Origin of the sequence: Pseudomonas petrae, assembly GCF_021728295.1 — a bacterium.
Lineage (GTDB): Bacteria > Pseudomonadota > Gammaproteobacteria > Pseudomonadales > Pseudomonadaceae > Aquipseudomonas > Aquipseudomonas petrae.
Genome location: NZ_JAKJXE010000016.1, coordinates 1 through 55,236, shown reverse-complemented (window position 1 = coordinate 55,236; position 55,236 = coordinate 1). Strand labels below are relative to the sequence as shown.

Below are 55,236 nucleotides of genomic sequence, written 5' to 3'. Positions count from 1 at the left end.
TGGATGCCGTGGGTTCATATCGAGGATCAAATCGGCCTGATTGATTTCCTGATGAACCGGGACGACGCCCGAGGTCCTTATAATGCCTGCGCGCCATCACCGGCCCGCAACCGGGACTTTGCCAAGACCCTTGCGTCCGTGCTGCACCGCCCGTCATTTATGCCAATGCCGGCCGTCGCGCTCCGATTGTTGCTGGGTGAGCTGTCGATCCTGCTGCTGGGCGGTCAACGCGCCCGGCCAGACCGCCTGCAAGAGGCGGGTTTCACTTTCCGATTCACTGATCTGCGCGCGGCCCTGGAAAATCTTCTGGGCCGCCACTGACATCAAGGTGTTGCATGACCGATCACGCTTTATTGATGGTTAACCTGGGCTCACCGGCTTCCACGTCGGTGGCTGACGTGCGCCGCTACCTCAATCAGTTCCTGATGGACCCTTACGTTATTGACGTGCCGTGGCCAGTGCGTCGCCTGATCGTCTCGCTGATTCTGATCAAGCGTCCGGAGCAGTCGGCCCATGCTTACGCGTCGATCTGGTGGGAGGAGGGTTCGCCGCTGGTGGTGCTGAGCAAGCGACTTCAGCAGGCCATGGTCAAGGAATGGAAGCACGGGCCGGTTGAGCTGGCGATGCGTTATGGCGAGCCTTCGATCGAAACCGTGCTCACGCGCCTGGCAGCCCAGGGCATCAAAAAGGTCACCTTGGCGCCGCTGTATCCGCAGTTCGCCGGCAGCACTGTGACCACGGTTATCGAAGAAGCCAAACGCGTGCTGCACGACAAGAAACTGAGTTTCGATCTCGCGCTGCTGGCGCCGTTCTTTAATCAGCAGGAATACCTCGACGCCCTGGTGGCGAGTGTGCGGCCGCATTTGCAGCAGGATTACGATCACCTGCTGCTGAGTTTCCATGGCCTGCCCGAGCGGCATATCACCAAGCTCGACCCGACCGGCAATCACTGTTTCAAGAGCGGCAACTGCTGTGAGACGGCGTCCCCCGAAGTTCTGGCGGTTTGCTACCGCGCCCAGTGCATGCGCTCATCGGCTGAGTTCGCCAAACTGATGGGGATCCCCGATGGCAAGTGGTCGGTGTCGTTTCAGTCGCGTCTGGGACGCGCGAAGTGGATCGAACCCTACACCGAGCCGCACCTGGCCGAGTTGGCGGCTAATGGCGTGAAGAAGCTGCTGGTCATGTGCCCGGCGTTTGTCGCGGATTGTATCGAAACACTGGAAGAGATCGGCGATCGCGGTGCCGAGCAGTTCAGGGAAGCGGGGGGCGAGGAGCTGGTGCTGATTCCGTGCCTGAACGACGACCCGAACTGGGCGAAAGCGCTGAATACATTGTGCGAAAAGGCACCGGCGATGGTGGTGTAACAACGCGAGCCCAGGTGTTGGCAAAATCCACTGTAGGAGCGTGCTTGCCCGCGAAAGCTTGTATTCAGTCGCCATCGATGTGACGCGACAACCGCATTTGCCATCAAGCCGGCTCCTACAGAGTGGGCATACGCCGACTATCTCGAGTGTGGGCAAGGTCCACTGTAGGAGCCGGCTTGCTGGCGAACCGGGCCGTCATCACCCTTGATGTGGCCCGAACCAACGCCTAGGCGAACACGCTCACTCCCACATAATGGCGTAGACAAAAAAGGGGCATCACGTGAGTAATGCCCCTTTTTCATAACGCTTCCGAATTACGGCAACTGGTCATCCAGGTGCTTGTTCTTCCACGCGTCATTCCCCGGCAGGATCAGGTTCAGCACGATGGCGGTCACGGCGCACAGCGCGATGCCTTTCATGCCGAAATCATCAGGTCCGTTGCCGGTACCGATCAGCACGCCGCCAATGCCGAACACCAGCGTGACGGACACGATCACCAGATTGCGCGCTTCGGCCAGGTCGACCTTGTGGCGGATCAGCGTGTTCATGCCCACCGCCGCGATTGAGCCGAACAGCAGGCACAGAATCCCGCCCATGACCGGCACCGGAATGCTCTGCAGCAAGGCGCCGAACTTGCCGATGAAGGCCAGGGTAATGGCGAAAATGGCCGCCCAGGTCATGATCTTCGGGTTGTAGTTTTTGGTCAGCATCACCGCGCCGGTTACTTCGGCGTAGGTGGTGTTGGGCGGGCCACCGAAAGCACCGGCCACGGTCGTCGCAATGCCGTCACCCAGCAAGGTGCGATGCAGGCCGGGCTTCTTCAGGTAATCGCGGCCCGTCACGCTGCCCACTGCAATCACGCCACCGATGTGCTCGATGGCCGGGGCCAGTGCCACCGGTACGATGAACAGGATCGCCTGCCAGTTGAATTCCGGCGCCGTGAAGTGCGGCAACGCCAGCCAGGGCGCGGCAGCAATCTTCGCCACATCGACCACGCCGAAATAGAACGACAGCGCAAAACCCACCAGCACGCCCGAGATGATCGGCACGAGGCGGAAGATGCCTTTGCCGAACACCGCAACGATCAACGTCGTCAGCAGCGCCGCCATCGAAATCACAATGGCGGTGTTATACGGGATCAGCTCTGCGGCGCCATCGCCCGTCCGGCCCATCGCCATGTTGGCGGCAATGGGTGCCATCGCCAGACCAATGGAAATGATCACCGGGCCAATCACCACCGGCGGCAGCAGGCGGTCGATAAAACCGGTGCCTTTGATCTTCACGGCCAGGCCAAGGAAGGTGTAAACGAAGCCTGCTGCCATTACGCCGCCCATGGTCGCTGCCAGGCCGAACTGGCCCTTGGCGAGAATGATCGGGGTAATGAAAGCAAAGCTCGACGCGAGAAAGACCGGCACCTGACGACCTGTCACCACCTGGAAGCACAGGGTGCCCAGGCCTGCAGTGAACAGCGCCACGTTAGGGTCGAGGCCAGTGATCAGCGGCATCAATACCAGCGCGCCGAATGCCACGAACAGCATCTGCGCGCCCGACAATATGGTGCGCCAGAGTGGATCGTTGAACTCATCCAGCTTCATCAGGCGTCCTTCTGCTTGGTGCCGAAAATCTTGTCACCGGCATCGCCCAGGCCCGGAATGATGTAGCCGTGTTCGTTCAGTTGCTGATCGATGGACGCGGTGTAGATGTTGACGTCCGGATGGGCCTTCTCGACGGTGGCGATGCCTTCCGGTGCGGCAACCAGGACCATCGCGCGAATGTCGCGGCAACCGGCTTTTTTCAGCAGGTCGATGGTGGCAACCATGGAGGCGCCAGTGGCGAGCATCGGGTCGATGATCAGCGCCAGACGCTGGTCGATCTCGGGGGCGAGTTTTTCCAGGTACGTGTGGGCTTCGAGGGTTTCTTCATTGCGCGCAACGCCCACGGCACTGACCTTGGCGCCCGGGATCAGGCTGAGCACGCCTTCAAGCATGCCGATGCCGGCCCGAAGGATTGGCACCACGGTGATCTTCTTGCCGGCGATCTTCTCGACCTGAACCGTGCCGGCCCAGCCCTGAATTTCGTAGGTTTCCAGCGGCAGATCCTTGGTCGCTTCATACGTCAGCAGCGCACCGACTTCCTGAGCCAGTTCACGAAAATTCTTGGTGCTGATATCGGCACGGCGCATCAGGCCGAGCTTGTGGCGGATCAGCGGATGGCGGATCTCACGAATGGGCATAGGGGAAAGGCTCCAGCGGGCGGGCAAAAAAAACGGCTTAGATTAATCTATTCAGCTGTAACTTGTCCTGACGGTTAGGTTCGAGCGCCGAGATTTGTGGAACGGCAGTGCAACGTTAGTCCAGAAACACTTGCCCTGATGTCGGCGGATGCGTACCTTTGCCCGCTTTTCCTCACACAGCCCCCCTTGGAGAGCGTCATGTCCGCTGATCTCGAGCATATCCGTCAAGTCATGCGCGAGGCTGACTGCCTGTACAACGAGGCCGAAGTCGAGGCCTCCATCGCCCGCGTCGGCGAGCAAATCAATGGCGTGCTGGCCGACCGTAACCCGGTGGTTTTTTGCGTGATGAACGGCGGCCTGATCTTCGCCGGCAAGCTGCTCACACATCTGAATTTCCCGCTGGAAGCGTCCTACCTGCACGCCACCCGCTATCGCAACGAAACCAGCGGCGGCGACCTGTTCTGGAAAGCCAAGCCTGAAGTCTCGTTCATCGACCGCGATGTGCTGATCATTGACGACATCCTCGATGAAGGTCACACCCTCGGCGCGATCATCGACTTCTGCAAACATGCCGGCGCGCGCGCTGTTCACACCGCAGTGCTGATCGACAAGGACCACGACCGCAAAGCGCGTCCTGACCTTAAAGCCGATTTCGTTGGCCTGCCTTGCATCGACCGCTACATCTTCGGTTACGGCATGGACTACAAAGGCTACTGGCGCAACGCGGCCGGCATTTACGCGGTTAAAGGCATGTAACGAAACCCAAGCCGATTTACAGCGTCTGTGTCTGCCGAAGATCCTGGCTATAACTCCAGACCTATTGTAGGAGCGCGCTTGCCCGCGAAAGCGTTCGTCCAGTCGCCATCGATGCAACCTCACCTATAGCGTTCGCGGGCAAGCGCGCTCCTACAGATGCCTGGCAGGCTCCACATGCTAGAGTGCCCCCCACTTTTTCGGGAGGCGCTCATGTCGTTATCGTTTCGAACCACCGCTGCATTGATGTTGCTGTTGACGCTGCCACTCCCCGCACTCGCCGAACCCATGCACGCGCAATACCTGCCGCCGGACGAGCTGTCCGTGCGCGAGGGCGAACCCGAGCAGCAGCAATTGCTGCAGATCACCGAGTATTCGGTGGTGGTGGGCAGCCAGCGTCAGTCGAATCAGCAGCCGATCCCGGTCACGTCACCGCTGATACTGCGCCTGAAAGGCAAGCCCATGAACAAGGGCGCGACCATTTCCGACGTGCTGATCCACTTCGACGGCGAAAGCAAAAGTCTGAAGAAACCGACCTACGACGGGCCTTCGCGTACGCTGACGCTGTATTACCCGGCGACGCAATACCGCGTGCTCGTGGATTTGCTGCGTAACGAAAAGGTCTACTGCCAGTTCCTCAGCTATGCCAACGGTCACGTCTGGGCTGACCTGCACACCGGCAGCGTACGCGCGCGTTGAGCCAGCGACCGGGCGGGGGGTAAACTGCCCGCCCGAGAAATGTCCCGCAAGTCAGTTGGAGTCAGCAATGCGTAAAGATAAGAAGCAGGTGATTGGCGATGAAATTGGCGACGCCCAGATCAAGCTGTTCCTGGATTTCGAGCCGGTCGACGCCACGTCGCCGTCGCTGCACAAGCTGATCAAGGCCTACCGTGGCCTGCGCATCGATGATTTCGGGCGGTTTCTGACGTTCTTCAAGGAAGCCGGTTACGACCTCGACGGCAAAGACGAACACGGCAATGACTTCGTGGCGCTGATCAAGGATCAACGCAATGCCGAGGAATACATCGAACTGATCGAGAAAGCCAAAGGCTGAATCTCGTGACGTCGGGGTAGACACGCCTCGGCGCCCGATATTTCCCACATCACTGAGCTGCAACGATGGCTTACCCTGCCAAAGCCTGTCTCCTACTGAGTACAAAAACAGAAACCCCGCCTGGCTTGGCGGGGTTTTTTGTTCTGACGGCTTAACGCAAGACTACTGTCAGGCGAAGGTGGCCGCTTCGCTGTTCTGCACCAGATCCAGGCTGGCATCGCTCTGAGCACTGACGCGCTGGTAAAGCTGCGCATCGGTTTCCAGTGCCTTTTCGCGAGCCGGGAAGATCTCGTTCAACTTGGTAGCCCACTCGGTGCGGGCCTTGTCCGGGAAGCAACGCTCGATCAGATCCAGCATGATCGAAACAGTCACCGAAGCGCCCGGCGAAGCGCCAAGCAGCGCGGCAAGGGAGCCGTCCCGGGCCGACACCAGCTCGGTACCGAACTGCAAAACGCCGCCTTTTTTCGGGTCTTTCTTGATGATCTGTACGCGCTGACCGGCTACTTCCAGGCGCCAGTCTTCGGCTTTGGCCTCTGGATAGAAGCGGCGAAGGGCATCGAGCCGCTGTTCCATCGACTGGCGCACTTCGCTGATCAGGTATTTGGTCAGGTCCATGTTGTCGCGGGCCACCGCCAGCATCGGCGCGATGTTGGCCGCGCGGATCGACAACGGCAGGTCCATGAGCGAACCATGCTTGAGGAACTTGGTGGTGAAGCCGGCATAAGGCCCGAACAACAGGGACGTCTTACCGTCGACAACGCGGGTGTCCAGGTGCGGCACTGACATCGGTGGCGAACCCACCGCCGCCTGGCTGTACACCTTGGCCTGATGACGCTTGACCACTTCAGGGTTGTCGCAACGCAGCCACTGACCGCTCACCGGGAAGCCGCCGAAGCCCTTGCCTTCTTCGATGCCGGACATCTGCAGCAACGGCAGTGCCGCGCCGCCCGCGCCCAGAAATACAAATTTGGCGTCGATGTTGCGAGTATCGCCGCTGTTCACGTCCTTGATGGTGACGGTCCAGCCGTCACCTTGGCGGCTCAGGTCGGTGACGCGTTTGCAGTATTTGACCTGCGCATCGGGCGCCGTGGCCAGGTGCTTGAGCAGCATGTTGGTCAGGTTGCCGAAGTTGACGTCGGTGCCGTGCATGACCCGGGTCGCCGCGATAGGCTCATCGGCTGGACGGCCGGGCATCATCAGCGGCATCCACTCGGCCAGTCTGGCTTTGTCTTCGGTGTATTCCATCGAGGCGAAGGCGTGGTGCGTGCGCAGCGCTTCGTAACGCTTTTTCAGGTACGTCATGCTTTTTTCGCCCTGAACGAAGCTCAGGTGCGGAACCGGCGTGATGAACGAGCGTGAAGCGCCGAACGTGCCTTTGCGAGCCAGGTAGGCCCAGAATTGCTTCGAGACCTCGAACTGGGTGTTGATGTGAATCGCTTTCTTGGTATCGATCGAGCCATCGGCCGCTTCCGGCGTGTAGTTCAGCTCGCACAGGCCGGCGTGGCCGGTGCCTGCGTTGTTCCAGGGGTTAGAGCTTTCTGCAGCACCGGAATCCATCAGCTCGACGACTTCAACCTTGAGGTTCGGGTCCAGCTCTTTGAGCAGTACGGCGAGGGTGGCACTCATGATGCCTGCCCCGACCAGTACTACGTCGACTGCTTCGTTATGCGCCATTAACGCGTCTCCAAAATCTGCAGCACCAAATTGACGGCATGCGTTCCCGTGGTCAGTCGCCAAGTCCGGGCGGCGCGGTGTTCGCGCAGTGCCTCGTTCAACCTGGCCGGGATCGCCATGTCCGATTCTTCGCAATTTTTTGCATCTTCAGCGGACGCCACCGAACGAGCCTGGTTGATGCTTTTATAAGGCAAGCATGAACGCATTTTTCGGCCCGTGCAGCCATTCGACTATCGTCAAGGCGTCCGGTTGTGCAACCCAATCCGTAGCGGACAGGCTTCAGGCTCTTTTGACAGAGACTGCGTTGCGGTCGGTCCTTTGCAAGGGGGCTGGGTCAGACGCTAACGGTGCATTTACAAACGCGGAACTATTCATTTGCTTGCCACACTCTTGTGAAGTTGTGAAAACCCGTTTTTTTCACGCTCTTTTGGAGACGCGAACCTCAAAAAGGGCTGCGCCATGGCAGCTCTGGCAGATCAGGTTCATACGCGATGTGAGGCAAGGACTGGCGCCGGACGTTCGGATTAATCGACGATCCGGCGTCTACGCCGCGGCCACATCGGGCTGCACATGTCTGTGTGGAAGGCTCTCTGTGGGCGGTACGGAGGAGTCGATAATGGCTATCGACGATGCTGCGAGGCCCGATCAGGAGACGTCCTTATAATCGGGGGAAGATTATAGCGATGAAACGCGCAGAAATGATCCAGGAAAAATGACTTTTATTCGCCTTTTGGTCAGATGCTGAGCATATGCCGGGCGGTAATCGCACGTGACCGGGAAGTCACCCGCGCGTTTGCAGGGAGTGGGCGCTGCAGCCAGCACAGGTTTGCCTCGTGGACTTCGACCCAGCCCTGACCACAGGGCGTCTCGGCGCAGTGCTTGAATGCCAGGCAAATGCCGTGCTGGTCGAGACGTGCATAGTGACGATGACGGCGGCGCAGCGAGAACAACGACCAAAGAAAGTCCATGGCAGGACTCCTTGCTGGAGAGTTGAAAAAAGTATGGCCGGCAGGCATGACACCGCTGTGACGTTGCGATTGCGCAATTGTGTTCATTTCGAACGAGGGAGCATTCCCGCCTGGCTGGAACCGGCGCGATGGCACTTTGTCGTATCTTTACCCTAGTGAGCGGCCTTGGGAGGTCGCTATACTGCGGCACATTTTGTGCCTTGGCCCATGGAGAAATGAGCATGTTGCGTCGCGTTCTGTTCGGTTTGCTTGCCGCTGGCAGTCTGACCCTGGCGGGCTGTGCCCACAGCCCGCAATCCCTCACCCCGGAACCCAAGCTGAACGCTCAACTGGCACCGGTCGGTCACGGTCAGCAAGTGGTCGTGCGCGTGGTTGACGGTCGTCAGTCGCAGACGCTGGGCACCCGTGGTGGCCTGTACCCGGAAACCAGTTCGATCACCGTCAACGGTCAGCAGTTGCTGCCGCAGTTGCAGGCTCAGGCTGAAGCCGGCGTGCGTTTGCTCGGTTTCACCCCAGTGCCGAACGGTAGCGGTCCTCAGTTGACCGTCACCCTGGCAGAGCTGAAGTATCAATCGCCGAAAGAAGGCCTGTACGTCACTGAAGCCAACATCAGCTCCACGTTCCGTGCTGACGTTCAGAACGCCGGCCGCAACTACAGCGGTCGCTACGCGGCCTCACTGGATCAACGCTTCGGCATGGCGCCAAACGAAGAGACCAACACCAAGCTGATCAGCGACGTACTCAGCGACGCGCTGACTCGCCTGTTCCAGGATCAGACGATTGGCCGCACCCTCGGGCAGTAAGCTCAACGCCTGATTCTGATCTGCAAAAAGCCCCGGTTTCGCGAGAAGCCGGGGCTTTTTTTATTCAGCGGGGTCGCTCGGGATTCCAGGCCCAGGGGCTTCAAGCCGCCTGATAGAAATCCAGAAAACTGAAACCGGTCTGCAGATCCACTTCCGGCAGGTCGTTGTGCGCATGGCCGCCCAACGCGCAGTACACCAGCCAATGCCTGTCCTGAACGTTGAACGCCAGTGCGTCGATCAATGCTTCCTGTTCGTCGCTGGGGGCGATGAGGTAAAGGCGGTCCTGGTTGTGGGCGTGCAGCATGACGCTCTCCGTGGCGGTAGGTCGGTTTGAGGTCCCACACAGTGCCCGGTTCAGGTGACGTTAAGGTGACAGCGATTAGTGTGAGCGGCAGATCCAAACAGAGTCTGCGGCGCCCATTAATCCCGCGCCATTGAGGCACCATGTCGCTTATCCATCACGCCCCCGGCATCGCCATCAACCTCTGCGCCTTGCTTGCCGCAGGCCCGGGCATCTGGCTGCTGCAGACCACACGCAGCCGTGAACAGCGGGAGATGGCACACCTTCACCACCTCACCGAACAAGCCCCGATCGACGAGCCCATTCACCTGATGGACGTGCCTACCTTGCGCATGATCCGCCTGAGCTATCGGTTCGGAACGGCGTGCCTGGCGTTCGCGCTGTTGTTGTCGTGGGTAAGCACGAAGCTTTGATCACCGGATCGGGCTCGTTCATGTGGGAGTGAGTGCTCACGAGGGGGCATTTCGGCCGCTGGATATGTAGGGGACATCCGCGCCTCTTCGTGCGCAAGCTCCCTCCCACAATCTGTTCATCTGCCGGGGGAGTGGTGGAGTCGCTATATTAATAAGCGCGGCACCACGAAAAACGGCGCCCTGAGAGCGCCGTTTATTCGTGAGAGAAGGAGGCCTTATAGCGGCAACCCGGCCTTCACTCGGTACTGATTGCGTACCGGCATGGCGTATTGCTGAATCAGAAACGGGCGGTGCTCGGCAGGGCAGCCATTAAGTCGGCGCTGCCATTCATCTTCCGCACGCTCCAGCTCGTCCGCCGGGAACACGTCAGCGGCCTCTGGCACCTTCAACGCCGGCTCGGCGTCAGCCCACTGCGCGTACGCCAGGTAGTGCACCGGGAACAGCCGATAGCCACCGAGGATCTGCCGGTCCATTTCGATTGCCAGCTGTTTGGTGTCCTCGAACAGCTCGGTGATCGGCGGGGCGAAGTTCACGTGTACGCGGCCTTTGTAGCCGGTGATCCCCAGCGCAATGCTGACGTCGTCCTCGCCCGGCACTTTGGTGTAACTGCCGGTCGTGGCGCGGATGTACAGCTCCCGCGCCTTGGCGTGATCGCACGGGTCGTACTCGTAGCTGATCGACACGGGTGTCAGGTTCAACGACTGGATGACTTCGCCAAACGGCTCGTCCTTGCGGCTCATGTGGAACATCTTGAGGATGGCCGATTCGGTGCGGTCGTCGCCGTCTTTGGCGCGGCCTTCAGCCTGGGCGATCCAGATCGACTGGCAGTCATTGCGGATGGAATGATTGATGTACGCCGACAGCAACTGGTAGGCCGCCATCTTCTCGCGACGCCCGGTGATCGAGCGATGCACGATGAAGCTCTTGTTCAGGCGCATCAGGTCGCTGACGAAGGGTTTTTGCAGCAGGTTGTCGCCAATGGCGATGCGTGGCGTTGGCAGGCCCGCATGGTAGACCGCATAGTTGACGAAAGCCGGGTCCATCACGATATCGCGGTGGTTGGCCAGAAACAGGTACGCAACCCCGGACTTGAACTGCTCGACGCCGGTGTAGGTCACACCGTCAGTGGCGCGTTCGATGGTGTGATCGACGTAATGCTCGACCTTGTCCTGCAGGGCCGCGACGGTGTCGATGCCGGCGAACTGGCGACGCAGCTTGCGCGCGATGGCCGGTTGCAGAATCCAGCCGAGGGAGCCGGCCAGGCGCGGAAATCGGAAGTGCGTGAGGATCGCGAGGAGCGCTTTGTCACCCAGCAGCCGATCAAGCACGGCTTTCACTTCGCTGTCGTCGTACGGTCGGATGGCATCGAATTCGCCCATCATGCTCTCTTGTCGGAAACGGCTAAGGTAAAGGAGGTCGAGTCCGGTGCAGCAGCGAGTCATGACACCACAGGCGTGATGCCTGGGCGGCGGCCGCGCAACAAGGCGGCTTCGCTAAAAGTGTCGACTCAGGCTGATGCCCGGATGCTGAGGAATAAAGCTCGACCCGCAAACAAGTCGGCGATTATACGCAAAACTGGGCCCGGAGACTGTTATGCAGGAAATACAGGATTATGACTGCCCTTATTGCGGCGAACCGGTGGAGGCGGTGCTGGATCTGTCCGGCGGCGATCAGACCTACATTGAGGATTGCCCCGTCTGCTGCCGGCCGATCAACTTCAGTCTGCAGACCGATGGGGAAGAGTGGACGCTGGACGTCCGCAGCGAGAACGAGTAATGCGCAAGATCTATGAGCCCGAACACCTGATGGAAGGCGAGCTGCTGCAGTCCATGCTCGCCAGCGAAGGCATCGAGTCCCACATCACCGGGCGTCATTTGCTGGGCGCCGTCGGCGATTTGCCGGCGTTCGGGTTGCTGGGCCTGACGGTCGATGATGACCAGGCTGAGCACGCGCGTCTGTTGATCACCGAGTACAATGCCGCCTTTCCGCTGCCCGGTGATGAGCCGGACAGCTACCCCGATGTGTTGCTGTGCTGAATCCCGTTCGCGCGCGCCTCATTCGCTTTCAAAAAGAGGTGTGCTGAACCCATGTGTGGACGTTATGCGCTATTTCGTTGGTCGCCTGCCTTTGCGGCCTTGCCCGGATTTCCGAGCGACCAGCAAGCGCAGTGGAATATTTCTCCTGCCGCTTCTGTCTTGATGGTCCGGGCGGCGCCGGGCGAGGTCGAGGAGGGCGCCGAGCGCGGACGCGAGCTGGCCCGGGCACGTTGGGGGCTGACCCCGCCATGGCTGACCGACATGTCGCGCACGCCGGCTCATGCCCGGGCCGAGACCGTGGCCGAACAGCCCATGTTTCGCCAGGCGTTCCGTGAACGCCGCTGCCTGCTTCCGGCCAACGGCTTTTATGAATGGCGTGGCAGCGTACGCAAGCGACCGTTCTGGCTGACGCCGGCAGAAGGGTCGACGCTGTACTTCGCTGCGATCTGGGAGGCCTATCCCGTCGAAGGCCACACCTACCTGAGCGTTGCCGTGGTCACGCAGTCGGCCATGAACCAGCGTCGACCGTTGATTCTTGATGAAGAGGGGCAGCGCGCCTGGCTTGATCCGGACTGCCCGCTGATCACCTTGCAAGCGATGCTTGCCGCGCCGCAGATGCAATTGCGCGAACGGCCATTGGCCAATCTGGTAAACGACCCGAAGCTCAACGCGCCGGAATGCCTGACACCCCTGTAACGCTGCCATTGCAACGCTCATCTCTTCGACCTGAAACGTGCGTCCTAACATGTCTATCCTGTTACAAAGGCGCGATTTCTTTGCGCCTTTTCACGTGGCAGACGACTGGCATCTGGTGCTCGGCCTGCGTATTGCCTAGGATGGCGCGATTGTTTCAATGGAGATACGAAATGCGCAGGATTTTTGCTCTTTGTGGTGTGACGGCAGCTTTGCTGGTTGTTGGGTGTCAGGCGGTCAATACCACCACCGGCGATTCGGTGGGTGTCGAGCGCAAGCAATACATGTTCAGCATGTTGTCGACTGACGAAGTCAACAAGATGTACGCCCAGTCCTATCAGCAGACGGTCAGCGAAGCCACGTCCAAAGGCGTGCTCGACAACAGCAGCGCCGAGGGCAAGCGTGTCCAGGCCATCGCCAAGCGTCTGATTGCCCAAGCGCCGAAATTGCGGCCCGACGCGGCGCAGTGGCAGTGGGATGTGAACCTGATCAAGAGCGATGAGCTGAACGCCAACTGCGGTCCCGGCGGCAAGATCATCGTTTACAGCGGCCTGATCGATACGCTGAAGCTCAGTGATGACGAACTGGCGGCGGTCATGGGCCACGAAATCGCCCACGCCTTGCGCGAACACGGTCGTGAAGCCATGTCCAAGGCCTACGGTGTACAGATGGCGAAGCAGGGCGCCGGTGCATTGTTGGGGCTGGGGCAGGACAGTCTGGCGTTGGCCGACACCGTGGTCGATTACAGCCTGACGCTGCCCAACAGCCGCGCCAATGAAAACGAAGCGGACCTGCTGGGCCTAGAGCTCGCGGCGCGCGCCGGGTACAACCCGAACGCCGCGATCACGCTGTGGCAGAAGATGGAAGCCCAAGGCAGCGCGTCGCAGCCTGAATTCATGAGCACCCACCCGGCCTCGTCCAACCGGATCGCCTCGTTGCAGGCGGCGATCCCGAAAGTGATGCCGTTGTATCAGCAGGCGCCGAAGGGCTGATCATCGCTTTAACCCTGTGGGCGTGAGCTTGCTCGCGCCTACAGGGTTTCTGGCGGCCTACACCCAGCCGCTGATCTGCATCGCTTTATACACTGCAACGATCGCCAGAATGAAAAACGCCCCTGCTGCCAGACGACGAATCAGCGTCAGCGGCAGTTTCTCCGCAGCAAAATTCCCCGCCAGCACCACCGGCACATTGGCCAGCAACATGCCCAGCGTCGTGCCGAGAATCACCAGCCACAAGTTGGAATACTGCGCCGCCAGCATGACCGTGGCGATCTGCGTCTTGTCGCCGATTTCCGCGATAAAGAACGCGATCAGTGTGGTCAGGAAGGGGCCGAACTTGCGACCGGTACTGGCTTCGTCGTCGTCCAGTTTGTCTGGAACCAGCGTCCACAGCGCCGTGGCGGTAAAGCTGGCGGCAAGGATCCAGTGCAGGACGGCGTCCGAAAGGTAGCTGCTGAACCATGCGCCCACGGCACCGGCTGCAGCATGGTTGGCCAGCGTGGCTGCGACAATTCCGGCGATGATGGGCCAGGGCTTGCGGAAGCGAGCGGCGAGAACGAGTGCGAGGAGTTGGGTCTTGTCACCGATTTCAGCCAGTGCGACGACAGCGGTGGGGACCAACAGGGATTCCAGCATCAGGGTTTTCCTAAGGGGCGGGTCAACACGGCTATGACACGTACAACCTCCCCGCCCCGGGTCAGGATGTTCGTGTCATAGGTCTTGTCAAACCACCGATCCGTCTGAGCGGATCTGGGGTCGCACGCACCATGGTCTGAGGACCAAGTATGTTGATGCGTGCCGGACGAGCATGGCGCTCGTGGGAGACTACTCCCCTAGGACGGAGCGGATTCTGCCTACACGTCTCGTGTTCGGCAAGCGCTAATTATCACGCACGTTTCGCACGGTAAATCCGGAAACCCTGCCCCTCGGCCATGATCGCGCACGGCCCCAGATGCGACTCGATGATCGGCTGATAGCGCAGGAAGCTATTGGCTACCAGACGCAGTTCGCCGCCTTTTCTCAGATGTTCTCGTGCTTTTTTCAGCAGGTTCTCGGTTGCGGCGTAATCGGTATGGACGCCGGTATGGAACGGCGGATTGGTCAGAATCGCGTCCAGGTCGTTCGGGGCGGCGTCGATGCCATTGCCCGTCAGGACCTCGGCTTCAAGACCATTGGCAGCCAGGGTCAGCCGGCTGCTCGCGGTGGCAAACGCATCGACATCCAGCATCGTCACACGTGTTTCGGGGTAACGACGTTTCACCGCCGCGCCGAGAACGCCCGCGCCACAGCCGAAGTCCAGCAAATGGCCGGCGGAGAGCCGGTCGATGTTTTCCAGCAGCAGCGCCGAACCCCGGTCCAGGCGGCCGTGGCTGAACACGCCCGGCAGACTCACTACCTTCAACGCGCCGCCTTCGATTTCGATGTCAAAACGTTTGGCCAGGCTGTCGAGCTCAACGGCTGGCGGAGGCGTTTCGACCGTGACTTGCCAGAGCTGGCAATGACGGGCGCTGTCGAGTTTGCGCGTGCGCCCGAACGGGCTTAGCTGGCGGGCGGCGGCCTCGATGCCACCGCGTTTTTCGCCCACCAGAAACAGCTCACGTCCGGCCAGACGCGAAGCGAGCGCGTTGATGAGGTAATCAGCGAGGTCGCGGGCCTTGGGCAAAAACAGGACGGCGGCTTCAAAGGGTTCGGCCGGTGCTTCGGTGCCGAAGTGCACGCGCTCTGGAAACCGCGTCCCGAGCGTGTCGAAGTCGCCAGCGTGCCAGCTCCAGCCGCGTGCATTGGGCAGCGTGCTCAGCAGGTCGTCGGCGGGGAGGCCGGTCAGCAACAAGGAGCCCTGAAACAAATCGGCCTGCCGGAGTAACACTTCACTGCGCGGGTCCATCATCGGCTCCTCGAAAAAAAGGGGCGAAGTTTAACAGGCCTGCCAAGCCGCGCACGTGCCCTGTGCAGCCGATCGGCGGGCCTGCGAAGCGCTGCTTGTCAGCTCACGACCCGAATAGGCGCGCCTGCATAAAATGCCAATGCATTTTCGTTGATCTGGCCGACGATGCGCTGCCGCGCTTCCTGGCTGCCCCATGCGCTGTGGGGCGTGATGATCAAGCGCGGAATATCCCCCGACAGCAGCGGGTTGCCATTGACCGGTGGCTCAACCGTCAGCACGTCGGTGGCGGCGCCGCCGAGATGGCCGTTGCGCAGAGCATCGGCCAGTGCCTGCTCGTTGATCAAGCCGCCGCGCGCGGTGTTGACGATGAAAGCTTTCGATTTAAGCAGGCTCAACTCATGAACGCCAATCATGTCCCGGGTGTGCTCATTGAGCGGGCAGTGCAGGGTGAGGGCATCGACCTGTGGCAGCAGCTCATTCAGCGGCATGCGATCAGCTCGGGCAGGGCGACCGGGGATCTGACCCGACAGCACGCGCATCCCGAAAGCTTCGGCCAGCTTCGCGACGGCGCCGCCCAGTTCGCCATGACCCAGCAGTCCCAGCGTCTTGCCTTCCAGCTCGACGATAGGGAAGTCCAGCAAGCAGAACTGCTTCGATTTTTGCCACTGGCCCTGGTGTATGGCTTGTTGATAATCAGGCAATCGGGTGGCCATCGCCAGCAGCAACATCAGCGTGTGCTGGGCCACGGAAGGCGTGCCGTAGCCCTGACAATTGCTGACCACCACGCCATGTTTGCGCGCTGCGTCGAGGTCGACATTGTTGACGCCGGTGGCGGTCACAAGCACCAGTTTCAGACTTGGGCAGGCGGCAAACGTGGCGGCATCGATAATGATTTTGTTGGAGATGGCCACGTCGGCGTCCTTCAAACGCTCGGCCACCTGATCGGCTGTGGTGCTCGGATGGAGCACCAGCTCGCTGAAGGTTTCACGCCACGGCGCGAGGTCGAGATCCCCCAGATCCAGAGAGGTGTGATCCAGGAAAACTGCTCGGCGTTGACTGGGCATCAGCTGTACCTTTTGCTCGGTGGGTGGGAAGCGTAGTGTGACGAGCCTACCAGAGCCTGCCGCTCGCCATAACGCCTGGAGAACTTCGATGTATTGGACGGAATTTCTAACCGTTGCGCTGATTCACTTGCTGGCGGTCGCCAGCCCCGGTCCCGATTTCGCCGTCGTCGTGCGCGAAAGTGTGACCCACGGTCGCAAGGCCGGCACCTACACCGCCATGGGCGTGGGCACCGCGATTTTTCTGCACGTCGGCTATTCGCTGCTGGGGATTGGCTTGATCGTTTCGCAGTCCATCGTCCTGTTCAATGCCTTGAAATGGGCGGCGGCGGCTTACCTGATTTACATCGGCATCAAAGCGCTGCGGGCAAAACCTGCCAGCGCATCGGACGCTCCCGTGGACATCGCCAAGGGCGAGCGCACCGCGCGCGGCGCCTTCACGGCGGGGTTCGTCACCAACGGGCTAAACCCGAAAGCGACGCTGTTTTTCCTGTCGCTGTTCACCGTCGTGATCAATCCGCACACGCCAATGCTGGTTCAGGCGGGTTATGGCATTTACCTGGCATTCGCCACCGGCGCATGGTTTTGCCTGGTGGCACGCCTGTTCAGCCAGCCTCGGGTCCGCGCGGGCTTTGCGCGAATGGGACATTGGTTTGATCGGGCCATGGGTGGTGTATTGGTTGCGCTGGGCTTGAAGCTGGCGTTGACGGAGATGCATTGATTGCGCCGATGCAGACTGGAAATTGAGGTGGGCGGCGTCGCGCTCATCAGAACTCTCTGCTCCAAGACACGCGTCCCTAAGTGAGCTTGCTCGCGATCGGCTGCGCAGCAGTCGTAAAAAGCTGACGCCTCTGGTAATGCCTGACACATCGCATGCACTGGTTTGCTAGCGCTCCGCGCCAGATCGCGGGCAAGCGCGCTCCTACAGTATTTGCAGCGTCCGAAGAATTCGCGCCGGACCATGAGCCGCCTATCACCGTGCGCAGATTCCGCGCCAGACGACGATCAATGTAGGAGCGCGCTTGCCCGCGATCGGCTGCGCAGCAGTCGTAAAACCTGACGCCCCTGGTAATGCCTGACACATCGCATGCACTAGTTTGCTGGCGCTCCGCGCCAGATCGCGGGCAAGCGCGCTCCTACAGTTTCCATCAGCGTCATCTCCCGACCTCTGATTTATCGGGTAGCAGATGGCGCAGGGGCTGCACCGTTTCCGATGCACAATTCATCCCTTCGGCTGATCCGATCGAAGCGCCAAGCCCCTACAGTGCCTATTTTCAAGCCCGCACCTGCACCGTGAAAAGGGATTCCTATGCTGCACACCCGCGTGATTCCGCCCGCCGAAGGGGCGTACCAGTACCCTCTGTTGATCAAGCGACTGCTGCTGTCAGGCGTGCGCTACGAAAAAACCCGTGAGATCGTTTACCGGGATCATTCGCGCTATTCGTATCAGATGCTCAACGAACGCATCTGCAGGCTGGCCGGTGCGTTGACGGCGGCGGGGGTCAAGGCGGGCGACACCGTGGCGGTGATGGATTGGGACAGCCATCGTTACCTGGAATGCATGTTCGCCATCCCGATGATTGGCGCGGTGATTCACACCATCAACGTTCGGCTTTCGCCCGAGCAGATCCTGTTCACCATGAACCACGCCGAAGACAGGTTCGTGCTGGTCAACAGTGAATTCGTGCCCCTCTACAACGCCTTCGCCGGGCAACTGACGACGGTCGAAAAAACACTGTTACTGACCGACACCGATGGCGCTACCGCCGACCTGCCCAATCTTGTCGGCGAGTACGAAGCGTTGTTGGCTGCGGCGAGCCCGCACTATCAGTTCGAGGATTTCGACGAGAACTCGGTAGCGACCACGTTCTACACCACCGGCACGACGGGCAACCCCAAAGGTGTGTATTTCACCCACCGGCAACTGGTCCTGCACACGATGGCTGTCGCGACGATCATGGGCAGCGTGGAAGGCATTCTTGGCGGCGACAAGGTTTACATGCCGATCACGCCGATGTTCCACGTGCATGCGTGGGGCGTGCCGTATGCCGCGACCATGCTCGGCGCCAAACAGGTGTATCCCGGCCGCTACGACCCCGAATTGCTTGTGGAGCTCTGGCAGAAGGAGAAGGTGACGTTTTCCCACTGCGTGCCCACTATCATGCAGATGGTGCTCAACGCCAAAGCCGCCCAGAACATGGATTTCACCGGCTGGCACATCATCATCGGCGGCAGCTCGCTCAATCGTTCTCTGTACGAGGCAGCCAAGGCCAAGGGCATTCAGCTGTCTGCGGCGTACGGCATGTCCGAGACCGGGCCGTTGGTGTCGGTTGCACACCTGAACGACGACCTGATGGCCGCCAGTGAAGACGAACGCACCACGTACCGAATCAAGGCGGGCGTGCCAGGCGTGCTGGTTGAGGCAGCGATTGTCGATGGCGAGGGTAATTTCCTGCCTTCCGACGGCGAGACTCAGGGCGAACTGGTGCTGCGCGCACCGTGGCTGAGTGAAGGTTATTACCGCGAGCCGGAGAAGGGCGCAGAACTGTGGGCCGGCGGCTGGCTGCACACCGGCGACGTGGCGACGCTGGACAGCATGGGCGGTATCGACATTCGCGACCGCATCAAGGACGTCATCAAGACCGGCGGCGAGTGGGTGTCTTCGCTGCAACTGGAGGACCTCTGCAGTCGCCATCCCGGTGTCCGTGAAGTCGCTGTGGTGGGCATCGCTGATCCGCAGTGGGGCGAGCGCCCGTTTGCGCTGCTGGTCGCCCGCGAGGGTCACGTCATCGACGCCAGAACCCTGAAGGAACATCTCAAACCGTTTGTGGAACAGGGGCACATTAACAAGTGGGCGATTCCGAGCCAGATCGCCCTTGTTACCGAAATTCCCAAGACCAGTGTCGGCAAGCTCGACAAGAAGCAGATCCGACAGAACATCCTCGAATGGCAGGGCAGCAACAGCGCTTTCCTCTCCACGCTCTGACGCTTTCCTTCGCGGCCATTTCATCGGTTCATCACGGTGAAAATGTGCCGCGAAGGCTCTACTCCGGCGTCTTCCTTGCCAATTCTCTTTTTTCAGCCATGCTCCCCCTGCGTTGTGATTTGCCACTCTGGAGTCGGCGTGCCAGAGGTGTTGGCGCTGTAAATCACACTTTAGAGGGATCAAGCAGCAGCACCTGCTGGCTATAGTCGGCAGTAGGTAGGTACCGGAGAAAAAGCGCAGGGATCGTTTCGCAGTTGTTTGGCTGCCCGATCAGCGTTGACACCCAGGCAATGCTGCCCGTTCGCCTGAGTCGTTTCTGGAAGCACCCACTGCCATAAAAATAAAAGCACATGGAGTAGCGTCGATGACATCAGTAAACCAGTTCTGGCGCCGGGCTAAATTGCCCCTGGCCGTCAGCCTCGCTTCCACGCTCGCCGGCCCTGCATTCGGCGTCAGTTTCAATATCGGAGAAATCGAAGGCAACTTCGACTCGTCGCTCTCTGTGGGGGCAAGCTGGTCCACCCAGAATGCCAACAAGAACCTGATCGGCTCCAACAACGGCGGTCACGGTCTTTCGCAAACCTCCGACGACGGTCACTTGAACTTCAAAAGCGGCGAAACGTTTTCGAAGATCTTCAAGGGCATCCACGATCTTGAACTGAAGTATGGCGACACCGGCGTGTTCCTGCGGGGCAAATACTGGTACGACTTCGAGCTCAAGGACGAAAGCCGCGACTTCAAGGACATCAGCGATTCAGGCCGCAAGGAAGGCGCCAAGTCCTCTGGTTTCCAGCTGCTCGATGCATTTGTCTATCACAACTACTCCATTGCCGATGAACCGGGTTCGGTGCGTCTGGGCAAGCAAGTCGTCAGTTGGGGTGAAAGTACCTTCATCCAGGGCGGCATCAACAGCATCAACCCGGTAGACGTGTCTGCGTTCCGTCGTCCTGGCTCGGAAATCAAGGAAGGCCTGATTCCGGTCAACATGTTCTACCTGTCGCAAAGCCTGACCGAAAACCTGTCGGCCGAAGGCTTTTACCAGTTGGAATGGGACCAGACCGTCGTCGACAACTGCGGCACCTTCTTCTCGCAACCGGACGTGATCGCCGACGGCTGCAACAGCAATCTGGCTGTACTGCGTACCCGCAACAGCCTGAATGCCGCCTTGCCTGCCGCGTTGCGTGGCCCCGTTCAAGCAACGCTGGCGGCGCGCGGTGTGACCTTTGGCAACCCTGACGAGGGCGCCGTCGTTGCCCGCGGCCCTGATCGCGATGCGCGGGACAGTGGCCAGTATGGCCTGGCCATGCACTACAACTTCGAGCCGCTGGACACCGAGTTCGGCGCCTATTACATGAACTACCACAGCCGTTCGCCGATTTTCAGCGGGAAGGGCGGGCCGGCCAGTGCCTACAGCGCAGCGGGCCTGGTTGGCGGGCTGGCAAGCAATGGCGTTCCTAGGGGCGTTGCGGCGGCCCTTGCACCGACGCTGTTGCCCGTCGTGGTTGCAGGCAATTCCAGCTACTACGTCGAATACCCGGAAGACATTCACCTGTTCGGCCTGAGCTTCTCCACCACCTTGCCCACCGGCACGGCGTGGAGTGGCGAAGTCAGCTATCGCCCGAACGCACCGGTGCAGTTGAACACCACCGACATTCTGTATTCCGGTCTGTCGCCGCTGAACTCGAATGTGTCGCTGCTGCAAGGCGCACCCGGCCAGGACCAGAAAGGCTACCGCCGCAAGGAAGTCAGCCAGGCGCAGACCACCTTCACGCACTTTTTCGATCAGGTGATGGGCGCCGAACGTCTGACCGTGGTGGGTGAGGTGGGCTGGACCCACGTCGGCGGTCTGGAAAGCACATCGAAACTGCGTTATGGCCGCGACCCGAGCTACGGCCCAGGCCCGCTGCCGGGTGGTCAGTGCCGGACCCTCAACGCCAGCACCCTGGGCACTGCGGCGCAGAACAACCTCAGCCGCTACTGCGAAAACGATGGCTTCACCACCACTGATTCGTGGGGCTACCGCGCCCGCGCCATCTGGGATTACAACAACGTCTTTGCCGGTGTGAACCTGCGGCCGAGCGTGGCCTGGTCCCACGACGTCGACGGCTACTCGCCGGGCCCTGGCGGTAACTTCGAGGAAGGTCGCAAGGCCGTGAGTCTGGGCCTCGACGCCGAGTACCAGAACACCTACACCGCCAACCTTTCCTACACCAACTTCTTCGACGGCAAGTACACCACCGTGGACGACCGCGACTTCGTAGCGCTCAGCTTCGGCATGAACTTCTAAGGACAACGATGAAAATGAAAATCACGAAGGGTCTGTTGCAGGTTGGCGTGTTGGGTCTGTCGTTGTTGGCGACCAGCGTGATGGCTGCGGTGTCCGACGCCGAAGCCGCCAAGCTGGGCACCACGCTGACGCCGATGGGCGCGGAAAAAGCCGGCAACGCTGCCAACACGATTCCAGCCTGGAGCCCGATGCCGACCAATGCCGGCGCCGTGGACGACAAAGGTTTCCTGGCCAACCCGTACGCCAACGAAAAAGCGCAGTTCACCATCACTGCGCAGAACGTGGATCAGTACAAGGACAAACTTGCCCCGGGCCAGTACGCGATGTTCAAGCGTTACCCGGATACCTACAAGATGCCGGTTTACCCGTCTCACCGTGGCGCCGCTGTGCCCGCTGACGTGTTCGCCGCCATCAAGAAAAACGCCACCAACACCAAACTGGTGGGTGGCGGCAACGGCCTGGAGAATTTCGAAACCGCAGTGCCGTTCCCGATTCCGAAGGACGGTCTTGAGGTGATCTGGAACCACATCACCCGTTATCGCGGCGGCAGCGTCTCGCGTCTGGTTACCCAGGCCACGCCACAAACCAACGGCTCGTTCAATCCGGTGTACTTCCACGACGAGTTCGTCTTCCGCGACAAAATGAAGGATTTCGATCCAAAGAATCCGGGCAACATCCTGTTCTACTTCAAACAGGAAGTGACGGCGCCGGCGCGTCTGGCAGGCTCGGTGCTGCTGGTGCATGAAACCCTCGATCAGGTCAAAGAGCCGCGTGCGGCGTGGGTCTACAACGCCGGGCAGCGTCGCGTACGCCGTGCGCCGCAAGTGTCCTATGACGGGCCGGGCACCGCCGCCGACGGCCTGCGCACCTCCGACAACCTCGACATGTTCAACGGCGCGCCTGACCGCTACGACTGGAAGCTGATCGGCAAACAAGAGATGTACATCGCGTCCGACAGCTACAAGCTCGACGATCCGAAGTTGAAATACGTCGACATCATCAAGGCCGGCCACATCAACCAGGACCTGGCGCGCTATGAACTGCGTCGCGTCTGGCACGTGACCGCCACCCTGAAAGAAGGCCAGCGCCACATCTACGCCAAACGGGACTTCTTCATCGACGAAGACACCTGGCAGGCAGCGGTGATCGATCACTACGACGGTCGTGGTCAACTGTGGCGCGTGGCTGAAGCTCACGCCGAAAACTACTACGACAAACAAGTGCCGTGGTACGCCCTCGAAACCCTGTACGACCTGCAATCGGGCCGCTACCTGGCGCTGGGCATGAAAAACGAAGAGAAGAAGGCCTATGACTTCGGCTTTACCGCCACCGTCAGCGACTTCCAGCCCAACGCGCTGCGCCAGGAAGGTGTGCGCTAACGGCTGAACGGATAAGCGGAGAGCGTGCAACGTTGATCACAGCTACAGCGCACTGAAGTCCTCCGCTGTTTCACACTATGGTTGAACCCCATAGAGCAGAAAGGAAACACCCCGAGTGGGGTGTTTTTTTTTTGCCTGAGCTGACAGGCTCCCGCCGTCAGGCGACCTGCACAGCGGTCCTTTGCCACACGCCGCGTGCTCTTCACGGCCGGGAATGTACCTCCCCAGACATATAAACCAACATTCGCCCTGTTGATTGGATACCTTTTCTTACAGTCTTTCGTCTAACAATGTTCAAAAGGCGCGGCATAGCCGCTAGTCTCCCGACATCTGAACGCCGAACAACAAGCACTCCTACAAGAGCCGGCCATGACTGATCTGTCGCGTTTGCAAGGATTCGCAAATCACGCAGTCACTGCGTTGGAAGGCCGTTTCTTCCGTCCGCCACTGCCTGAAGGTTATGTATCGAGACCTCGATTGTGCGAGCGGCTGAGTGCGGGTCTGTCTGGGCGCCTCTTGTTGATCAGCGCCCCGGCCGGTTTCGGCAAAAGCTCACTGGCGGTGGAGTTCTGCGAGAGCCTGCCTGATCAGTGGCAGAACCTCTGGCTGGGTCTGAGCCACCGGGACAGCGACCCGGGCCGGTTTCTCGAACGCCTTCTTTGCGGTCTCCAGCAATTCTTTCCTCAACTCGGCGGCCAGGCGCTCGGCCTTCTGAAGATGCGTCAGCGTCACCAGCCGTTCGCCTTCGAAGAGTGGCTGGACGGTTTGCTGGACGAGTTGGCGATGCACCTGATGTTGAGCAAACCGCTGTTGCTGGTGCTCGACGACTATCACTTGGTGCAGGGGCCTGTGCTGGATCGCTGTCTGCAATTTCTCCTCAATCATCTGCCTGCGGGCATGAACATCATGGTCACCAGCCGGCAGAGGCCGAACTGGCACCTCGCGCGGCTGCGGCTGTCCCGTCAATTGCTGGAATTGTCCGAGCAGGATCTGCGTCTGACCAACGACGAGTCGCTCGCAGTGCTGGATCCGCAGCGCAATTGCTTGAGCGATGAAGCACTGCACGCCTTGCTGCAACGCAGTGAGGGTTGGGTGGCCGGCCTGCGATTCTGGCTGCTGGCCGCCAACGAAGCGGGCAGTAACGCGCTCACCCAAGGGCTCAACGGCGGGGAAGGGCTGATCCGTGATTACCTTCTCGAAGAGGTCATCGATTGCCTGCCGGCCGACGTTCAGGCCTTTCTGTATGAAACGGCCTGTCTGGAGCGATTTAGCAGCGCGCTGTGCAATGCCGCACGTGACAGCCACGACAGCGACGAAATGCTTGGGTACCTGCAAGCGCATCAGGTGTTTCTGGTCCCGCTGGACGAGCATGGTCGCTGGTTTCGCTATCACCATTTGTTCTCTGATCTGCTGCGCGCGCGCGCCGAGCCCAGCGTCACGCCGCAACAAAGGCGCGTGCATCTGAACGCCTGCCGCTGGTTCAGCGACCAAGGCCTGCTCGACGAAGCCATTGAACAGGCGTTGCGCGCGGGGCATCTGGATGTGGCGGCCAATCTCGTGCAGAACCTGTCAGAAGAACAACTGCTCGCCGAGCAAAACGTCGGCATGCTGTTGCGTTGGAAAATGGACTTGCCTGACAGCCTGCTAGTGAGCACGCCGCGTTTGATCGTGCTGTACGCCTGGGCTCTGGGCCTGGCGTGTCAGCTGGACGCGGCCGAGGAGTTGGGCAATCACCTCAGTCGATTCCTGCCGGCGCCCTCGGCAACCGCGCAAAACTCGATGCTGGCGCAGTGGCTAGCGCTGAGCGGGATCATCGCCCGAGGCCGCGGCGACAGTGAAACGGCACGGCGTTATTGCAGCGAAGCGTTGGTCAGTCTGCCGCTCAAGCGGTATGGCCAGCGTTTGCTGTGCCTGTCGACGCTGGCGAATCTGGCCATCGCCGATGGAGATTTATGGCGCGCCCGGGCGCTGAATCGTGACGCCCTCGAGTTGGCGCAGCGGGTGGCCAATCCGTTGTTTGAAGCGCTGGCGCACTACGACCGCGCCCGCACGTTGCAGGCCCGTGGCGAAACGCTTCGCTCGATGGAGGAAGTGCGCCAGGGTTTGCGGCGTTTGAATGGCCTGTCTTCACAAAAGCTGTACGCGGTGCGCGCGCGGCTGACGTTGTACGAAGGTTATTTGCTGGTGCAGTTCCTTCAACCGGAGGCAGGGCGCGAGCGCTTGAATGCCGGGCTGGCCGAGGCGCGGGCCTGCCGTGACATCAGCGTGCTGATCGGCCACTGCGTGATTGCCGGAATGGAGGGGCGCGAAGGGCGCTATGCCGAAGCCTTCGCCGAGCTGGCCGAGGCCGAGCGGCTGATGCACCTCTGGGACGTGCCGCCGGTTTATTACCTGGCAATGATCACCCTCGCCAAATGCGAGCTGTGGCTGGCCCAGGGCCGTATCGACCTGGCCGACGCCTGGCTGCTGCGACTGGGGCAGACCTATGGCGGCCACCAACCCGCCGCCGCTCCCGAATGCTCGCCGCAACTGCCTCAGCAGATCGAAACGCTGCGGGCGGTTCTTGATCATATTCAGGGCCGCACCGAAGAGGCGATGGCGCGGATGCACGGTCTGGTGGAGTATGCCCAGCGGATTGGCGCAGGACTGCTCGGCCTCAATGCGCTGGGTCAGCACATCCTGTTGTTGCTCGACACATCACGTCAGCCTGAAGCCGATGAGCTTTTTCAACAGAGCCTTCTGCTCGCCACGGGTGGTGCGGTTTTACCGTTCCAGCGCTTGATCCGTCGTCATCCCGACTGGCTGCGCGAGCAACTGCACAAACGCCCCTCATGCCGGCTGGTCGATTACCTGCTTCAGCAACTTCCTGAGGCTGCGCTCGATCAGGGGCTGCCCTGCCTGCGCGTCACCAGTGAGCCGCCCGCCTGCAACGGCAGCGACCACCTCAGCGCCCGCGAGCTCAGCGTGCTGCAGCTGATCGCGCAAGGTTGCTCCAATCAGGAGATCAGCGAGCGCTTGTTCATTTCCCTGCACACCGTCAAAACCCACGCCAGCCACATCAACGGCAAACTCGGTGTCGAACGACGCACCCAAGCGGTAGCCCGGGCGCAAGAGCGGGGGTTGCTGGGCTGATCGATCGGTACTTAAATACCGATTTCTTTCAAGGAATACTCATTTTAGGCATTAAATTGCCTTTCTTGCGTTTTAGCCCTAAGGTTTAGGCATTAAATTGCCGAGCAGCATGCCATGCAGCTGACCCTCCAACTCTACCTGTCGGGACAATGGCACGACGCGATGCGTCTCGACGTCGAGAAGCCGCAAGCAGGGCAAAGCAGCCCCTGCAGCTTCGCTTACGAGCAAGCATTTCTGATCGACCACCTGGATGCCCTAGAACGACCGACCGCGCCGTCCGTGAGCGCTCGAGTCCCGCTGGGTTGGGATTTGTTCAGGACGTCTGGACTGCCAGCGTTCTTGCACGACATCGTTCCAGCCGGAGCGGCACGCCGTTTCCTGCTGGCACGCCTGGCATTGCCTGAGGGTGAGAACACCCCGGCCGATCTGGTGCTCCTGCAGCGATGCACCCCTGCGCCCGTCGGGCACCTGCGAATCAAGGAATCGTTCGAAGCATTACCCAAGGCCAGCAGCATCGGTTTTGATCGAAGTGAAGTCGTTGCCCGGGACAGCCGCTTTCTCGAATACGCGTATGAACAAGGCGCCGCTGTCGGTGGAGCGACCGGGGCGGGCGGCGAGGCGCCGAAGCTGTTGCTGGCCGAGGATGCCGAAGGGCTCATGCACCCTGATGCGACCCTCGCGGACAGCGAGGTCCGTCAGCACTGGTTCGTGAAATTCTCGCGCAACAAAGGCAACGAGACCGATCGCACCATTCTCAGGAGCGAGTTCTGCTATTACCAGGCCCTCCAACGCGTCGGGGAACGCACCGTTCCCTGTGACGGCATGAGCCTTGAAGAGGCTCGCAAGCCCAGCCTTTGGATGAAGCGCTTCGACCGCAGCGTCGATGAGCGCGGCGTGCGCCGTCTGGCTGTCGAGTCGGTATACTCGCTCGCCGACATCACCCGCCCTGGCGCGTACATGACGCACGTGCAAGCGGTCGCGGCGCTGGCGAATGCCTGGTCGGCGAATGCTCAGCAGGGGGACGTTCCTCAAATGGTTGCCGAGTACGTACGCCGCGACCTGATCAATCAGATTCTGGGGAACAGCGACAACCATGGGCGCAATACTTCAATCCTGCGGGATGAACAGCGACTCTCGCTGGCGCCGATTTACGACCTGGCGCCCATGGTCATGGACGATGAAGGCGTGACTCGCACCACCAAATGGCCTGATCCCATCGAACGCGCCGGTGAAGTGGACTGGCGAGAAGCCTGTCGCGCGTTATCCGCCTGGGCCGCCCCTGACGAACTGTTTGAAAGCCTCAAAACCGATGCCGAGCGCCTGCGGGTATTGCCTGATTTGCTGAATGAATTGGGCTTGCCGCAAAAGACTTTCAGTCATCCGCGCATCAGGCTGGGGCGACTCGATACGACGCTCAAGGAATGGGGGCTGCTATGAACGACGAAATACGCCAGCGCGGCATCATCCTCGACGAGCTTCGGAATCAGTTGTTGGACGGGACCGTTTCGATGGGCGCTGCCGTCAAGCGGCTGCGGACCGAGATCACAGGATTGCGCCAGGAGCAGTTTGCGCGCATGTGCAAAATCTCCCTGCGTACACTGCGCCAGATCGAGCAGGATGAGGGTAATCCGACGGTGCAGACACTCAACGCTGTGTTCAGGCCCTTTGGCATGCAGGTTGGCATTATTCCGTTGCGACGCAGGCCGGCGGCGACCAGTATCTGATAGGTAATCACGCCCTAAGACAGACTCAAGCGGCGGGCTGACCGGCCCACATGCTGGCCACGTCCAGAAGCCCCCAATCTTCAGCCAGTTCAAACTTCAGGATGCCGTCTCGTACCGAGGGGCATGCGAGGTTGATGACTTGCGGCTCGAAGGGCATGCGAGTCCGGGTGGACAGAAAGACTTTCACTTTCGGGTGCAGCAGGGATTTTTCATCCTGCTCGACCACCACGCCCAAGCGCTCGCTTTTCAAGCGAACCAACGCGCCCACGGGATAAATACCGACGGTCTTGACGAAGTGCTGGAACACCTTCGCATCGAAGTGGCCTTTCCAGGACGCCATTTCGCGAACCGATTGCGCAGCGTCCCAACCCTTCTTGTAGGGCCGGTCTGAAGTCACCGCGTCATACACGTCACAGATAGCGCCCATTTTCGCCAGCAGGCTGATCTCGTCGCCTTTCAGCCCATGGGGATAACCGCTTCCGTCGACCTTTTCGTGATGATGCAGGCACACGTCCATCACCAGTCGGGTCACCCGCTCGCAGCCCTGGAGGATTTCCAGACCGGCCTGCGGATGATGCTTCATGACCTCGTATTCTTCGTAGGTGAGGCGATCAGGCTTATTGAGAATGGCCGAGTCGATCATCATTTTGCCGACGTCATGCATCAGCCCGGCAACGCCGGCTTCACGCACCTGATCCTCATCCAGATCCATCTGCCGCGCGAGGGCGACCATCAATGCGCACACAGCCACCGAGTGCATGTAGGTGTACTCATCGGTCGTCTTCAGGCGCGACAGGCTGATGAGCGCGTGGGGATGGCGCATCACGGACGTGGAGATTTCCTCGACCAACAGATCGACGTCTTCGGTGTTCATCGCCCGGCCCATCCGGGCATCGCTGAACATGGTCATCACTGCCGCTTTCGCGCGGCCACAAATCAGGCGCGCTCGGGCCAGCTCCAGCTCAAGGCTGCACGGCGCGGTGTCGGCAGGGTCTCGACACTCGGGAGAGGTCTGTTCCGCTGGCGAGCCGTCGGCAGGGCTTTTGCCAAGGCGAGTGTCAATCCAGACATCACGGGTCGACGCCTGAATGTGCCGCAACACCGCGTCGTCGCTGAGTTCGCGTTCGACGTGGGCGGTCCAGAAAGGATCGTTTACCCGAGGGCGGCAGAACTCATGGATGTACATGCCCAGCGTGAGGTCGGAAACGGGGATTTTTCTTAGCATAGAGTCAGCTCTTGCGCGTGAATACAGCGCTGCCTTGCCTGAAAGTGAGAGCGATCTTGATCGTAAAACGTCATCACTGCGCTTTCCTGTACTTGTGCATGGCCAGTATAGGAAAGCGTTGGGGAAATGAAACTCTCTTAAATTTTGTGGGCATTAGGGTGCCGCTGACGTGTATGCATTTAAATCAGTTAGTTATACCGGTTATAGGCAATCATCAAGGTTCTTCCAGGTTGATAAATACGATGAACAGCATGTTCAAAACGCACATAAATATTTGCTTTTTTTATTAAAGAAATGCTGCGTTCGGCCGTGCAACGGCGGTTCAGCCGGCGTTAAGGAATTTTTGACGGGGACCGTGCTCTAATCGCCCAAATCGTCGGCCTTTGTGGTTGGCCGTAGAAAAGCAAAACAGGAGCTCTCCTTGATGTTGACCTTTCGCCGTTTGATCATCGCTGCCACCGCACTGACTGTGCTTTCCGGCTGCGCGACGCAGAATCCATACGACAATCAGGGACAGGCGCAGAACTCGGGCGGCGTCAGCAAGACCGCCAAGTACGGCGGCCTGGGTGCATTGGCCGGTGCCGTTGCCGGTGCTGCCATCGACCACAACAACCGTGGCAAAGGCGCGCTGATCGGCGCCGCCGTGGTGGGTGCTGCCTCGGCCGGTTACGGCTATTACGCCGACAAGCAGGAAGCCGCACTGCGCGCCAGCATGGCCAACACCGGCGTTGAAGTTCAGCGCGAGGGCGATAACATCAAACTGGTGATGCCGGGCAACATCACGTTCGCCACCGACTCGTCGGCGATCGCCAGTAGCTTCTATGCGCCACTGAACAACCTGGCCGGTTCGCTGAAGCAGTACAACCAGAACATGATTGAAATCGTCGGCTACACCGACAGCACCGGCAGTCGCCAGCACAACATGGACCTGTCGCAGCAGCGCGCCCAGAGCGTCGCGACCTACCTGACCTCCCAAGGGATTGATGCGGCTCACCTGTCGGTGCGCGGTGCCGGTCCTGATTCGCCAATCGCCAGCAACGCCGACGTCAATGGCCGGGCCCAGAACCGCCGCGTTGAGGTCAACCTCAAGCCGATTCCTGGCCAGCAGTACCAACAGCAGCAGTAACCGCGTGACGTGAAACCAAAAACCCCGGCCAGTGAGCCGGGGTTTTTGTTTTCAGCCTTGCGGGCGCTTAGCCCGGATACTGTCCATGCATCTGCGCGAGCAGCGCGTCCTTGTCTTCCCACAGCCGGTTGATCCACTGCTGAAACTCCAGGCGGTAGGCATCGTCCTGATCGTAGCTCTTGCCAATGAACTGCGGCGGGATATGCACTTCTTCAAAATGCGCGACCACTTCGCGAACGTTCCCGCAGAGCAAGTCCCAATACCCTGGCCGACCGGCCGGGTAATGAATGGTCACGTTGACGATGGATTCCAGCTGCTCGCCCATGGCGTCCAGTACAAAGGCGATGCCGCCTGCCTTTGGTTTCAACAAATAGCGGAACGGCGAGTTCTGCTGTGCGTGCTTGGCTTCGGTGAAGCGCGTGCCTTCGACGAAGTTGAAAATGCCCACCGGGTTGTTGCGAAACTTCGCACAGGTGCGGCGGGTGGTGGCCAGGTCCTTGCCTTTCTTTTCCGGATGCTTGGCCAGATAAGCCTTGCTGTAGCGCTTCATGAACGGAAAGCCCAACGCCCACCAGGCGAGGCCGATCACCGGCACCCAGATCAACTCCTGCTTGAGGAAGAACTTGAGCGGGCGGATGCGCCGGTTCAGCACGTACTGCAGCACCATGATGTCGACCCAGCTCTGGTGATTGCTCGTCACCAGGTACGAGTGCTGATAGTCCAGGCTTTCCAGCCCGCTCAGATGCCAGCGGGTGTGACCGAGCAAGTCCATCCAGGCGTTGTTGTTGCTGATCCACGCTTCGTGGATGTGGCTCATCAGCCAGTCGGTCACCTTTTGCGCGGCCGGGAAGGGCAGGCACAGCTTGAAGATGGCAACGACGAACAGCGGCGTGCAGCAGAGAATCGTGTTGAGCGCCAACAGCAACGAGGCGATGACGCCGCGCAAAGGGGCGGGCAGGAAATCCATGTGAATCGAACTCCGGGGGGCAGTCAGCCGCCGGTGGGTTCCGGCGGGATTATTGTGGGCAAGCGATATTGCAGCGCAATGTTAGTGCGGCAGGGTGGCCGCCTGAATCGCCGTCAGCGCAATGGTATAGACGATGTCGTCAACCTGAGCGCCGCGCGGCAGATCATTGACCGGCTTGCGCAGGCCTTGCAGCATCGGGCCGAGGCTCACGCAGTCCGCACTGCGCTGCACCGCCTTGTAGGTTGTGTTGCCGGTATTCAGGTCGGGAAACACGAACACATTGGCGCGACCCGCCACCGGGCTGTCCGGCGCCAGTTGCCGGGCGACGTGCTCGTTGGCGGCGGCATCGTATTGCAAAGGCCCGTCGATCAACAGACCGCGCTGGGTCTCACGCGCCATTTGCGTGGCTTCGCGCACCTTTTCCACTTCTTCGCCGCTGGCCGAATTGCCGCTGGAGTAGCTGATCATCGCCACGCGCGGTGACAGGCCGAATGCCACGGCCGAATCCGCGCTCTGCACGGCGATCTCCGCCAGCTCGGTGGCGGTCGGGTGCGGGTTCATGATGCAGTCGCCGTATACCAGCACCTGCTCTGGAAACAGCATGAAAAACACCGATGAAACGAGGGTGCAACCTGGCGCCGTCTTGATCAGCTGCAATGCGGGCCGAATGGTGTTGGCGGTCGAATGGATCACCCCTGACACCAGCCCGTCCACTTCATCGAGGGCCAGCATCATGGTGCCGATCACCACCGGGTCTTCCAGCTGCTGCTCGGCCATTGGCGCATTGAGGTTTTTGCTGCGGCGCAGATCGACCATCGGCGCGACGTAGCGCTCGCGGATCTGGTCCGGGTCGAGAATCTCCAGGCCCGGCGGCAGTTCGATGCCATGGGCTCGCGCAACGGCGTGCACTTCCTCCGGCTTGGCCAGCAGCACGCAGCGGGCAATGCCGCGGGCCTGACAAATCGCCGCCGCTTGTACGGTCAACGGCTCGGCGCCTTCGGGCAGCACAATGCGTTTGTTTGCCGCCTGGGCGCGCTGGATCAATTGATAACGAAATACTGCGGGCGACAGGCGCATCTCACGCGGCGTGCCGCAGCGCTGATGCAGCCAGTTGGCATCCAGATGGCTGGCGACGAAATCAGTGATGATTTCCGCTCGCTCGCGGTCATCGATGGGGATTTCCTTGTTCAGCTGATGGAGCTGCGTCGCGGTGTCATACGAACCGGTGCTCACCGACAGCACCGGCAACCCGGCCTGCAGCGCGCCTCGGCACAGATCCATGATGCGCGGATCGGGCAGGGTGTCGCTGGTCAGCAGCAGTCCGGCCAACGGCACGCCGTTCAGCGTCGCCAGGCTCACGGCCAGAATGATGTCATCGCGATCCCCCGGTGTGACCACCAGCACGCCCGGCTTGAGCAGTTGCAGCGTGTTGAGGACCGTGCGGGCGCAGATGATGATCTTCGACATGCGCCGCTGTTCGTAATCGCCAGCATTAATCACCTGCGCACCGAGCAGATCGGCGACGTCGCGGGTGCGCGGGGCGTTCAGGTCAGCCTGAAACGGGATGCAGCCGAGCAAGCGGAAATCACCGCTGCGCAACAGTGGCGAGTGCTCCTTGAGCCGCGCCGAGAAGGTTTCCATGCTCTCGTCGGTGCGCACTTTATTTAGGATCACGCCGAGCACTTTCGGGTCTTTCGGGCCACCGAACATCTGCGCCTGCAGCTCGACGCGGCCGGAAAGCTCGGTCAGCACTTCGTTTTCCGGGGCGGATACGAGAATGACTTCCGCATCCAGCGCCTTGGCCATGTGCAGGTTGACCCGCGCGGCATAGCTGGCGCTGCGTGTCGGGACCATGCCTTCGACGATCAGCACGTCGCGGCCAATCGAGGCTTCCTGATACAACTTGATGATTTCTTCCAGCAGCTCGTCGAGCTGGCCTTCGCCGAGCATGCGTTCGACGTGAGCCAGCCCCAATGGCTTGGGCGGTTTGAGGCCGTGGGTGCGCGCGATCAATTCGGTCGAGCGTTCCGGGCCGAGATCGCCAGGGTGGGGCTGGGCGATCGGCTTGAAAAAACCGACCTTGAGCCCGGCGCGCTCCAGGGTGCGCACCAGCCCCAGGCTGATGGACGTCAGGCCCACACCAAAATCTGTGGGCGCGATAAAGAAAGTCTGCATGCGGGCTTCTCGAAAATGAGCAGTGCAAGGGTCATGGCGCTATGAATTCAGCCATCGGACCGGATAAACCAGGACGCTGTTCAGTCGCAGCGTCTCAACGGGGCCCAAGGTTATCGTTATCTGACCCCGACGCGCACCAGCCGCAGTGAAAGGACTGGCCGATTGTTGCCTGGCGCTGTGCCGGATCAATCACCCAGACTCGGGATTGCCAGGGCGGGTCGTGGCGCAAATGCTGGGTGTGACCGCAGGACAGCTCAACCACCCAATGACCGTCCGGGTCCTGAACAAAGCCGGTAATGATTGAGCGGGGGGAGGGGGCTTTCGAGGATTCCAATCGGGGCCGTCCGTCTGAGTTGCGTTCGCTTTCGCGCGAGTGCTTGGTTAGACTTGGCCGCTCATATCTATTTGCAAAAGGTCTCGCCCCATGCCGATCGCCGCCAACAAGGCTGTCTCCATCGACTATACCCTGACCAATGACGCTGGTGAGGTCATCGACAGTTCTGCCGGCGGCGCGCCGCTGGTTTACCTGCAAGGTGCAGGTAATATCATCCCGGGTCTGGAAAAGGCGCTGGATGGCAAGGAAGTCGGCGACGAACTGAAAGTGGCCATCGAGCCTGAAGATGCGTACGGCGAATACTCCGCCGAACTGGTCAGCACCCTCAATCGCAGCATGTTCGAAGGCGTCGACGAGCTGGAAGTCGGCATGCAGTTCCACGCTTCAGCGCCGGACGGCCAGATGCAGATCGTGACCATCCGCGATCTGGACGGCGACGACGTCACTGTCGACGGTAACCACCCACTGGCCGGTCAACGATTGAACTTCGATGTGAAGATCGTCGCCATCCGTGATGCAAGTGAAGAAGAAATGGCCCACGGTCACGTGCACGGCGAAGGTGGTCATCACCACTGATTGTCCTGCTAAGCTGAGTGAGCTGGCCAGGCGTCCTCGCGGTCTTGTGAAAACGTTTGTTTTTGCGGTCTGACAGGGCGCCTTTTTCGGCCAAGGGTTTCTAGGGGAGTTGTCATGAGTGTATTTCACGAGCTGAAGTTAAAGGCTCTGGATGGCCAGGAGCTACCCCTCGCGCCGCTCAAGGGCAAAGTGGTTCTGGTGGTCAACGTCGCGTCAAAGTGTGGCCTCACGCCGCAATACGCTGCGCTGGAAACCCTGTATCAGAAATACAAAGATCAAGGCTTCAGCGTCCTCGGGCTGCCGTGCAACCAGTTCGCCGGTCAGGAACCTGGTACCCAGGAAGAGATTCAGACGTTCTGCTCGCTCAACTATGGCGTGACCTTTCCGCTGGGCGACAAGCTTGAAGTCAACGGACCGCATCGCCATCGGCTGTATCAGATGCTCGCGGGCGAAGGCGCCGAGTTCCCCGGCGATATCACCTGGAACTTCGAGAAGTTTCTCGTCGGCAAGGATGGCCGCGTTCTGGCCCGCTTCTCCCCGAGTACGGCCCCGGATGATGCCAAGGTGGTAAGTGCGATCGAGAAGGCACTGCCCTAGTATTCCAATTCGCTGTCCTTCTTCTGAGCCTTAATCACTCCAGTCAATAGTGCTTCGTATTCCTCGTGCTTCGGCTCATTCTGTATGACCTTCATCATATTTCCAGAATGCCGAGGACGCCTGAATGCCTGTTCAAGCCCTGTTCAAACCCTTCCATATGGGCAGCCTCGAGTTGCCGACGCGCATCGTCATGGCGCCGATGACCCGCTCGTTTTCACCCGGCGGCGTACCCAATTCCAAAGTCATTGAGTACTACCGTCGTCGTGCGTCTGCGGGCGTTGGCCTGATCATCACCGAGGGCACCACGGTTGGGCACAAGGCCTCGAATGGCTACCCCAATGTGCCGCAGTTCTTCGGCGAAGCGGCGCTGGACGGGTGGCGTAAAGTGGTGGAAGCGGTTCACGAAGAAGGCGGCAAGATTGTGCCGCAACTCTGGCACGTCGGCGCCGTGCGCCGTCTGGGCACTGAGCCGGATGGCACGGTACCGGCCTATGGCCCGAGCGAGAAGCTCAAGGACGGCAACGTTGTCATTCATGGCATGAGCAAGCAAGACATCGACGAGGTCATCGCGGCGTTCGCCCAAGCGGCCAAAGACGCCAAGGCCATCGGCATGGACGGCGTCGAGATCCATGGCGCCCATGGCTATCTGGTCGATCAGTTCTTCTGGGAAGGCACCAATCAGCGTACCGACGAATACGGCGGAGACCTCGCACACCGCTCGCGCTTCGCCATCGAACTGATCCAGGCCGTACGCGCAGCAGTCGGTCCGGATTATCCGATCATCTTTCGTTACTCGCAGTGGAAGCAGCAGGATTACAGCGCACGGCTGGTGCAAACGGTGGAAGAACTCGACGCGTTCCTCAAGCCGCTTTCCGACGCGGGCGTCGACATTTTCCACTGTTCAACGCGGCGTTTCTGGGAGCCTGAGTTCGAAGGCTCCGACCTGAACCTGGCCGGGTGGACGCGCAAGCTCACCGGTAAGCCGACTATCACGGTGGGCAGCGTTGGCCTTGACGGCGAGTTTTTGCAGTTCATGGTCAGCACCGACAAAGTCGCCCAGCCCGCGAGCCTGGAAAACCTGCTCAAGCGTCTGGGTGACGAGGAGTTCGATCTGGTCGCAGTAGGCCGTGCGCTGCTGGTCGATCCGGATTGGGCGATGAAAGTGAAGGAAGGTCGCGAGCACGACATTCTGCCGTTCAGCCGCGAAGCGTTGACCCGGCTGGAGTGAAGGTCCGGTGGTCTGGTCTTGACCGGTGACTACACCCCTAAAACAACCCCATCCCGCGTTTCGCTCGCAGCCCGCAGGTAAGTCTCGAATGAGTCGATAATCCCGGCCCATCCTTGACGACTCGCGTGCTGCCGGGCATTCAGCCTGACCCGGCGCAAGGTTTCGTCGTCCTCCAGCATCCAGCGTGCGGCATCGACGAAGCCTTCCTCATCCCCGGGCATCGCCACCGCGCCGTTATGGCCGTGGCGAATATGTTGGGCCGCCGCCGCTTCGTCGTACGCGACCACGCCCAGCCCTGACGCCAACGCTTCCAGCACAACGTTGCCGAAGGTTTCAGTCAGGCTCGGAAACAGAAACAAATCACTCGACGCATAGTGCGCCGCCAGCGCATCCCCGCGCTGGGTGCCGCAGAAGATAGCGTTCGGGAGCTGACGCTGCAGCGTCGGCTTGACCGGTCCATCGCCGACAATCAACAGCCGCAAGTTTTTCTCGGGATAGGTGCTGATCAGGCCGTCGAAGGCGGTTTTCAGCAGACCCAGGTTTTTCTCCGCCGCCAGCCGTCCGACATGCAGGACCGCCGTATCGCCCGGTTCAAGGCCCCAACTCTCACGCAGCGCACTCGAACGCTTTGACGGGTGAAACAACTGGCAGTCGACGCCACGCGACAGCAATTCCAATCGCTCGAAGCCTCGGCGTTCGAGTTCGGTTTTCTGCGTGAAACTGGGCACCAATGTGGCGTTGGAGCGGTTATGAAACCAGCGCAGGTAAGTCGTTAACAGGCGAGTAATGAAGCTCAGCCCGTACTGCCGCGTGTAGTGCTGAAAGTTGGTGTGAAACCCGCTGACGATGGCAATCCCCAGCCGCCGCGCGGCACGCAACGCCGAAAGACCGAGCGGCCCTTCTGTCGCGATATACAGCACGTCCGGGCGATTGCGCTGCCAGCGGCGCAACAACTTGTGCATCGACGACTGCCCCCACTGCAACCCGGGATACCCCGGAATCGGCCAGCCACGGCACAACATCAAGTCCTCGCCAGCCGCGCGCAGCTCGTCCTCGCTTTGCCGTGGCCGAATCACCTCAACCCGATGCCCCCGCAGGCGCAGACCGTCGCACAAACGGCTGAGCGTATTGGCCACACCGTTTATTTCCGGGGCATACGTTTCGGTGATCAGGGTAATGCGCAGGGATTTACTCATGACAACAGTTTCTGAGCGGGTCGTTGCGCTTGTGTGGCGGTTGAGTGATGGATTTGTGACTGCAAATGACTGCCGGGATTTGAAATCGGATTCCCTCGATCCTGACCGGTTTTAAAGCGACATACGACCCGGTCAGGTTCGAATAAGACGGCGGGGTGCGCGGGACGCGTCAACCGCCAACGGTGAATGGCACAAGCCTCGACTCGCCGATGCGCTCGAAGGCAGCTGGCTCTGGCACGTAGTGGGTCTGCACCGGGTTCAGACTGGTCAGTTGCAGGTGCGAACGGGTTCAGCGGGCCTGGCAAGGTTCGCGGATTCAGCCTTGAGGGTGTGTGAAACGAACGGCTGGGTAGCCTGCGCCAATGTTTGCATGAACGCGGGGGCGTGGGGTTCCGGCTTCTTCTGTCTGTCCATCAGAAAGGATGCAGAGTTGGCGGTCGTGTTGATCGGGTGTTCAGCGGTGTTGATTCCATGGGCATGTAACTCCTGCTGATGATTGCACCGAGCGGTTGAGACAGCTCGGCAAATGCTCGCCCGGAGTGGGCATGTCCATGGTTAAACAGGAGGGCTGTGGGACGTCGCGAATACCGTCGTAGGAATCGTCCTGATTTTCCCGATGTTGATTAAAAGAGTGTTTCCGCCTTTAGCATGCGTCGCCTCAACTTCTGGAGTAAACACTGTGTCCGAGCCATTCAACACGCCACCTGCTGCCGATTTGACGGCTTTGCCTGCGAGCGGCCCGCCGTTTTATACCGTGTCGCTGGTCAAGCTGACGGTGATGATGTTCATCACTTGCGGGTTGTACGGGCTCTACTGGTATTACAAAAACTGGTCGCGGTACAAAGCCCATTCGGCGAAACCGATCTGGCCGGTCCCCCGCGCCATTTTCGGACTGATTTATGTGCCGTCCATCTTTGGCAAGGTTGACGCTTTGCTGAAGGAGAAAGGGCAGCGAGGGATGCCTTATTGGGGCACGCTTGCGGCAGGGATGATTCTTCTGGCACTCGCCCCGTCACTTGTCGTGTTTGTCCATGGCATCGCAGCAGGCTCGAGAGGTGGCGCTTCGGCAGGCCTTGGACTTATCCCGTTAGGGATATCCGTCATTTCGACGTTCGCACAGTTCCTGATCATGCTCAGAGTGCAGTCGTTCATTAACCAACTGAACTGCGACGCCGAAGGAAGCTGCAAGTGTGGTTCTACCTTCGGTGAAGGTGTATGGGCGATGCTGGGCTTAATGTGCTGGGTAGTTGTGATAATTATCGTTGTCATGATTGAAGCTATCAGTATGTATTTATCCAGCCGTGGCCTTTAGCCAGATGAGCGAGTGGCTACTCTGGTAGAGTCTGCACTCACACAAAAAAGGCCTCAATCGAGGCCTTTTCTACAAATCAGCGAATCCGCTCTGCCAGCGTCTCCGCCCCACGCTCCCTCACCCAGAACAACGTCGCTCCCGCCACCGCCGCCGGCATCATCAGGATGTTGACCACCGGTATTAGCAGCACCAGATACACAATCCCGCCGAAACTCATGCTCTGCCAACGCTTGGCGCGCAGCCAGGCGAGCATGTCTTGCCAGCTCATTTTGTGGTTATCGGCGGGGTAGTCGATGTACTGGATCGCCATCATCCAGACGCCGAACAGCAGCCACAGAGGCGCGGCGATGAGGTTCACCACGGGGATCCACGAAAGGATGAACAGGCCGATGGCACGGGGCAGAAAGTAGCCCAGTTTGCGCATTTCCCGGCTCAAGGTGCGCGGGACCATTTCCACCAACTCGCCCCAACTGAACGCGGGAAAATCGTCCGTCCCGCGCAGCACCACTTCCACCTTCTCCGCCAGAAAGCCGTTGAACGGCGCGGCGATGATGTTGGCGATCATGGTGAAGGTGAAGAACACCATCAGGGCGACAAGCACCACGAACAACGGCCACAGGATGTAGTTGAGAAAGCTGAGCCAGCCGGGGAGGGTCGGCATGAAAGAGTCGACCCAGAGCCTGAATTCGTGGCCGGCGAAGTAGATCATGGCGCTGAACAGCACCAGATTGATGGCCAGCGGCAGCAGGACGAACAGGCGCAGGCCAGGGCTCAGAACCAGTTTCAGGCCTTCGCGCAGGTATTGCGGGCCAGACAGGACGGGTGCAGGCATGTGTGCCTCCAGGCAGTGATATCGCGCCGACCTTACCGGCTTTGCGACGGGGGCGGAAGCACCGCCGCGGGTGCGACATTCGCTGAAACAATCCTGCAGCGGTAAAGTCTATGCAGGACTGGATTTGCAAAGCAGAGGATGCACATAGGGCTGGCCTATGAGCTGGATTGTGAAACGGTATTTCCTTAATCTCTTCCGCCCCGATAAGCTTGCGGCCAACGTTCACTGTTGCTGTGCCCCGATGGGCAGCTTCATGTTTTCAGGATCGGCGGCCGCCTCCCGTGCAGCGCAGGCCCCGTCAGTCCCCATCCTCTCAACCGGCACGCCGGTTCAGACCCAGTGACTCCGACCACGCGTAACGATGGCCGGTCAATAGGAGTGTTTCATGTCTGATGTACGTCATTCGCGAGTGATTATTCTCGGCTCCGGCCCTGCCGGTTACAGCGCAGCAGTCTATGCCGCGCGCGCCAACCTCAAGCCGTTGCTGATCACCGGGATGCAGGCGGGTGGTCAATTGACCACCACCACCGAAGTCGACAACTGGCCGGGCGACCCCCATGGCCTGACCGGCCCGGCATTGATGGAGCGTATGCGTGAACACGCCGAGCGTTTCGAGACCGAGATTGTGTTCGATCACATCAATGCAGTGGATCTGGCGGGCAAGCCGTTCAGCCTGAAAGGTGACAACGCAACTTACACCTGCGACGCGCTGATCATCGCCACCGGCGCCAGCGCCCGTTATCTCGGTCTGCCGTCCGAAGAAGCGTTCATGGGCAAGGGTGTTTCGGCCTGCGCGACCTGCGACGGTTTCTTCTATCGCAACAAGCCGGTCGCCGTGGTCGGCGGCGGCAACACCGCCGTAGAGGAAGCGCTGTACCTGGCCAACATCGCCAGCAAGGTCACTCTGGTTCACCGTCGCGATACCTTCCGCGCCGAGAAGATCCTCATCGACAAGCTGCATGCCCGCGTCGCTGAGGGAAAGATCGAACTCAAACTCAACGCTACCCTGGACGAAGTCCTGGGCGACAACATGGGCGTGACCGGTGCGCGCTTGAAGAACAATGACGGCAGCTATTCGGAAGTGACCGTCGACGGCGTGTTCATCGCCATCGGCCACACGCCGAATACCAGCCTGTTTGACGGTCAGTTGGCGCTGAAAGATGGCTACATGGTCGTTCAAGGCGGTCGCGAAGGTAATGCGACGGCCACCAGCGTTGACGGTGTTTTCGCTGCCGGCGACGTGGCGGATCACGTCTACCGTCAGGCGATCACCTCGGCTGGCGCAGGCTGCATGGCTGCACTGGACGTCGAGCGCTATCTGGACGGCCTGGCGAACGTTTCGTTCTGACCTGATCTTCAGCTGCAAAAAAACCGGCTCATTGAGCCGGTTTTTTTATGTCTGGCAAACGCGCCTTTTCAGCGTCAAACCCGCGATCAGGCCTTGGGCTTGAGCGGCTCGGCCGAGAACTTAACGCCGGCCAGTCCGTTAACAATCAGCGCCCGAATGTTGCCGTGGTCAGAACCTTCCGGCGTAGCGAGCACAGAACGGTAGTGCTCGCCAAAAGCCAGCAGCGCTTCCTCATCGGTCAGGCCTTCCAGCCGCGCCATGCCAAGGGTCTTGCACGAACCTTCGTTCTGGCCCGCGGCGTTTTCCACCGGGCCGTTGCTGAACGCCTGAGGCTGATAGTCGTAATGCGCGGCGATGAAGGCCAGCGTGTCGGCGAACAGATGATTGCCGCTGGCGAGGCTAGCGCGCAGGGCGTTCAGGTCAGTCATGCTTCGGTTCCTTGGCAAACGCCGCTTGCTGCTCGGCGCTGGCTTCTTTCTGGTACGTGGATTTCCACTCGCTGTAAGGCATGCCGTAAACCACTTCGCGGGCGTTATCGAGGGTGATGTCGATGTGCTTCTCGTCGGCCTCGGCCTTGTACCACTTGGACAGACAGTTGCGACAGAAACCGGCGAGGTTCATCAGGTCGATGTTCTGCACGTCCTTGCGGCTGTCCAGGTGCGCCACCAGACGGCGAAAAGCGGCGGCTTCGAGTTCAAGACGTTGTTGCTCGGTCATGGTGTGCTCTGTCGGAAGTAAAGATGGGCGGATGATAAGAGTGGCAGCCAGGCCGGGCAAGCGTACGCCTGCAACCGCGAGCGCAGGAGTCAGCGCGCTGCCGCCAGGGTGATCGACACCGATTCAGCGAAGCGCAGCGCGTGGGGTTTGTCCACTTCGACTTCGGCATATTGCACCGCTTCATGAGTCATCACCAGGTCGAGCACTTCCTGCGTCAGGCGCTCGAGCAGGGCGAAGCGATTGCTTTCCACGTGCTGAATGATGGCTTTGGTGATGGTCCGGTAGTTCAGCGCGTGGTCGATGTCGTTGTCGCGCACCGCTTCCTGCGCCGCGTACTGAATCGTCAGGTTGATCAGCACGTCCTGCTTGTTGAGGATTTCGTCTTCGTTAATGCCGATAAACGTACGCAGGCACAGGTCTTTGACCCTGATGCGTGCGGTGCCGGGTTCGAGTCTTGCCATGGACTACTTACTCCGTCCGATCAGTTGCAGAAATTCCATGCGGGTCGTGGTCGACTCGCGGAAGGCGCCGAGCATCACCGAGGTGTTCATGGTCGAGTTCTGCTTTTCAACGCCGCGCATCATCATGCACATGTGCTGAGCCTCGATTACCACGGCCACGCCTGCGGCCTTGGTGACGCCCTGAATGGCATCGGCAATCTGCCGCGTCAGGTTTTCCTGAATCTGCAGGCGCCGCGCGAACATATCGACGATGCGCGCGATTTTCGACAGGCCCAGGACTTTCCCGGTCGGGATATAAGCGACGTGGGCCTTGCCAATGAAGGGCAGCAGGTGATGCTCGCACAGCGAATACAGCTCGATGTCCTTGACGATCACCATCTCGTCGCTTGCGGACGCAAACAGCGCACCGTTGACGATCTCTTCCAGCGTCTGCTCGTAGCCATGACACAGGTATTGCATCGCCTTGGCCGCGCGCTTGGGCGTGTCCAGCAGGCCTTCCCGTTCAGGGTCTTCACCCAAGCCGACGAGGATTTCACGGTAATGCTGTGGCAGTGACAGGGTCATCAATGGTTCCTCGGGGCGGCTTACTTGACGTGCCGTCCGCCGTTTACGGTCAGAGTGGTGCCGGTGACGTACGTGTTATCCAGCAGATAGCGCACGCTCTGGTAAATCACCTCGGCGCCGGGTTCGATCCCCAGCGCCGATTTCTCCAGTGTGCGTGCGCGATATGCCGCGTCGTCGTCGGGTTGAAACATCAGCATGGCCGGAGCGATACCGTTGACCTTGATATGAGGCGCATAACGGGCTGCGAAGGACAGGGTCAGGTTTTCCAGGCCTGCCTTGCTGGCGCTGTAAGCGATGTGCTTGCTGCTGCCCTTGCGCGTGACGTCGTCGCTGATGTGAATAATGTCGGCCGTCTCCGAGCGCCGCAACAAGTCGGCGCAGTGCAGATTGATGAGGTAGGGCGCCAGCATGTGGACATTGAACATTTGCATGAACACATCCGCCTCGTCCGCCGGCGTCTCGGCCAGCCAGTCGGACGCGTTGTGTACGATGGCCCTGAGACTGTCCGTCCGCTCTTTGAGTCGGGCGATGAAATCCAGCACGCTCGTCTGCGACGAAAAGTCAGCCTGAATCACCACCGCGCCCAGCCCCTGCAAACGCTGCACGCCCGGCCGCTCGTTGCGGTAGGTGATGATAACCGGCTGGCCTTCCGCCAACAGACGCTCGGCGCAATACAGGCCGACGCGCTGGCTGGCACCAGTGATCAAGACAGGGGCAGGGGAGCAGGCCATGGTCGTCACGCATTCATCAACGGGGAGAGAGGTCGGGCGAATCGGTGCTGAAGGGCGAACAGGCATGCTCGCATTGCGCCATCGAAAACGACCGTCGGGCAAAGTTAACCCAACGGCAGATACTTGTACAAGCACGGAAAGATGTACATGTTTTATTGATAGGCCCTCCGCTGCGACACTTCATCGCAGGTCGGTGTGGGCGCGCCTGAAGAGTGTCAGGTGCCGGCAGCTAGCGCGTTGAGGCCGGCTCTGTCCCGCTGACCTGAACAGGCGTGTTGCTGTGCAGCCAACCCGCCAATAGATGGGTCGACAGCGGGATGAACCAGAACACCATCAATGGCGTGAGGATCAAGGTGCTGATCATGATGCGCGGGAACAAATCCAGCTGACTGAGCAGCGGGCCCAGCACGAAGTTGAAGATCAGCGACACCGGAAAGAACGCCAGCCAGATGGCAACGGCTTGCTTCCAGCGCGGCGGGCGCTGACCGACGGCGCCGAACCAGCCGTCGATGCCACTCACGCGGTGCACGGAATTGTTGGCAAACAGACCGCTGCCGCGCACCAGCCAGGAGCGTCGGGAAGCAGAATGCTCCCAGGCGTGCATGGTGGCTTCGTCGGCGAAGCGGAAAATAATCTGGAATTCGTCATCCCCGGGCGGCGGAGCGAGCACGCCTGACCCTAGATAGCCGGGGAAGTCTGTAGCGAGTTGTTCGCCTTCATGCAGCCAGGCAATCAGTTCCTGATAGCGGCCATGGGCGACGCGACGGGCAACCATCAGCGTGACGGGTGAGGTAGACATTGTGTATCTCCGATAAACACGTGAGGTTCCCGGGTAGGGAAATCACATGACGTGGCGCCGGGGTGGTGGCGACGCGTCAGCTTCACTTGGAAAAGCAAGCAAGGATTATTCCTGAAACCTGCGATAAAGCCAGAGGTGTTTGTCGGAAGGAAGAGGATGCCGAGAAGGATCGCCGGATCAGGCAATCCTAGAGGTGCATCGAGGGGTGGATCTTGCGGTGTTCCTGAAGAATGTACTGACGCAGACGTTCAGTGTCTTCCTTACTGTTCTGACTCAACCGATACGCCGCGAGACCATGATGGTTCAGGCGTTCGAAGGTGCCACGCAAGGCGATTGGCGCGTAGCCCTGGGGCGTGAACCACGCGGCGAATGACTTCGGAGGCTTGGTCTGCTTGCGCATCTCCAGCAGTATGCCCTTGAACGAGATTTCATGAACCCAGAGTGCGGTGAGCGAGCCCTTTTCGGTCTCCAGCGGCACCGGCTCAGGCAGGGTCAGACGCCATGGGCGAATGCGCGGGCCTTCCTCGAAGATGCTGGGCGCTCCCAGCTCCAGATGCAGCGCATGAAATTCGTCTTCCACCAGATGCAGCGGGAAGGTCATTTGCTGATTATCGAACTGGGCCTGAATCGTGACTTGCTCATGGGCAGCCAGACGGGTCAGCAGATCCTGAATCTGCACGCCGCCGTTAACCACCAGACTGCTGGATTTGTCGCGCAAATTCAGCGTGGGGTTGTGCTGCATGTTCTGGATGAACTCCAGTTCATCCGGCGTGAGGATATTGTCGCGCTGCATGGTCAAGCTCGATTAACCGGTTATTGAAAGAGCAGACAGATGGTTCGCTTTTTGGTTGCGACCGTTCGTCAGTTGCAAGATGTTACCCCTTCAGGATTTCATTCTCCAGCCGAGCTTGCACCCGTCCGGCATTTAACTCGACCCCTTTCCGCCGGGCGTATGGCTGTTGCATCGTGATAATTGGAGTGCCGGTCTGAAAGTAGTACAGGCAATAAAGATCGGACAGGAAATTTCCAGCATCGTTGAAAGTCATTTGCATCAACGCCGCGCCCGTCCCTGGCGTGTCCTTTGGCCGCGCAAGGTCGGGAGTCCAGGACATCGCGCCGAGCTGAGGCATAATGCTGCACGATTTTACCCGTCACAGGATTAACCCATGAAAGTCGCGATTATTGCGGGCTCCGTGTATGGCTCGGCTGAAGAGGTCGCCCGCCACGCCCAACAGATCATCAAGGATGCAGGGCACGAGGTGCTGTTCAATCCACGCGCCAGCCTTGCCGATTTGCAAGCCTTTGCACCCCAAGCCCTGCTGGCAGTCAGCTCGACCACCGGGATGGGCGAGCTGCCGGACAACATTCAACCGCTCTATCATCAGATCCGCGACGCACTGCCTGCTGCATGGCGGGGGCTGCCTGGCGGCGTGATCGCCTTGGGCGACGCGAGTTACGGCGATACGTTTTGTGCAGGCGGCGAATTGATGCGCGAGCTGTTCGGCGAACTGGGGATCCGTGAGGTGCAGGAGATGCTGCGTCTGGACGCCAGCGAGACCGTGACCCCGGAAAGCGATGCCGAGCCGTGGCTGGCGGAGTTTATCGGGCACCTGAACGCTTGAATGGCAAGCTTCGTGCTCGGAGCTAACCAAGCGGTTGGCGGCACCGTCGCCGCGACCTCCCGTTAACGACTCAGTTGCGAGACCGGGCAACGACCAGGCCATCCCTTGGCGTTATCGACCACCATTCAGCGTGTCCCGTGTTGATTGTGACCCGGCCCCGAGTCGTTGACACTCGATGACCATTACGCCCGGTTCTGCGTCTGCTTGCCCCTGATAAATCCAGGGCAGTGGGTGCAGAGCCGGCTTCATCATTGGGGAGAGCAACATGAGCGAGTCCGTACGTTTTGAAGACAAAGTGGTGATCGTCACCGGTGCGGGCGGCGGATTGGGGCGAGCCCACGCATTGTTGTTCGCGCAACACGGCGCGCGCGTGATCGTCAACGATCTCGGCGGCTCCGCCCATGGCGAAGGCGCCAATGCCTCGGCCGCGGATCGGGTGGTCGCGGAAATCCGTGAAGCGGGCGGCGAGGCGGTTGCCAATCATGATTCGGTTACCGACGGCGACAAGATCGTCCAGAACGCTCTCGATGCATTCGGCCGCGTTGATGTGGTTGTCAACAACGCCGGCATTCTGCGCGACAAAAGCTTCGCCAAAATGGAAGACGCCGACTGGGAGCTGGTTTACCGCGTCCATGTCGAAGGCGCCTACAAAGTTAGTCGCGCTGCCTGGCCGCACCTGCGGGACCAGAACTACGGCCGCATTATCTTCACCTCGTCCACATCCGGCATTTACGGCAACTTCGGTCAGGCCAACTACGGCATGGCCAAGCTCGGCCTGTACGGGTTGACGCGCACGCTCGCGGTTGAAGGGCGCAAGAGCAACATCCTCGTCAACGCCATCGCCCCTACCGGCGGCACACGCATGACCGAAGGCCTGATTCCGGCCAGTGTGTTCGATCTGCTCAAGCCCGAGCTGGTCAGCCCACTGGTGGTGTATCTGGGCAGCGAGCAGTGCCAGGACAGCGCCGGATTATATGAGGTGGGGGGCGGCTGGATCGGCAAAGTCCGCTGGGAGCGCAGCCTGGGCGCTGGCTTCAACCCACACACCGGCTTCTCACCGGAAGACGTCGCGGCGCAGTGGCAGACCATCAGTGACTTCAGCGACGCCGTGCACCCCGCCGACAACGTCGAAGCGCTCAAGGAAATGATGGCCAATTTGCAGAAATTTGGCTGATCGGTCTTTGATCAATAAGCGGCCAGTTCGGGCGATCGAACTGGCCGTTTTTGTAGGAAGGTTACTTGCCGCGAGGTAGGAACCGTCTCTGAATCTGGCAATGATTCCGTCTTCACTTTTTCAGCCTAAACCCCGCCATGGGTTGCCCGACACTCCTGAGGATCAACCGATTTTCAGGAGGTTTTATGATTGGCAATTTGAGCAAAGTGCAGGAGAGGCTGAGGGTATACAGCGCTGTCCCTGACAAGCAATTTAACGTGCGCTCCGGCCTGAATCCTCAAGAGGAAGCGGTAAAGCAGAAGGTGCGTCAGTACTGGGCAGACAAGAGTATTCCTGATGTTAAAAAGCTGGAGGGCTTGAACATCAATCTGGCTGGATTTGATCCGCGTAAGACCAGTAACAGGCAACTGAGGGACATCGGCGTTCTACTGGCCGAGCAAGGAATTATTGATGGAGACCTTATTGGCACTATGGGCGGCATCAATGTCGAGTTCGATGCGCTGGGGAAAGAAATCAATATCGACAAGGAGGTCAATGCGTATGAATTTTTCACCGACCACTTCGTTCGACTGCAGGGCGCTATCAAGCGAGGCAATGAAATGGCGAAAGGCGCCGTGGTGGATTTGAACACCGCGGTTTCTGTGCTGATGGCGCTGGAGGAACATGCAAAGCGTCCTCGCGAGCGCTCATTGGTGAATATTCGCGCCTGAGGTATGTGAGTGCGGAGCCAGGGGCACAACCGATGTGTCCCTGGCCTTCAGCTGTTACATGGGGACGACGTAACTCCCTGAGTAACGGGTTGGCACAGGACTTTGTACGTTATCGATTACCAGCCGGAATGTGCCAGCGCCGAACAAGCCTGATGGATCGTACGTTTTACCCGTCACCGACGACCAACTTCCCCCTTGAAGCTGTTGGACAAACACAGGTACTTGTCCTGAAGCGCCTGTCACATTGAAGTGATGGGAAGTGGTCCCGCATGTGACCGTGTACGGCCCATAGATAACCTGTTGCTCACCCGGGTTTACGGTGCCGGCCGGGATAGCGCCTGAAATCTTGGTGCAGAAATTCATCGTGCTTGCAGCAGGTTGCGCTGCAGTTACACCAGCAAGCGACACCAGGCTTGCCGCCAGGATCAGTGAAGTCGTTTTTTTCTTGAACATGTTAGAGCTCCATTAGCCATTTATTGTTGGGTATCGTCGCGCGGTGTCTCCACCTCGCCGATGACTAATGTTTAAACAGAACATTGCGTAGGAATGTCGCTAGAAATGCTGTGGGATTTTTCTGAGCTTTGTTGTTGGGAGGGAAGGATGGACCATCGCAAACAGAAGGGCCTTCCGAATCGTCACTTGACCCCCGACGCAAAAAAAAGCCGCTGCAATCGCAGCGGCTTAAACAAAACGTTGAATTCAGGAGCTGAAAAAAACAACGTCGGGGAAATACTTCAGAAATCAAGAAGACTGGCTATTAATCAGACTTCAAATTTATGCAACTTCGAATGCGCAAAGCATAGGTGTTTCTGGAGGGCGCAAACAGCTCGATTTCCGATATGCAGTGTTACTGACATTGCAACAGTAGGATAAGACCCTCGCCAGTCTGATACGGGGTTCATTTCCTGCAAGCCGCGTCGGTCCAGCATTGTGAGCCAAGCATTATGTACCGCTTATGACGCTTGGCAAACGGCTGAAATAGAGCTCTCGAACTGCTCGCGTTGTACCTATCGGCTGGATGCCGATGGGCGTGACTGTTCTTTATCGGAGCTGTATCCATGAATGATCTATCTGCTGTAATTCACCCCAATATACAAGGGGCTGCCGCTCAGCCCCACGCCGCCACCCATCACCTTCTCGCTTTTACGGCAGCGTGCTCGCAATGTTCCTCGGTACTGCACAACATCCCTTCACTTCGGGACGTTGCTTTTAACCGCCTTTCAAGCTTCATGCGCGGTAATGTATCAGTGTGGAATCCGGACATTATTTTTTTGAACACCGCGTCCGTGTCCGGAACGGTGCAAAGCTCATCTTCGCTTACTGATGCCCTGATCCAGGCGATGGCGTTGGGGGTTAGCGCTTTCGACCAAGATCTCCAGGTCCTGTGTTACCGCCACGACAGCACCGAGCCACAGTACCTGGTGGCAGAAAAAGATTTCATCACGATCAAAAGCATTTTTGGACAGGTGCTGGCACGGTTTCTCGGGGCTTATCACGCGGCGCTCGCCTGGGCATGGGACAGCGATGCGCCGTCCCCGGCCGGTGGAAAGAACGCAGCGCGCCACGAAATCGTCAGTGGGCATCATCATTCGGCACTCAAGCATGACATCGAGTTTCAGTTCATTGAGCGGCGACTCAACGACGGGGATAAAAGACGACTGCTGAATATATTGGAGCACCAACCCACTGGCGGGCTGTTCAAGATATCGCTGCATCTGCCGGGAGAAAAGACAGCACCGCTGCTCTCAGTCTTCGCGGTCGCACAGGATGAAAATGCTGGCGATGCACGTCATGCCGTGGGCCCATGTTATCTGGTCATGGCCGCAGGCGGAGTTGAACGGTATGAGTCTTTTTCTGAACTTAACAGTCAACTGGCCCGGCGACTGTCCGGAACACCGAGACTGAAGCCATTGCTCAAAAGCCTTTATTTATCGGATCTTGCGGGATTGCCCGAAAATCATGTTGTCGGCAACGACGATCTTGATTACGAACCCTGTGTCGAGCCAATGCTGCACTGCCACGTACAGGTACTTCGTAACAAGCAGGCCATGGACTTCGAGTTCCTGGTGCAACAGGCCAGAGTAAACAGCGACGGCTACCACGCCTTTTTGAAGAAAGTCAGTGAAGTGCAGGTGTGCGCTCATGTCGATGAAGCGATGGGGGACCGATTCAGGAGCCTTTCGGTGCGTGCCGAGGACCTTGCTCAACCCCAATGGCTGAAAAACGCAGACCCCGACAAGCGCGAGTACTATGCCAAGCTAGACAGCCAGTACAGCAAGCGCAAGCGTGCAGTTGATGCGCTGCTTGAGGGGCTGGAATCGTTGGAGGTGTTTGCCCGTGATGAGATCGATCGCTACGTGCGCAAACATTTAGGCTATTCGGTCGACGCGCAGCAAATAACGATCAGTCTGCCGGACGAGTTCGATCTCCAGGGCGGCACCTTTTCGATAAACCATCGCAAGTCGTTGCTTGAGTTCGCGATGCACGGCTTGCCGGCAGTTTCAGGTACCGGCCAGTTGATCATCCCTGCTGCACATTCAAACTCTGCTTTCACATTCGGGTTTGTGAAGACAATGCTTGATGAGCTGGATGTGCAGCGCCGTTACCGGCAACAGCTCAGGGCGCGGCTTACCCATGAGCAGACCCTGCGAGCCCTGACCCACAGGCGAGACGCCGCTTTGGCACTGAGCGCCTGGGCGGCTTCGCTTCAAGGCCATCTGGTGGACGACCGAAGCCAGGACCTTATTCATCTGGTGCGAGCTGACATTATTCAAGACGGTGCGGTGATGACGTTGGGCAGCCTGAAACTGGCCGTCAATGGCGTGCGGTTCAAAGATCTGTTGGTGTTCCGTAAACAGGAAGCGGCAGGCGACGATCATTACGTTCTTTACGCACCTGGTGCGCCGGGCGGCCAGGATATGTTCGGGTTCAACTCATGGCGCCAGTTGTCCTTTGAAGTCGGTAGCTGGCTGGCGACTGATGCGGGCGGCAACTATGTGCTGGACCAGACTGCCTTGACCGCCGAGGCTGACCATTCCGACTTCCTGGAAAAAGTGCGTCGCAAGGGCACCTTGTGGGGTGAGTCCAGTGTCGTGTTCGAGGAGCTGAACGGGGGTAACTTCGAAGAGCGGCTCTCAGATGCAATTCGCCATAAGGTCGAGCGGGCGCTGACGCGGGATGACGCCGACCTGTTGGGGTTCACCATGGACACTGCGAATGCGAACCGTGGCGCCCTTGCATTGCTTGACCACCGGGTCAGCGAACTGAACAAGGCTTTTGTGCACACAACGCAGGCGATGGTGTCTTTCGAACAGTTCGCCAGGCGCGAAGGCAGCAAGCTGCTCAATGATTACATCACTAGCCAGGGTATCGACGAGCGCGTCGACACCGATACGATCTTCGTGGATCTGGACAATGCTGCCTACGTCGCAAACCCGGACTTCAGTGCGTACACCCGGCTGAGGTCCTTGACCAGCCTGTTCATGGAGGGTTTTTCCGATCATTACGCTTTCACTCCTGCGGCACCGATGTACTCCTCGGTGGGTCAGGACCTCATGGCACTCCCCTTGTACTTCGTCCAACACGTGGACAAGTCGCTGCGGGACGCAGCGTTGGGTGAGCGCTACATCCAGTGGATCCGGAAGGAATTCCTCGACGCCTCTCACGAGCAGTACCGCTATCGCAGGGCATTGTTCGGCAGGCGTTTGCAGTTTGATATGCGCTCAGGAGCGATGCGGGAGTTCTTGAAAGGCAATTTATCCACCGCGCAATACCAATGGTTGGTGCAGTTAATTGTTTCGCTGGATAAACAGGTGCTCGACAAAAACGCAGGGCTGCAACAGCGTATCAAGCGCAGCAGCGCCTCCATGTTTCGCTACGCCGGTTACATCGTTCAAGGCGTTTACATGCTCCGGGACTTCAGCTCCTCGGATGGCGACTTCAATCTGTTATACACACCCGATGCTCCCGATGGCGTCAGTTTCCGAAAGCTGACCGATTACGTGGACCTTATGCGCTCGCCCGAGATGCGCCGCTATTACTACCTTCGTGTTCCCTACAAAGGGCAGCCAAGTGTGGAGGCTCGTTTCGATGCCATTGACCGCAACCTCCCGGATCAGTGGATCAACATTGAGAACAGGGAGCACCAGAACACCGATCGAATCATGGACATCCATGATCTGTATGACGACCAGATCAGCCGCATCATTGCCGATGTCGATGCTCAGACCAAAAGTACGACGGAGCGCTGGGCCGAGAAGATTTATTCAGTTGTAAGGTTACTCGGCTCCGCGCTGCTGATGCCGTTCCCCGGCACAGCGCTCGCATGGACGGCGCTTCACACAGCCATTGATATACAACGAGGCTTGCTCGCCTATCATGACGGAGACCGCGCGACCGCCTCCTGGTTTTTTGGAACCGCGGTCTTTGGATCAATAACGGCAGGCGCCGGCGTCAAGACAGTCCTCACCCATGATCAGGGGCTGGTAATCAAAGTCGGTCAGTGGGCGGTAAAAAAACTGGCAGCCCAGGCCGGTTAGTGGATTGCGCGCCCGCTGGGCAAGGATTGCAAACGCTGCGTCAGGCGCAGCTTCTGCACCGGGTCATCGGTCAATAACAACGCATGCTCCAGGTCGAAACGTTCGGCCTGCGGGCAATCCAGATGCTGGTACAGGCTGGCACGGGCGAGGTAATCGCTGGTGTTGGCCTGGCCCAGTTCCATCACGCGGGTCGCGTCCTTGAGTGCGGCGAGCAAATCGTCGTTCAGCTGATGCAGATACCGCAGGTTTCGCGACAGCCGCTGAAGCATCGCCGCAGGCGTCGCCGTTTTCATGTGCTCGGCCTTGAGCTGCATGTCCGCGCCGAACTGGCGCAGCAACAACTCACGACAATCCTTCGGGTAAAGCCTGCGTCCGCCGCAAGGGTCCAGCGTATGGTCGGCACCGGGAACACGCAGCAAGAAGTGTCCGGGGAAGTTAACGCCCTCGAGCGGGATCTCCAGACGCCGCGCGATTTCCAGCGCAATCAGCGCCAGCCCCAGAGGTTGGCCGCGACGACGTTCAAGGATCTTGTGAATCAAGGCAGCCTGGGGTTTGGGCTGAGCAGCATCGTCCTGCTGAAATCCCAACGTCGCCAGTTGCCGCAGCAATGGCTGGGCAAGCTCTGCGGCCGGCAACAAAGGAAGCGCCGCGCTGACGCTGCGTTCCAGAGCGGTGAGCTGGTCTCGGATGATCTGGAACTCAACCTGACCGTCGTGCTCTGTGGCGATCCACGAAGCGGCTTCAAAGGTAGACGGCGGGTTTCGTTCTAGACAGGCAATGCATTGCTGGCGCGGATTCATCGACTTCTCCGGCAGAGATAAGACGGCTGAGAAGAATTAACGGATGGCTCTGTTTTAGCCCTGGCCGCCGCCTTCGTCCAGCGTTGATTCATCGCACGCGTTGAACGGCAGTCCGTCGTCCGGATCCGCCCGGGCCGGCCTTCTTTTTTTCAATCAGCGCCTATACTCGCCAGTACGAAAAAGGGGAGCATTGCCCATGTTCGCTCTCATGCAAAGCTCACGCGTGCAATCACTGCACATGATGGTCGAGCCGCGTACCGGCCTTAAGGCGGTGATCGCGATCCACAGCAGCCAGAAAGGTCCGGCGATGGGGGGCTGTCGCTACCTCTCCTATCCAAACGAAGAGAGCGCCATCGAGGACGCCATTCAGCTGGCAAGGAACATGAGTTACAAAGCCGTGCTCGCCGGGTTGTCACTGGGCGGTGGAACGGCGGTAATCATGCGTCCGGCCCACGTGCCTGATCGGGCTGCCTTGTTCGAGGCGTTCGGGCGATTCGTGCAGACCCTCGACGGACGTTATGTCACGGCTATGGACAGCGGCACTTCCAGGGAGGACATGGACTGCATTGCCCAATTCACCCAGCATGTCACCAGCACCACGGCGGTCGGCGATCCGTCTGCGCACACCGCGCTGGGTCTGTACGCGGGGATCCGCACAACGGCCATGGCAAGACTGGGCAGCGACAATCTCGAAGGTTTGCGCGTGGCGATTCAGGGGTTGGGGCATGTGGGTTACGCGCTCGCCGAGCAGCTGCATGCGGCGGGCGCCGAGTTGTTGGTGGCGGATCTGGACAGCGGCAAGGTGCAGCGCGCCATGGAGCAATTGGGCGCCAAGCCGATTGCCAGCGAAGCGCTCCTCAGCACGCCTTGCGACATCCTTGCGCCGTGCGGGCTGGGCGGCGTGCTCAACAGCCACAGTGTGACCAAGTTGCGTTGCGCCGCAGTCGCGGGTGGCGCCAATAACCAGCTGAGCTGCGCCGCGATCGCCGACCAACTGGAAGCTCGGGGCATTCTTTATGCCCCTGATTACGTGATCAATTCCGGCGGCCTGATTTATGTCGCGCTGCATCATCAGGGGCAAAGCCCGGGCACCATCACTGCGCATCTGTCTCAGATCGGCACGCGGCTAACCGAGGTCTTCGCCCATGCGCAAGCTGAAAAGCGCTCACCCGCGCGGGTGGCAGATGAGCTGGCAGAGCGGCTGCTGGACATGGGGTGAATCGCTTTCGTGGCAAACCTGCATTCAGCTTGCCGAAGCCCAAGTCGCGAGCCTGATTACTCTGCCTGCTCCGCCGCGGGTGCCAGCTCGTTGAGGGCCAGGGCATTGCTCTTGAAAGCGGCAGCGAAGACAGCCCGGTTTTTCGCCATGAAAATACTGGCGTCTTCTGCGTGTTTTTCGGAGAGGCCAGCGACGTTCTTCATCAACACATCGGTGAGCAGCTCTGCCAGTTCCAGCATCTGATCATGGGCATCGGCGAGTTTGCGGTCCACGAACGTAGTCTCCAAATCACGGGTACTGCGGTAAAGGGTTTCAACAGCCATTGTTGGCCTCGTCGTCATTTCCAGAGTTGTAAGGGATCAGCCCGGGCGCTCAACGCTTCGGCCGACGGATGATGCAAAGACAGCGTGCTCCGTCTTTTTTACTGTTTATTTATACAGTGCGCAGCATAGGTGAATCGCCTCCGCTTGGGTAGGGGGTGCGCGCTCACTTTTTTTGCCAGGGGCGGCCTTGCGACATCTGGTCACGTTCTCAACCTTAGCCGATGGCCCTATTAATGCTTGCCTACAGCCAGGCTGCGCAGGAGCAAACCGTCATGCGCACGGCGCATCATCCGGTCCGGGTTACTCAAGGAAGTACATCGTGAACATCAACGCGGCCATAGCCCTGCGTCGTCAGATCCACTGCTGCGTTGAATCGCAGCGCTCGTTATGAACATTTTTGGTTTGGCCAGGGGGGGTGAGGGATGGGTGGTGTGAGATGGGCGGATCGAATGCGGGCGAAGCTTCATGGCGGCGCCAACAGCCTGGGCAATTTGGCCGTTGAAGCGTTTCATTATCTGGCGCTGTTCGGCATTGGCGCGGTTACCGCTTACGCCGCGATTAAAGCCTTCATCGGCATGCTCGGGCAGGAATACATCGCCGTGGATGATATTTTGCTGTTGTTCATCTACCTCGAATTGGGCGCGATGGTCGGGATTTATTTCAAGACCAACCACATGCCCCTGCGGTTCTTGCTCTACATCGGGGTGACCGCGTTGATCCGCTTGCTGATCAGTGACGTGTCACATCACAAAGCGCCTGATCTGGGGATTATCTACGTCTGTGGCGGCGTGCTGTTGCTGGCATTCTCGATTCTGGTCGTGAGGTATTCCTCGTCGAGGTATCCGTCGGTACAGGAGAAGGTGGAGTAAGCCACTTCCCCTCTCACCGGTGAGCGGTTCGAATGGCTGCTGGAGGCCT

General features: G+C 59.6%; 55 protein-coding genes, 1 pseudogene and 1 riboswitch (1 of these 57 only partly in view). Of the genes and pseudogenes, 30 read left to right on the top strand and 26 right to left on the bottom strand.

The features are described 5' to 3' along the window. Together L4G42_RS22600 and hemH are read left to right on the top strand one after the other, a co-directional pair. On the top strand, positions 1-321 hold the 3' portion of the coding sequence (locus tag L4G42_RS22600; protein WP_237250601.1) for a TIGR01777 family oxidoreductase. 582 nt of this gene lie to the left of the window's left edge; only the last 321 of its 903 coding nucleotides appear in the window; its start codon lies off the left edge, out of view; it ends in the stop codon at positions 319-321. Between the two features lie 14 nt (positions 322-335). Next, complete coding sequence (gene hemH, locus L4G42_RS22595; RefSeq protein ID WP_237250602.1) at positions 336-1,364, top strand: ferrochelatase; 1,029 nt, start codon at positions 336-338, stop codon at positions 1,362-1,364. A gap of 314 nt (positions 1,365-1,678) precedes the next feature. Here hemH and L4G42_RS22590 read toward each other — a convergent pair whose 3' ends face one another. Further along, complete coding sequence (locus L4G42_RS22590) at positions 1,679-2,959, bottom strand: uracil-xanthine permease family protein (RefSeq protein ID WP_237250603.1); 1,281 nt, start codon at positions 2,957-2,959, stop codon at positions 1,679-1,681. Then, positions 2,959-3,597 carry a uracil phosphoribosyltransferase gene (upp, locus tag L4G42_RS22585; protein ID WP_133771905.1) on the bottom strand — a complete coding sequence of 213 codons (639 nt, stop codon included), beginning with the start codon at positions 3,595-3,597 and terminating at the stop codon, positions 2,959-2,961. The genes L4G42_RS22590 and upp overlap by 1 nt, the downstream gene beginning before the upstream one ends. Positions 3,598-3,795: 198 nt before the next feature. On the opposite strand from upp, the gene L4G42_RS22580 reads away from it, so the two are divergent. The 3 genes from L4G42_RS22580 to L4G42_RS22570 all read left to right on the top strand — a co-directional run bounded on the left by L4G42_RS22580 (position 3,796) and on the right by L4G42_RS22570 (position 5,404). Next, positions 3,796-4,353, top strand: a complete 558-nt coding sequence (locus L4G42_RS22580; protein WP_037018287.1) for a hypoxanthine-guanine phosphoribosyltransferase — start codon at positions 3,796-3,798, stop codon at positions 4,351-4,353. 210 nt (positions 4,354-4,563) lie between these two features. After that, complete coding sequence (locus L4G42_RS22575) at positions 4,564-5,049, top strand: hypothetical protein (RefSeq protein ID WP_237250604.1); 486 nt, start codon at positions 4,564-4,566, stop codon at positions 5,047-5,049. A 67-nt stretch (positions 5,050-5,116) separates the two neighbouring features. Next, positions 5,117-5,404: a PA4642 family protein gene (locus tag L4G42_RS22570; protein ID WP_237250605.1), complete on the top strand. Its 288-nt coding sequence runs from the start codon at positions 5,117-5,119 to the stop codon at positions 5,402-5,404. A 168-nt stretch (positions 5,405-5,572) separates the two neighbouring features. Here L4G42_RS22570 and mqo read toward each other — a convergent pair whose 3' ends face one another. Together mqo and L4G42_RS22560 are read right to left on the bottom strand one after the other, a co-directional pair. Next, entirely contained in the window at positions 5,573-7,078 is a 1,506-nt protein-coding gene (gene mqo, locus L4G42_RS22565; RefSeq protein WP_237250606.1) for a malate dehydrogenase (quinone), read from the bottom strand. A 734-nt stretch (positions 7,079-7,812) separates the two neighbouring features. Next, positions 7,813-8,046 carry a hypothetical protein gene (locus L4G42_RS22560; protein ID WP_237250607.1) on the bottom strand — a complete coding sequence of 78 codons (234 nt, stop codon included), beginning with the start codon at positions 8,044-8,046 and terminating at the stop codon, positions 7,813-7,815. Between the two features lie 221 nt (positions 8,047-8,267). Between L4G42_RS22560 and L4G42_RS22555 the strand changes: the two genes are divergently transcribed. Further along, on the top strand, positions 8,268-8,849 hold the full coding sequence (locus tag L4G42_RS22555; RefSeq protein WP_237250608.1) for a YajG family lipoprotein: 582 nt from the start codon (positions 8,268-8,270) through the stop codon (positions 8,847-8,849). 100 nt (positions 8,850-8,949) lie between these two features. Here L4G42_RS22555 and L4G42_RS22550 read toward each other — a convergent pair whose 3' ends face one another. Continuing rightward, complete coding sequence (locus tag L4G42_RS22550) at positions 8,950-9,153, bottom strand: hypothetical protein (protein WP_065991803.1); 204 nt, start codon at positions 9,151-9,153, stop codon at positions 8,950-8,952. Positions 9,154-9,293: 140 nt separating this feature from the next. Between L4G42_RS22550 and L4G42_RS22545 the strand changes: the two genes are divergently transcribed. Continuing rightward, a complete protein-coding gene (locus tag L4G42_RS22545) occupies positions 9,294-9,563 on the top strand; it encodes a hypothetical protein (RefSeq protein WP_237250609.1) in 270 nt (89 codons plus the stop codon). Between the two features lie 215 nt (positions 9,564-9,778). Here L4G42_RS22545 and L4G42_RS22540 read toward each other — a convergent pair whose 3' ends face one another. Beyond that, positions 9,779-10,942, bottom strand: a complete 1,164-nt coding sequence (locus tag L4G42_RS22540) for a 1-acyl-sn-glycerol-3-phosphate acyltransferase (protein ID WP_237250610.1) — start codon at positions 10,940-10,942, stop codon at positions 9,779-9,781. 214 nt (positions 10,943-11,156) lie between these two features. Here L4G42_RS22540 and L4G42_RS22535 point away from each other — a divergent pair, with 214 nt between their 5' ends. The 4 genes from L4G42_RS22535 to L4G42_RS22520 all read left to right on the top strand — a co-directional run bounded on the left by L4G42_RS22535 (position 11,157) and on the right by L4G42_RS22520 (position 13,284). Further along, on the top strand, positions 11,157-11,339 hold the full coding sequence (locus L4G42_RS22535) for a CPXCG motif-containing cysteine-rich protein (RefSeq protein ID WP_237250611.1): 183 nt from the start codon (positions 11,157-11,159) through the stop codon (positions 11,337-11,339). Beyond that, positions 11,339-11,599, top strand: coding sequence for a putative signal transducing protein (locus tag L4G42_RS22530; RefSeq protein WP_237250612.1), 261 nt, complete (start codon positions 11,339-11,341; stop codon positions 11,597-11,599). The genes L4G42_RS22535 and L4G42_RS22530 overlap by 1 nt, the downstream gene beginning before the upstream one ends. Positions 11,600-11,650: 51 nt before the next feature. Further along, a complete protein-coding gene (locus L4G42_RS22525; RefSeq protein WP_237250613.1) occupies positions 11,651-12,295 on the top strand; it encodes an SOS response-associated peptidase in 645 nt (214 codons plus the stop codon). 170 nt (positions 12,296-12,465) lie between these two features. Then, positions 12,466-13,284, top strand: a complete 819-nt coding sequence (locus L4G42_RS22520) for a M48 family metallopeptidase (RefSeq protein WP_237250614.1) — start codon at positions 12,466-12,468, stop codon at positions 13,282-13,284. Between the two features lie 57 nt (positions 13,285-13,341). On the opposite strand, the gene L4G42_RS22515 is transcribed toward L4G42_RS22520, so the two are convergent. The 3 genes from L4G42_RS22515 to L4G42_RS22505 form a co-directional block, all read right to left on the bottom strand. After that, positions 13,342-13,926 (bottom strand): TMEM165/GDT1 family protein, encoded by a 585-nt coding sequence (locus L4G42_RS22515; RefSeq protein WP_237250615.1) that lies wholly within the window; start codon positions 13,924-13,926, stop codon positions 13,342-13,344. Positions 13,927-14,015: 89 nt separating this feature from the next. Continuing rightward, a riboswitch (yybP-ykoY riboswitch) is annotated at positions 14,016-14,137 on the bottom strand. 39 nt (positions 14,138-14,176) lie between these two features. Further along, on the bottom strand, positions 14,177-15,175 hold the full coding sequence (locus tag L4G42_RS22510; protein WP_237250616.1) for a class I SAM-dependent methyltransferase: 999 nt from the start codon (positions 15,173-15,175) through the stop codon (positions 14,177-14,179). Positions 15,176-15,273: 98 nt separating this feature from the next. Beyond that, positions 15,274-16,239 carry a 2-hydroxyacid dehydrogenase gene (locus L4G42_RS22505; RefSeq protein WP_237261223.1) on the bottom strand — a complete coding sequence of 322 codons (966 nt, stop codon included), beginning with the start codon at positions 16,237-16,239 and terminating at the stop codon, positions 15,274-15,276. An 88-nt stretch (positions 16,240-16,327) separates the two neighbouring features. On the opposite strand from L4G42_RS22505, the gene L4G42_RS22500 reads away from it, so the two are divergent. The 7 genes from L4G42_RS22500 (at position 16,328) to L4G42_RS22470 (ending at position 27,744) form a co-directional block, all read left to right on the top strand. After that, the gene (locus L4G42_RS22500; RefSeq protein WP_237250618.1) at positions 16,328-16,957 is read left to right on the top strand and encodes a LysE family translocator; all 630 of its coding nucleotides are present in this window, start codon (positions 16,328-16,330) and stop codon (positions 16,955-16,957) included. A 588-nt stretch (positions 16,958-17,545) separates the two neighbouring features. Further along, complete coding sequence (locus tag L4G42_RS22495) at positions 17,546-19,222, top strand: fatty acid--CoA ligase (RefSeq protein WP_237250619.1); 1,677 nt, start codon at positions 17,546-17,548, stop codon at positions 19,220-19,222. Between the two features lie 364 nt (positions 19,223-19,586). Continuing rightward, complete coding sequence (locus L4G42_RS22490; protein WP_237250620.1) at positions 19,587-21,509, top strand: DUF1302 domain-containing protein; 1,923 nt, start codon at positions 19,587-19,589, stop codon at positions 21,507-21,509. 14 nt (positions 21,510-21,523) lie between these two features. Continuing rightward, positions 21,524-22,888 carry a DUF1329 domain-containing protein gene (locus L4G42_RS22485; RefSeq protein ID WP_237250621.1) on the top strand — a complete coding sequence of 455 codons (1,365 nt, stop codon included), beginning with the start codon at positions 21,524-21,526 and terminating at the stop codon, positions 22,886-22,888. A gap of 369 nt (positions 22,889-23,257) precedes the next feature. After that, complete coding sequence (locus L4G42_RS22480; protein WP_237261220.1) at positions 23,258-26,020, top strand: winged helix-turn-helix domain-containing protein; 2,763 nt, start codon at positions 23,258-23,260, stop codon at positions 26,018-26,020. Positions 26,021-26,134: 114 nt separating this feature from the next. Then, the gene (locus L4G42_RS22475; protein ID WP_237261218.1) at positions 26,135-27,457 is read left to right on the top strand and encodes a type II toxin-antitoxin system HipA family toxin; all 1,323 of its coding nucleotides are present in this window, start codon (positions 26,135-26,137) and stop codon (positions 27,455-27,457) included. Beyond that, positions 27,454-27,744, top strand: coding sequence for a helix-turn-helix domain-containing protein (locus L4G42_RS22470; RefSeq protein WP_237250624.1), 291 nt, complete (start codon positions 27,454-27,456; stop codon positions 27,742-27,744). Before L4G42_RS22475 ends, L4G42_RS22470 begins: the two co-directional genes overlap by 4 nt. A 25-nt stretch (positions 27,745-27,769) precedes the next feature. Here the strand turns inward: L4G42_RS22470 and L4G42_RS22465 are convergent, their stop codons facing one another. Then, positions 27,770-28,969 (bottom strand): cyclic di-GMP phosphodiesterase, encoded by a 1,200-nt coding sequence (locus L4G42_RS22465; protein ID WP_237250625.1) that lies wholly within the window; start codon positions 28,967-28,969, stop codon positions 27,770-27,772. A 424-nt stretch (positions 28,970-29,393) separates the two neighbouring features. On the opposite strand from L4G42_RS22465, the gene L4G42_RS22460 reads away from it, so the two are divergent. Then, positions 29,394-30,095, top strand: a complete 702-nt coding sequence (locus L4G42_RS22460; RefSeq protein ID WP_237250626.1) for a YiaD family glycine zipper/OmpA-like lipoprotein — start codon at positions 29,394-29,396, stop codon at positions 30,093-30,095. A 67-nt stretch (positions 30,096-30,162) separates the two neighbouring features. Here L4G42_RS22460 and L4G42_RS22455 read toward each other — a convergent pair whose 3' ends face one another. The 3 genes and pseudogenes from L4G42_RS22455 to L4G42_RS22445 all read right to left on the bottom strand — a co-directional run bounded on the left by L4G42_RS22455 (position 30,163) and on the right by L4G42_RS22445 (position 33,693). Next, the gene (locus L4G42_RS22455) at positions 30,163-31,062 is read right to left on the bottom strand and encodes an acyltransferase (RefSeq protein ID WP_237250627.1); all 900 of its coding nucleotides are present in this window, start codon (positions 31,060-31,062) and stop codon (positions 30,163-30,165) included. 81 nt (positions 31,063-31,143) lie between these two features. Beyond that, a complete protein-coding gene (gene pta, locus L4G42_RS22450; RefSeq protein ID WP_237250628.1) occupies positions 31,144-33,237 on the bottom strand; it encodes a phosphate acetyltransferase in 2,094 nt (697 codons plus the stop codon). 94 nt (positions 33,238-33,331) lie between these two features. Next, positions 33,332-33,693, bottom strand: a pseudogene (locus L4G42_RS22445) (DUF3565 domain-containing protein). Here L4G42_RS22445 and L4G42_RS22440 point away from each other — a divergent pair. From L4G42_RS22440 to L4G42_RS22430, 3 genes are all read left to right on the top strand, one after another. Further along, positions 33,662-34,147, top strand: coding sequence for an FKBP-type peptidyl-prolyl cis-trans isomerase (locus L4G42_RS22440; RefSeq protein WP_074884740.1), 486 nt, complete (start codon positions 33,662-33,664; stop codon positions 34,145-34,147). The pseudogene L4G42_RS22445 and the gene L4G42_RS22440 sit on opposite strands and share 32 nt — an antisense overlap. Before the next feature lie 114 nt (positions 34,148-34,261). Continuing rightward, on the top strand, positions 34,262-34,744 hold the full coding sequence (locus L4G42_RS22435) for a glutathione peroxidase (RefSeq protein ID WP_237250629.1): 483 nt from the start codon (positions 34,262-34,264) through the stop codon (positions 34,742-34,744). 124 nt (positions 34,745-34,868) lie between these two features. Further along, entirely contained in the window at positions 34,869-35,972 is a 1,104-nt protein-coding gene (locus L4G42_RS22430; RefSeq protein ID WP_237250630.1) for an NADH:flavin oxidoreductase, read from the top strand. A gap of 29 nt (positions 35,973-36,001) precedes the next feature. Here the strand turns inward: L4G42_RS22430 and L4G42_RS22425 are convergent, their stop codons facing one another. Beyond that, positions 36,002-37,168, bottom strand: coding sequence for a glycosyltransferase family 4 protein (locus L4G42_RS22425; RefSeq protein ID WP_237250631.1), 1,167 nt, complete (start codon positions 37,166-37,168; stop codon positions 36,002-36,004). 679 nt (positions 37,169-37,847) lie between these two features. Here L4G42_RS22425 and L4G42_RS22420 point away from each other — a divergent pair. Further along, a complete protein-coding gene (locus tag L4G42_RS22420) occupies positions 37,848-38,480 on the top strand; it encodes a hypothetical protein (protein ID WP_237261216.1) in 633 nt (210 codons plus the stop codon). 76 nt (positions 38,481-38,556) lie between these two features. On the opposite strand, the gene cysZ is transcribed toward L4G42_RS22420, so the two are convergent. Then, a complete protein-coding gene (gene cysZ, locus L4G42_RS22415; protein ID WP_237250633.1) occupies positions 38,557-39,312 on the bottom strand; it encodes a sulfate transporter CysZ in 756 nt (251 codons plus the stop codon). Positions 39,313-39,697: 385 nt separating this feature from the next. Here cysZ and trxB point away from each other — a divergent pair, with 385 nt between their 5' ends. Further along, positions 39,698-40,660: a thioredoxin-disulfide reductase gene (trxB, locus tag L4G42_RS22410; RefSeq protein WP_122535273.1), complete on the top strand. Its 963-nt coding sequence runs from the start codon at positions 39,698-39,700 to the stop codon at positions 40,658-40,660. 86 nt (positions 40,661-40,746) lie between these two features. Here trxB and L4G42_RS22405 read toward each other — a convergent pair whose 3' ends face one another. The 8 genes from L4G42_RS22405 to L4G42_RS22370 form a co-directional block, all read right to left on the bottom strand. Then, the gene (locus L4G42_RS22405; protein ID WP_237250634.1) at positions 40,747-41,088 is read right to left on the bottom strand and encodes a HopJ type III effector protein; all 342 of its coding nucleotides are present in this window, start codon (positions 41,086-41,088) and stop codon (positions 40,747-40,749) included. Beyond that, on the bottom strand, positions 41,081-41,377 hold the full coding sequence (locus tag L4G42_RS22400) for a DUF1244 domain-containing protein (RefSeq protein ID WP_237250635.1): 297 nt from the start codon (positions 41,375-41,377) through the stop codon (positions 41,081-41,083). Before L4G42_RS22400 ends, L4G42_RS22405 begins: the two co-directional genes overlap by 8 nt. A gap of 89 nt (positions 41,378-41,466) precedes the next feature. After that, complete coding sequence (folX, locus tag L4G42_RS22395; RefSeq protein WP_237250636.1) at positions 41,467-41,838, bottom strand: dihydroneopterin triphosphate 2'-epimerase; 372 nt, start codon at positions 41,836-41,838, stop codon at positions 41,467-41,469. Positions 41,839-41,841: 3 nt separating this feature from the next. After that, a complete protein-coding gene (gene folE, locus L4G42_RS22390; RefSeq protein ID WP_237250637.1) occupies positions 41,842-42,402 on the bottom strand; it encodes a GTP cyclohydrolase I FolE in 561 nt (186 codons plus the stop codon). Between the two features lie 20 nt (positions 42,403-42,422). Further along, positions 42,423-43,133 (bottom strand): dihydromonapterin reductase, encoded by a 711-nt coding sequence (gene folM / locus L4G42_RS22385; RefSeq protein WP_237250802.1) that lies wholly within the window; start codon positions 43,131-43,133, stop codon positions 42,423-42,425. A 229-nt stretch (positions 43,134-43,362) separates the two neighbouring features. Further along, positions 43,363-43,932 carry an antibiotic biosynthesis monooxygenase gene (locus L4G42_RS22380; RefSeq protein ID WP_237250638.1) on the bottom strand — a complete coding sequence of 190 codons (570 nt, stop codon included), beginning with the start codon at positions 43,930-43,932 and terminating at the stop codon, positions 43,363-43,365. A 187-nt stretch (positions 43,933-44,119) separates the two neighbouring features. Beyond that, positions 44,120-44,725 carry a hypothetical protein gene (locus tag L4G42_RS22375; protein WP_237250639.1) on the bottom strand — a complete coding sequence of 202 codons (606 nt, stop codon included), beginning with the start codon at positions 44,723-44,725 and terminating at the stop codon, positions 44,120-44,122. Positions 44,726-44,807: 82 nt separating this feature from the next. Beyond that, positions 44,808-45,062: a hypothetical protein gene (locus tag L4G42_RS22370; protein ID WP_237250640.1), complete on the bottom strand. Its 255-nt coding sequence runs from the start codon at positions 45,060-45,062 to the stop codon at positions 44,808-44,810. Between the two features lie 36 nt (positions 45,063-45,098). Here L4G42_RS22370 and L4G42_RS22365 point away from each other — a divergent pair, with 36 nt between their 5' ends. The 3 genes from L4G42_RS22365 (at position 45,099) to L4G42_RS22355 (ending at position 47,438) form a co-directional block, all read left to right on the top strand. Further along, positions 45,099-45,554 (top strand): flavodoxin, encoded by a 456-nt coding sequence (locus L4G42_RS22365; RefSeq protein ID WP_237250641.1) that lies wholly within the window; start codon positions 45,099-45,101, stop codon positions 45,552-45,554. 265 nt (positions 45,555-45,819) lie between these two features. Continuing rightward, the gene (locus L4G42_RS22360; protein ID WP_237250642.1) at positions 45,820-46,728 is read left to right on the top strand and encodes an SDR family oxidoreductase; all 909 of its coding nucleotides are present in this window, start codon (positions 45,820-45,822) and stop codon (positions 46,726-46,728) included. 185 nt (positions 46,729-46,913) lie between these two features. Then, positions 46,914-47,438 carry a hypothetical protein gene (locus L4G42_RS22355; RefSeq protein WP_237250643.1) on the top strand — a complete coding sequence of 175 codons (525 nt, stop codon included), beginning with the start codon at positions 46,914-46,916 and terminating at the stop codon, positions 47,436-47,438. A gap of 54 nt (positions 47,439-47,492) precedes the next feature. Here the strand turns inward: L4G42_RS22355 and L4G42_RS22350 are convergent, their stop codons facing one another. Beyond that, positions 47,493-47,891 carry a hypothetical protein gene (locus L4G42_RS22350; protein WP_237261214.1) on the bottom strand — a complete coding sequence of 133 codons (399 nt, stop codon included), beginning with the start codon at positions 47,889-47,891 and terminating at the stop codon, positions 47,493-47,495. A gap of 605 nt (positions 47,892-48,496) precedes the next feature. On the opposite strand from L4G42_RS22350, the gene L4G42_RS22345 reads away from it, so the two are divergent. Then, positions 48,497-51,976: a dermonecrotic toxin domain-containing protein gene (locus L4G42_RS22345; RefSeq protein WP_237259964.1), complete on the top strand. Its 3,480-nt coding sequence runs from the start codon at positions 48,497-48,499 to the stop codon at positions 51,974-51,976. Here L4G42_RS22345 and L4G42_RS22340 read toward each other — a convergent pair. Next, positions 51,973-52,776, bottom strand: coding sequence for a SirB1 family protein (locus L4G42_RS22340; protein ID WP_237250646.1), 804 nt, complete (start codon positions 52,774-52,776; stop codon positions 51,973-51,975). The two genes, L4G42_RS22345 and L4G42_RS22340, sit on opposite strands and share 4 nt — an antisense overlap. Before the next feature lie 196 nt (positions 52,777-52,972). Here L4G42_RS22340 and L4G42_RS22335 point away from each other — a divergent pair, with 196 nt between their 5' ends. Further along, positions 52,973-53,995 carry a Glu/Leu/Phe/Val dehydrogenase family protein gene (locus tag L4G42_RS22335; RefSeq protein ID WP_237250647.1) on the top strand — a complete coding sequence of 341 codons (1,023 nt, stop codon included), beginning with the start codon at positions 52,973-52,975 and terminating at the stop codon, positions 53,993-53,995. A gap of 56 nt (positions 53,996-54,051) precedes the next feature. Here L4G42_RS22335 and L4G42_RS22330 read toward each other — a convergent pair whose 3' ends face one another. Next, positions 54,052-54,318: a YebG family protein gene (locus L4G42_RS22330; RefSeq protein WP_065991884.1), complete on the bottom strand. Its 267-nt coding sequence runs from the start codon at positions 54,316-54,318 to the stop codon at positions 54,052-54,054. 449 nt (positions 54,319-54,767) lie between these two features. On the opposite strand from L4G42_RS22330, the gene L4G42_RS22325 reads away from it, so the two are divergent. Further along, complete coding sequence (locus tag L4G42_RS22325; protein ID WP_419789398.1) at positions 54,768-55,187, top strand: phosphate-starvation-inducible protein PsiE; 420 nt, start codon at positions 54,768-54,770, stop codon at positions 55,185-55,187. Positions 55,188-55,236: the final 49 nt, after the last annotated feature.

Bases quoted from the DNA above. Each gene is read 5' to 3' on its own strand.
- hemH (WP_237250602.1), top strand. From the start codon at position 336: ATGACCGATCACGCTTTATTGATGGTTAACCTGGGCTCACCGGCTTCC.
- L4G42_RS22590 (WP_237250603.1), bottom strand. From the start codon at position 2,959: ATGAAGCTGGATGAGTTCAACGATCCACTCTGGCGCACCATATTGTCG.
- upp (WP_133771905.1), bottom strand. From the start codon at position 3,597: ATGCCCATTCGTGAGATCCGCCATCCGCTGATCCGCCACAAGCTCGGC.
- L4G42_RS22580 (WP_037018287.1), top strand. From the start codon at position 3,796: ATGTCCGCTGATCTCGAGCATATCCGTCAAGTCATGCGCGAGGCTGAC.
- L4G42_RS22575 (WP_237250604.1), top strand. From the start codon at position 4,564: ATGTCGTTATCGTTTCGAACCACCGCTGCATTGATGTTGCTGTTGACG.
- L4G42_RS22570 (WP_237250605.1), top strand. From the start codon at position 5,117: ATGCGTAAAGATAAGAAGCAGGTGATTGGCGATGAAATTGGCGACGCC.
- mqo (WP_237250606.1), bottom strand. From the start codon at position 7,078: ATGGCGCATAACGAAGCAGTCGACGTAGTACTGGTCGGGGCAGGCATC.
- L4G42_RS22560 (WP_237250607.1), bottom strand. From the start codon at position 8,046: ATGGACTTTCTTTGGTCGTTGTTCTCGCTGCGCCGCCGTCATCGTCAC.
- L4G42_RS22555 (WP_237250608.1), top strand. From the start codon at position 8,268: ATGTTGCGTCGCGTTCTGTTCGGTTTGCTTGCCGCTGGCAGTCTGACC.
- L4G42_RS22550 (WP_065991803.1), bottom strand. From the start codon at position 9,153: ATGCTGCACGCCCACAACCAGGACCGCCTTTACCTCATCGCCCCCAGC.
- L4G42_RS22545 (WP_237250609.1), top strand. From the start codon at position 9,294: ATGTCGCTTATCCATCACGCCCCCGGCATCGCCATCAACCTCTGCGCC.
- L4G42_RS22540 (WP_237250610.1), bottom strand. From the start codon at position 10,942: ATGGGCGAATTCGATGCCATCCGACCGTACGACGACAGCGAAGTGAAA.
- L4G42_RS22535 (WP_237250611.1), top strand. From the start codon at position 11,157: ATGCAGGAAATACAGGATTATGACTGCCCTTATTGCGGCGAACCGGTG.
- L4G42_RS22530 (WP_237250612.1), top strand. From the start codon at position 11,339: ATGCGCAAGATCTATGAGCCCGAACACCTGATGGAAGGCGAGCTGCTG.
- L4G42_RS22525 (WP_237250613.1), top strand. From the start codon at position 11,651: ATGTGTGGACGTTATGCGCTATTTCGTTGGTCGCCTGCCTTTGCGGCC.
- L4G42_RS22520 (WP_237250614.1), top strand. From the start codon at position 12,466: ATGCGCAGGATTTTTGCTCTTTGTGGTGTGACGGCAGCTTTGCTGGTT.
- L4G42_RS22515 (WP_237250615.1), bottom strand. From the start codon at position 13,926: ATGCTGGAATCCCTGTTGGTCCCCACCGCTGTCGTCGCACTGGCTGAA.
- L4G42_RS22510 (WP_237250616.1), bottom strand. From the start codon at position 15,175: ATGGACCCGCGCAGTGAAGTGTTACTCCGGCAGGCCGATTTGTTTCAG.
- L4G42_RS22505 (WP_237261223.1), bottom strand. From the start codon at position 16,239: ATGCCCAGTCAACGCCGAGCAGTTTTCCTGGATCACACCTCTCTGGAT.
- L4G42_RS22500 (WP_237250618.1), top strand. From the start codon at position 16,328: ATGTATTGGACGGAATTTCTAACCGTTGCGCTGATTCACTTGCTGGCG.
- L4G42_RS22495 (WP_237250619.1), top strand. From the start codon at position 17,546: ATGCTGCACACCCGCGTGATTCCGCCCGCCGAAGGGGCGTACCAGTAC.
- L4G42_RS22490 (WP_237250620.1), top strand. From the start codon at position 19,587: ATGACATCAGTAAACCAGTTCTGGCGCCGGGCTAAATTGCCCCTGGCC.
- L4G42_RS22485 (WP_237250621.1), top strand. From the start codon at position 21,524: ATGAAAATCACGAAGGGTCTGTTGCAGGTTGGCGTGTTGGGTCTGTCG.
- L4G42_RS22480 (WP_237261220.1), top strand. From the start codon at position 23,258: ATGACTGATCTGTCGCGTTTGCAAGGATTCGCAAATCACGCAGTCACT.
- L4G42_RS22475 (WP_237261218.1), top strand. From the start codon at position 26,135: ATGCAGCTGACCCTCCAACTCTACCTGTCGGGACAATGGCACGACGCG.
- L4G42_RS22470 (WP_237250624.1), top strand. From the start codon at position 27,454: ATGAACGACGAAATACGCCAGCGCGGCATCATCCTCGACGAGCTTCGG.
- L4G42_RS22465 (WP_237250625.1), bottom strand. From the start codon at position 28,969: ATGCTAAGAAAAATCCCCGTTTCCGACCTCACGCTGGGCATGTACATC.
- L4G42_RS22460 (WP_237250626.1), top strand. From the start codon at position 29,394: ATGTTGACCTTTCGCCGTTTGATCATCGCTGCCACCGCACTGACTGTG.
- L4G42_RS22455 (WP_237250627.1), bottom strand. From the start codon at position 31,062: ATGGATTTCCTGCCCGCCCCTTTGCGCGGCGTCATCGCCTCGTTGCTG.
- pta (WP_237250628.1), bottom strand. From the start codon at position 33,237: ATGCAGACTTTCTTTATCGCGCCCACAGATTTTGGTGTGGGCCTGACG.
- L4G42_RS22440 (WP_074884740.1), top strand. From the start codon at position 33,662: ATGCCGATCGCCGCCAACAAGGCTGTCTCCATCGACTATACCCTGACC.
- L4G42_RS22435 (WP_237250629.1), top strand. From the start codon at position 34,262: ATGAGTGTATTTCACGAGCTGAAGTTAAAGGCTCTGGATGGCCAGGAG.
- L4G42_RS22430 (WP_237250630.1), top strand. From the start codon at position 34,869: ATGCCTGTTCAAGCCCTGTTCAAACCCTTCCATATGGGCAGCCTCGAG.
- L4G42_RS22425 (WP_237250631.1), bottom strand. From the start codon at position 37,168: ATGAGTAAATCCCTGCGCATTACCCTGATCACCGAAACGTATGCCCCG.
- cysZ (WP_237250633.1), bottom strand. From the start codon at position 39,312: ATGCCTGCACCCGTCCTGTCTGGCCCGCAATACCTGCGCGAAGGCCTG.
- trxB (WP_122535273.1), top strand. From the start codon at position 39,698: ATGTCTGATGTACGTCATTCGCGAGTGATTATTCTCGGCTCCGGCCCT.
- L4G42_RS22405 (WP_237250634.1), bottom strand. From the start codon at position 41,088: ATGACTGACCTGAACGCCCTGCGCGCTAGCCTCGCCAGCGGCAATCAT.
- L4G42_RS22400 (WP_237250635.1), bottom strand. From the start codon at position 41,377: ATGACCGAGCAACAACGTCTTGAACTCGAAGCCGCCGCTTTTCGCCGT.
- folX (WP_237250636.1), bottom strand. From the start codon at position 41,838: ATGGCAAGACTCGAACCCGGCACCGCACGCATCAGGGTCAAAGACCTG.
- folE (WP_237250637.1), bottom strand. From the start codon at position 42,402: ATGACCCTGTCACTGCCACAGCATTACCGTGAAATCCTCGTCGGCTTG.
- folM (WP_237250802.1), bottom strand. From the start codon at position 43,133: ATGGCCTGCTCCCCTGCCCCTGTCTTGATCACTGGTGCCAGCCAGCGC.
- L4G42_RS22380 (WP_237250638.1), bottom strand. From the start codon at position 43,932: ATGTCTACCTCACCCGTCACGCTGATGGTTGCCCGTCGCGTCGCCCAT.
- L4G42_RS22375 (WP_237250639.1), bottom strand. From the start codon at position 44,725: ATGCAGCGCGACAATATCCTCACGCCGGATGAACTGGAGTTCATCCAG.
- L4G42_RS22370 (WP_237250640.1), bottom strand. From the start codon at position 45,062: ATGCCTCAGCTCGGCGCGATGTCCTGGACTCCCGACCTTGCGCGGCCA.
- L4G42_RS22365 (WP_237250641.1), top strand. From the start codon at position 45,099: ATGAAAGTCGCGATTATTGCGGGCTCCGTGTATGGCTCGGCTGAAGAG.
- L4G42_RS22360 (WP_237250642.1), top strand. From the start codon at position 45,820: ATGAGCGAGTCCGTACGTTTTGAAGACAAAGTGGTGATCGTCACCGGT.
- L4G42_RS22355 (WP_237250643.1), top strand. From the start codon at position 46,914: ATGATTGGCAATTTGAGCAAAGTGCAGGAGAGGCTGAGGGTATACAGC.
- L4G42_RS22350 (WP_237261214.1), bottom strand. From the start codon at position 47,891: ATGTTCAAGAAAAAAACGACTTCACTGATCCTGGCGGCAAGCCTGGTG.
- L4G42_RS22345 (WP_237259964.1), top strand. From the start codon at position 48,497: ATGAATGATCTATCTGCTGTAATTCACCCCAATATACAAGGGGCTGCC.
- L4G42_RS22340 (WP_237250646.1), bottom strand. From the start codon at position 52,776: ATGAATCCGCGCCAGCAATGCATTGCCTGTCTAGAACGAAACCCGCCG.
- L4G42_RS22335 (WP_237250647.1), top strand. From the start codon at position 52,973: ATGTTCGCTCTCATGCAAAGCTCACGCGTGCAATCACTGCACATGATG.
- L4G42_RS22330 (WP_065991884.1), bottom strand. From the start codon at position 54,318: ATGGCTGTTGAAACCCTTTACCGCAGTACCCGTGATTTGGAGACTACG.
- L4G42_RS22325 (WP_419789398.1), top strand. From the start codon at position 54,768: ATGCGGGCGAAGCTTCATGGCGGCGCCAACAGCCTGGGCAATTTGGCC.